The 56,392-nt window shown below is 66.5% G+C and carries 48 protein-coding genes; 19 read left to right on the top strand and 29 right to left on the bottom strand.

Going from position 1 to position 56,392, the window contains the following annotated elements; translation table 11 throughout:
- Positions 1-199: 199 nt before the first annotated feature.
- From ACZ9AQ_RS17375 to ACZ9AQ_RS17360, 4 genes are all read right to left on the bottom strand, one after another.
- The gene (locus ACZ9AQ_RS17375) at positions 200-1,936 is read right to left on the bottom strand and encodes a phosphodiester glycosidase family protein (protein ID WP_429205925.1); all 1,737 of its coding nucleotides are present in this window, start codon (positions 1,934-1,936) and stop codon (positions 200-202) included.
- A 418-nt stretch (positions 1,937-2,354) separates the two neighbouring features.
- Positions 2,355-4,304 carry a GAF domain-containing sensor histidine kinase gene (locus ACZ9AQ_RS17370; RefSeq protein WP_429205926.1) on the bottom strand — a complete coding sequence of 650 codons (1,950 nt, stop codon included), beginning with the start codon at positions 4,302-4,304 and terminating at the stop codon, positions 2,355-2,357.
- Positions 4,305-4,415: 111 nt separating this feature from the next.
- Complete coding sequence (locus ACZ9AQ_RS17365) at positions 4,416-4,919, bottom strand: hypothetical protein (protein ID WP_429205927.1); 504 nt, start codon at positions 4,917-4,919, stop codon at positions 4,416-4,418.
- A gap of 112 nt (positions 4,920-5,031) precedes the next feature.
- Positions 5,032-5,277, bottom strand: a complete 246-nt coding sequence (locus tag ACZ9AQ_RS17360) for a hypothetical protein (protein ID WP_429205929.1) — start codon at positions 5,275-5,277, stop codon at positions 5,032-5,034.
- Positions 5,278-5,496: 219 nt separating this feature from the next.
- On the opposite strand from ACZ9AQ_RS17360, the gene ACZ9AQ_RS17355 reads away from it, so the two are divergent.
- Entirely contained in the window at positions 5,497-5,868 is a 372-nt protein-coding gene (locus tag ACZ9AQ_RS17355; protein WP_429205931.1) for a hypothetical protein, read from the top strand.
- 155 nt (positions 5,869-6,023) lie between these two features.
- Here the strand turns inward: ACZ9AQ_RS17355 and queC are convergent, their stop codons facing one another.
- A complete protein-coding gene (gene queC / locus ACZ9AQ_RS17350) occupies positions 6,024-6,740 on the bottom strand; it encodes a 7-cyano-7-deazaguanine synthase QueC (protein ID WP_429205933.1) in 717 nt (238 codons plus the stop codon).
- A 194-nt stretch (positions 6,741-6,934) separates the two neighbouring features.
- Here queC and ACZ9AQ_RS17345 point away from each other — a divergent pair, with 194 nt between their 5' ends.
- Genes ACZ9AQ_RS17345 through ACZ9AQ_RS17325 form a run of 5 tightly spaced genes read left to right on the top strand, consistent with a single transcriptional unit; the run spans position 6,935 to position 15,570 of the window.
- A complete protein-coding gene (locus ACZ9AQ_RS17345; RefSeq protein ID WP_429205934.1) occupies positions 6,935-8,824 on the top strand; it encodes an autotransporter assembly complex protein TamA in 1,890 nt (629 codons plus the stop codon).
- Positions 8,824-13,287, top strand: a complete 4,464-nt coding sequence (locus ACZ9AQ_RS17340) for a translocation/assembly module TamB domain-containing protein (protein WP_429205936.1) — start codon at positions 8,824-8,826, stop codon at positions 13,285-13,287. The genes ACZ9AQ_RS17345 and ACZ9AQ_RS17340 overlap by 1 nt, the downstream gene beginning before the upstream one ends.
- Before the next feature lies 1 nt (position 13,288).
- Entirely contained in the window at positions 13,289-14,317 is a 1,029-nt protein-coding gene (locus ACZ9AQ_RS17335; protein ID WP_429205938.1) for an RsiV family protein, read from the top strand.
- A 9-nt stretch (positions 14,318-14,326) separates the two neighbouring features.
- On the top strand, positions 14,327-14,626 hold the full coding sequence (locus ACZ9AQ_RS17330) for a hypothetical protein (RefSeq protein ID WP_429205940.1): 300 nt from the start codon (positions 14,327-14,329) through the stop codon (positions 14,624-14,626).
- A gap of 50 nt (positions 14,627-14,676) precedes the next feature.
- Positions 14,677-15,570, top strand: coding sequence for a LysR family transcriptional regulator (locus tag ACZ9AQ_RS17325; RefSeq protein ID WP_429205942.1), 894 nt, complete (start codon positions 14,677-14,679; stop codon positions 15,568-15,570).
- 29 nt (positions 15,571-15,599) lie between these two features.
- Here the strand turns inward: ACZ9AQ_RS17325 and paoC are convergent, their stop codons facing one another.
- From paoC to ACZ9AQ_RS17305, 4 genes are all read right to left on the bottom strand, one after another.
- The gene (gene paoC / locus ACZ9AQ_RS17320; RefSeq protein ID WP_429205944.1) at positions 15,600-17,798 is read right to left on the bottom strand and encodes an aldehyde oxidoreductase molybdenum-binding subunit PaoC; all 2,199 of its coding nucleotides are present in this window, start codon (positions 17,796-17,798) and stop codon (positions 15,600-15,602) included.
- 17 nt (positions 17,799-17,815) lie between these two features.
- Positions 17,816-18,769: an FAD binding domain-containing protein gene (locus ACZ9AQ_RS17315; protein ID WP_429205945.1), complete on the bottom strand. Its 954-nt coding sequence runs from the start codon at positions 18,767-18,769 to the stop codon at positions 17,816-17,818.
- The gene (paoA, locus tag ACZ9AQ_RS17310; RefSeq protein WP_429205946.1) at positions 18,766-19,419 is read right to left on the bottom strand and encodes an aldehyde dehydrogenase iron-sulfur subunit PaoA; all 654 of its coding nucleotides are present in this window, start codon (positions 19,417-19,419) and stop codon (positions 18,766-18,768) included. The genes ACZ9AQ_RS17315 and paoA overlap by 4 nt, the downstream gene beginning before the upstream one ends.
- 150 nt (positions 19,420-19,569) lie before the next feature.
- Positions 19,570-20,619: an NAD(P)-dependent alcohol dehydrogenase gene (locus tag ACZ9AQ_RS17305; protein WP_429205948.1), complete on the bottom strand. Its 1,050-nt coding sequence runs from the start codon at positions 20,617-20,619 to the stop codon at positions 19,570-19,572.
- Positions 20,620-20,967: 348 nt separating this feature from the next.
- Here ACZ9AQ_RS17305 and ACZ9AQ_RS17300 point away from each other — a divergent pair, with 348 nt between their 5' ends.
- Together ACZ9AQ_RS17300 and ACZ9AQ_RS17295 are read left to right on the top strand one after the other, a co-directional pair.
- The gene (locus tag ACZ9AQ_RS17300; protein WP_429205949.1) at positions 20,968-21,774 is read left to right on the top strand and encodes a cache domain-containing protein; all 807 of its coding nucleotides are present in this window, start codon (positions 20,968-20,970) and stop codon (positions 21,772-21,774) included.
- A 30-nt stretch (positions 21,775-21,804) separates the two neighbouring features.
- Entirely contained in the window at positions 21,805-22,548 is a 744-nt protein-coding gene (locus ACZ9AQ_RS17295; RefSeq protein WP_429205950.1) for a diguanylate cyclase, read from the top strand.
- On the opposite strand, the gene ACZ9AQ_RS17290 is transcribed toward ACZ9AQ_RS17295, so the two are convergent.
- The gene (locus ACZ9AQ_RS17290; protein WP_429205952.1) at positions 22,525-23,223 is read right to left on the bottom strand and encodes a YjjG family noncanonical pyrimidine nucleotidase; all 699 of its coding nucleotides are present in this window, start codon (positions 23,221-23,223) and stop codon (positions 22,525-22,527) included. The two genes, ACZ9AQ_RS17295 and ACZ9AQ_RS17290, sit on opposite strands and share 24 nt — an antisense overlap.
- Positions 23,224-23,286: 63 nt before the next feature.
- Positions 23,287-23,469 (bottom strand): hypothetical protein, encoded by a 183-nt coding sequence (locus tag ACZ9AQ_RS17285; protein WP_429205953.1) that lies wholly within the window; start codon positions 23,467-23,469, stop codon positions 23,287-23,289.
- 73 nt (positions 23,470-23,542) lie between these two features.
- Here ACZ9AQ_RS17285 and ACZ9AQ_RS17280 point away from each other — a divergent pair, with 73 nt between their 5' ends.
- Positions 23,543-24,106, top strand: coding sequence for a CcdC protein domain-containing protein (locus ACZ9AQ_RS17280; RefSeq protein WP_429205954.1), 564 nt, complete (start codon positions 23,543-23,545; stop codon positions 24,104-24,106).
- Positions 24,107-24,305: 199 nt separating this feature from the next.
- On the opposite strand, the gene ACZ9AQ_RS17275 is transcribed toward ACZ9AQ_RS17280, so the two are convergent.
- The 5 genes from ACZ9AQ_RS17275 to ACZ9AQ_RS17255 form a co-directional block, all read right to left on the bottom strand.
- On the bottom strand, positions 24,306-27,128 hold the full coding sequence (locus ACZ9AQ_RS17275) for an ATP-binding protein (protein ID WP_429205956.1): 2,823 nt from the start codon (positions 27,126-27,128) through the stop codon (positions 24,306-24,308).
- Between the two features lie 8 nt (positions 27,129-27,136).
- A complete protein-coding gene (locus ACZ9AQ_RS17270) occupies positions 27,137-27,928 on the bottom strand; it encodes a hypothetical protein (RefSeq protein ID WP_429205957.1) in 792 nt (263 codons plus the stop codon).
- Complete coding sequence (locus ACZ9AQ_RS17265; RefSeq protein WP_429205958.1) at positions 27,925-29,301, bottom strand: hypothetical protein; 1,377 nt, start codon at positions 29,299-29,301, stop codon at positions 27,925-27,927. The genes ACZ9AQ_RS17270 and ACZ9AQ_RS17265 overlap by 4 nt, the downstream gene beginning before the upstream one ends.
- A 198-nt stretch (positions 29,302-29,499) precedes the next feature.
- Positions 29,500-30,270, bottom strand: coding sequence for a DUF3108 domain-containing protein (locus ACZ9AQ_RS17260; protein ID WP_429205960.1), 771 nt, complete (start codon positions 30,268-30,270; stop codon positions 29,500-29,502).
- A 1-nt stretch (position 30,271) separates the two neighbouring features.
- Positions 30,272-31,411 carry a DUF3108 domain-containing protein gene (locus tag ACZ9AQ_RS17255; RefSeq protein ID WP_429205962.1) on the bottom strand — a complete coding sequence of 380 codons (1,140 nt, stop codon included), beginning with the start codon at positions 31,409-31,411 and terminating at the stop codon, positions 30,272-30,274.
- A 263-nt stretch (positions 31,412-31,674) separates the two neighbouring features.
- Between ACZ9AQ_RS17255 and ACZ9AQ_RS17250 the strand changes: the two genes are divergently transcribed.
- Positions 31,675-32,427 carry a PhaM family polyhydroxyalkanoate granule multifunctional regulatory protein gene (locus ACZ9AQ_RS17250; protein WP_429205963.1) on the top strand — a complete coding sequence of 251 codons (753 nt, stop codon included), beginning with the start codon at positions 31,675-31,677 and terminating at the stop codon, positions 32,425-32,427.
- A gap of 108 nt (positions 32,428-32,535) precedes the next feature.
- On the top strand, positions 32,536-35,745 hold the full coding sequence (locus ACZ9AQ_RS17245; RefSeq protein WP_429205965.1) for a patatin-like phospholipase family protein: 3,210 nt from the start codon (positions 32,536-32,538) through the stop codon (positions 35,743-35,745).
- Positions 35,746-35,770: 25 nt separating this feature from the next.
- Here ACZ9AQ_RS17245 and ACZ9AQ_RS17240 read toward each other — a convergent pair whose 3' ends face one another.
- From ACZ9AQ_RS17240 to ACZ9AQ_RS17210, 7 genes are all read right to left on the bottom strand, one after another.
- Positions 35,771-37,114: an McrC family protein gene (locus ACZ9AQ_RS17240; RefSeq protein WP_429205966.1), complete on the bottom strand. Its 1,344-nt coding sequence runs from the start codon at positions 37,112-37,114 to the stop codon at positions 35,771-35,773.
- On the bottom strand, positions 37,101-39,701 hold the full coding sequence (locus ACZ9AQ_RS17235) for an McrB family protein (protein WP_429205967.1): 2,601 nt from the start codon (positions 39,699-39,701) through the stop codon (positions 37,101-37,103). Before ACZ9AQ_RS17235 ends, ACZ9AQ_RS17240 begins: the two co-directional genes overlap by 14 nt.
- 446 nt (positions 39,702-40,147) lie before the next feature.
- Positions 40,148-41,953 carry a tetratricopeptide repeat protein gene (locus tag ACZ9AQ_RS17230; RefSeq protein ID WP_429205968.1) on the bottom strand — a complete coding sequence of 602 codons (1,806 nt, stop codon included), beginning with the start codon at positions 41,951-41,953 and terminating at the stop codon, positions 40,148-40,150.
- A complete protein-coding gene (locus tag ACZ9AQ_RS17225; RefSeq protein ID WP_429205970.1) occupies positions 41,950-42,651 on the bottom strand; it encodes a sensor histidine kinase in 702 nt (233 codons plus the stop codon). The genes ACZ9AQ_RS17230 and ACZ9AQ_RS17225 overlap by 4 nt, the downstream gene beginning before the upstream one ends.
- Positions 42,652-42,765: 114 nt before the next feature.
- Positions 42,766-44,478, bottom strand: coding sequence for an FAD-dependent 5-carboxymethylaminomethyl-2-thiouridine(34) oxidoreductase MnmC1 (gene mnmC1, locus ACZ9AQ_RS17220; protein ID WP_429205972.1), 1,713 nt, complete (start codon positions 44,476-44,478; stop codon positions 42,766-42,768).
- Complete coding sequence (locus tag ACZ9AQ_RS17215; RefSeq protein ID WP_429205974.1) at positions 44,451-45,017, bottom strand: DNA-3-methyladenine glycosylase I; 567 nt, start codon at positions 45,015-45,017, stop codon at positions 44,451-44,453. Before ACZ9AQ_RS17215 ends, mnmC1 begins: the two co-directional genes overlap by 28 nt.
- Positions 45,014-45,277, bottom strand: coding sequence for an antitoxin Xre/MbcA/ParS toxin-binding domain-containing protein (locus ACZ9AQ_RS17210; RefSeq protein ID WP_429205975.1), 264 nt, complete (start codon positions 45,275-45,277; stop codon positions 45,014-45,016). The genes ACZ9AQ_RS17215 and ACZ9AQ_RS17210 overlap by 4 nt, the downstream gene beginning before the upstream one ends.
- A 444-nt stretch (positions 45,278-45,721) precedes the next feature.
- Here ACZ9AQ_RS17210 and ACZ9AQ_RS17205 point away from each other — a divergent pair, with 444 nt between their 5' ends.
- Positions 45,722-46,255 carry a DinB family protein gene (locus ACZ9AQ_RS17205; RefSeq protein WP_429205977.1) on the top strand — a complete coding sequence of 178 codons (534 nt, stop codon included), beginning with the start codon at positions 45,722-45,724 and terminating at the stop codon, positions 46,253-46,255.
- Between the two features lie 170 nt (positions 46,256-46,425).
- The gene (locus ACZ9AQ_RS17200) at positions 46,426-46,728 is read left to right on the top strand and encodes a putative quinol monooxygenase (RefSeq protein ID WP_429205978.1); all 303 of its coding nucleotides are present in this window, start codon (positions 46,426-46,428) and stop codon (positions 46,726-46,728) included.
- Positions 46,729-46,884: 156 nt separating this feature from the next.
- Here ACZ9AQ_RS17200 and pdxR read toward each other — a convergent pair whose 3' ends face one another.
- Positions 46,885-48,447, bottom strand: coding sequence for a MocR-like pyridoxine biosynthesis transcription factor PdxR (gene pdxR / locus ACZ9AQ_RS17195; protein WP_429205979.1), 1,563 nt, complete (start codon positions 48,445-48,447; stop codon positions 46,885-46,887).
- Positions 48,448-48,523: 76 nt separating this feature from the next.
- Between pdxR and ACZ9AQ_RS17190 the strand changes: the two genes are divergently transcribed.
- Together ACZ9AQ_RS17190 and ACZ9AQ_RS17185 are read left to right on the top strand one after the other, a co-directional pair.
- Entirely contained in the window at positions 48,524-48,988 is a 465-nt protein-coding gene (locus ACZ9AQ_RS17190; RefSeq protein ID WP_429205980.1) for an OsmC family protein, read from the top strand.
- Entirely contained in the window at positions 48,989-49,534 is a 546-nt protein-coding gene (locus ACZ9AQ_RS17185) for an FMN-binding negative transcriptional regulator (protein ID WP_429205981.1), read from the top strand.
- 55 nt (positions 49,535-49,589) lie between these two features.
- Here the strand turns inward: ACZ9AQ_RS17185 and ACZ9AQ_RS17180 are convergent, their stop codons facing one another.
- From ACZ9AQ_RS17180 to ACZ9AQ_RS17170, 3 genes are all read right to left on the bottom strand, one after another.
- Positions 49,590-50,234: a DUF4142 domain-containing protein gene (locus ACZ9AQ_RS17180; RefSeq protein WP_429205983.1), complete on the bottom strand. Its 645-nt coding sequence runs from the start codon at positions 50,232-50,234 to the stop codon at positions 49,590-49,592.
- Positions 50,235-50,368: 134 nt separating this feature from the next.
- On the bottom strand, positions 50,369-52,036 hold the full coding sequence (locus tag ACZ9AQ_RS17175; protein WP_429205984.1) for an acid phosphatase: 1,668 nt from the start codon (positions 52,034-52,036) through the stop codon (positions 50,369-50,371).
- 263 nt (positions 52,037-52,299) lie between these two features.
- On the bottom strand, positions 52,300-52,770 hold the full coding sequence (locus ACZ9AQ_RS17170; RefSeq protein ID WP_429205986.1) for a GyrI-like domain-containing protein: 471 nt from the start codon (positions 52,768-52,770) through the stop codon (positions 52,300-52,302).
- Between the two features lie 107 nt (positions 52,771-52,877).
- Here ACZ9AQ_RS17170 and ACZ9AQ_RS17165 point away from each other — a divergent pair, with 107 nt between their 5' ends.
- Together ACZ9AQ_RS17165 and ACZ9AQ_RS17160 are read left to right on the top strand one after the other, a co-directional pair.
- Entirely contained in the window at positions 52,878-53,462 is a 585-nt protein-coding gene (locus ACZ9AQ_RS17165; RefSeq protein ID WP_429205988.1) for an O-methyltransferase, read from the top strand.
- 119 nt (positions 53,463-53,581) lie between these two features.
- Entirely contained in the window at positions 53,582-54,211 is a 630-nt protein-coding gene (locus tag ACZ9AQ_RS17160) for a GIN domain-containing protein (protein ID WP_429205990.1), read from the top strand.
- A 132-nt stretch (positions 54,212-54,343) separates the two neighbouring features.
- Here the strand turns inward: ACZ9AQ_RS17160 and ACZ9AQ_RS17155 are convergent, their stop codons facing one another.
- Positions 54,344-54,670 (bottom strand): DUF4326 domain-containing protein, encoded by a 327-nt coding sequence (locus ACZ9AQ_RS17155; RefSeq protein ID WP_429205991.1) that lies wholly within the window; start codon positions 54,668-54,670, stop codon positions 54,344-54,346.
- A 29-nt stretch (positions 54,671-54,699) separates the two neighbouring features.
- Positions 54,700-54,846: a hypothetical protein gene (locus tag ACZ9AQ_RS17150; RefSeq protein WP_429205993.1), complete on the bottom strand. Its 147-nt coding sequence runs from the start codon at positions 54,844-54,846 to the stop codon at positions 54,700-54,702.
- Between the two features lie 101 nt (positions 54,847-54,947).
- On the opposite strand from ACZ9AQ_RS17150, the gene ACZ9AQ_RS17145 reads away from it, so the two are divergent.
- Positions 54,948-55,511 (top strand): GbsR/MarR family transcriptional regulator, encoded by a 564-nt coding sequence (locus ACZ9AQ_RS17145; protein WP_429205995.1) that lies wholly within the window; start codon positions 54,948-54,950, stop codon positions 55,509-55,511.
- Positions 55,512-55,608: 97 nt separating this feature from the next.
- Positions 55,609-56,181 (top strand): hypothetical protein, encoded by a 573-nt coding sequence (locus tag ACZ9AQ_RS17140; RefSeq protein ID WP_429205997.1) that lies wholly within the window; start codon positions 55,609-55,611, stop codon positions 56,179-56,181.
- Positions 56,182-56,392: the final 211 nt, after the last annotated feature.

Here is a 56,392-nt window from a genome sequence, read left to right as displayed (position 1 = left end):
GTGTCGACCTGCCCCCCTGCTGGATCAGCCGCGACGCCATCGTGCGCCTGCCGCTGTGTGAAGAACCGCCCCGTATGCCGGCATCGCGGTAAAGCTTCGTGACATGGGACTGCAAGCTGTCGCAGGCCAGGTAATTGTCGAGCCGAATTCGGGATAGAGAAAACGCGAGGCTGGCTACATACGGGTACATGCCACGCTACTAATAGCTAATCCGAAGCGGGTAGGCAATGTGGCGCGCACGACCATACTTTAGGCGGGCCAGACCAGTCAGCTCGTTGAGCAACTGACCACTGACCACGAGCGATGCGCTGGGCCCGCCATCGAGCCGGAGCGCGTTTCTGATCAGCATGGCCCTGAACACTGTGCACAGTTCCGCTGCAGACGTTGTCCCGTCCGACGTTGACGAAATGAACACCATGCGCCCGTTCGCCGCGCCGACAGCGGACCAACGGTTCTGGTCGCCTGATGCCGCACAGGCACCATTTTTTACAATCGATGTCGACGAGCTGACCACGTTCAGCGAAGAACTGCCGAGGCTACTTGGCGTCGTGGTGGTGAAGAAAGCAGGTTGGCTTTTGTCACCGCCGTAGGCCATGACGAACTTGTTGCCGCCGTTTTTGCAACTAGGGCAACCTGCGCCTCCGCCGCTAACATTGTCCCCCAACGCCACGCCATTGGAACGGACGATCCCTTCGGCCCTACCCCATTGGTTATCGAACGTGCCCGAATCGCCGGACCAGGTGAACCCGTTGATCATCGCGATCGACGGGGATGCTGTAAAGGCGTCGATGCGCTGCAGACGCAAATACGGACCGTTCCCCTGCCCGGCAGACGACATTGCATACGGAAGCGAATATCGGATGCGATTGTCTTTGGTGTTGACGTAAACGATATGCACGTAAGGCCGAATCTTCTCACACGTTTTCACGCGGACGGCGCCGGTCTTGAGCAGCGCCAGGTTGAGCGCTCCGATGACGATCGGTTGCGCAAGATAGCCAGCGCATGTAGTTCCCGCGGACGCGGAAGGCACGTCAGAGGGCATGCCGTTGATCGCTCGAGGCGAGCCGAGCGCTGAATCCTCAAGGATGTCAGGCTTGATCACCCCGGTCTGCGGAAGTGCCATCCGGGCATTCCTCGCCGGACCGGCGTTCGGGGTGGCCCATAACGCTTGCTCCTCCCGTGTACCAATAGGAACTATCATCTCATGCGCCGAGGTGCCCCCCGGGATCGACGGCACGTCGATGGTGGCCGGCCTATGCAGTTTCACGTACGGATAGATGTCGATCCGCGGATACATCTCGCCCACGTTGTCGACGCTGACGTGAAATACTTGCGCAGCATCGAGGGCGCCAGCGGGGATCGTCAGCACGGCGCCGCCCGGCAGTTTCGCGACCGTTTGCAGTGAGGGCAAATAATGCACCAAGCTGCTTTCGGGATTAAAAAAGGAACTGGCGGCTTGGGTCGGGATATAGGATGGTTTTGCGTTCAGCTGCTGTTTGCGGACGCCAATCAGGAGCTCAGCGCCGTAAAAGCCCTGTTCCATGACAAAGGGAGCCTTGAGATTGACATGACCGGTCAAAGCCGGCCCACCGTTTGGTTCCGTGAAGTAGACATCGGTGATCGTGACCACCGGCATGACGACATCGGCAACCACGTTCGCGGTCCCGGCCGACGTGTCGGTAACATCGACATAGCCCGTCGTGCGGGCACGATAACAATTGGATTTCGAACACAGTAGGACATCACCAATCCGCACGGCGCGTTCGCTGGAGGGCGCATCTGTGGCCACGCTGACACGAAGGCGCATTGCGCTATCGGGGATGCGGGACTCGCTGGAGAATTTTTCAAGTTGAGTTGCATACCTCGGGGTGGGTGCTCCGATGGCGTGCGCAGCGACGAACAGCAAGAGAACAGGCATGACCCGGTTCAGCAGCATGATTTTCGACTCCAATGAGAAATACAAACGCTGGGAACAGCAGCTTGCAGCGTACTGTTGAGTGAAGTTGTCATTTTGACTCTGCGGGGATCAGGACCGGTTGGCGTTGCTCAAACATTTGCAAACTTGGCAATAACAGCCTCTAGGGATCTTGGCAATCTAAACTATGAACAGGTCAGTCCCTGAAGTGTCCTTAACTTCTTCCATTGAGGACAACACATTGTTCAAGCTAAGCCCTTGATTCATCAAAATTCCCATGTGTTGCAGATTGCAGAAACAAGCTAATACGTCAGGATTAGCTTACTGGTCGGCTCCAGGCCTCGATACCGGCAGTTGCAATCAGGTTGTTCATTCCTGACAGATTCAACAATAAGATCCGGACTTTTAACTGAGAGATCCACATGCCTGCTTGTTGTTTTTATCGCTCACTCTTGCGCTGCGACTGCGGAAACCGCAAGTGATACCGCAGCCCCTCCCCCGGCGCACTCTCCACCCTGACCGTCCCGCCGAGCGCGCCCGTCACCAGGTTGTACAAAATGTGCGCCCCCAGCCCGCTCCCCCCCGTCCCGCGCTTGGTGGTAAAGAACGGATCGAACAGCTTGTCCAGCGTGTCCTTGTCCATCCCCGCCCCATCGTCGGCATAGTCGAGCACCACCCAGCCATCGTCTTCGACCGCTGCGCGCACCGTGATCTTGCCCGGCTGGTCCCGCTCGAAGCCATGCACTAGAGAATTGACCACCATATTGGTCACGATCTGCGACACCGCCCCCGGATAGCTGTCCAGCACCAGGTCCTTCGGGCAGTCGACGGTCACCTCGACCGGCCGCCCTTTGAGCTTGGGCTGCAATGACAGCAGCACTTCCTTCAGGTACGCGTCGAGATTGAAGCTCCTGATATCGCCCGACGACTGGTCCACCGCCACCTGCTTGAAGCTGCGCACGAGCGCCGCCGCGCGCTGGGTATTGGTGGTCATGATGCGCAGCGACTGGTCGACCACGTCGAAGAACGTCGCCAGGCTGTCTTCCGTCATCTCGCCCGCCGCCAGTTCCTCGCGCGTGAGCTTGAGTTCCTGCACCAGGTGGCTGGTCGCGGTCACGCAAATGCCCAGCGGGGTGTTGATCTCATGCGCCACGCCGGCCACCAGCCGTCCCAGCGAGGCCAGCTTTTCCTGGCGCACCAGTTCCGATTGCGCTTCCTGCAGCGCGTGCAGGGCGTCATTGAGTGCCGCGTTCTGCTGCTCCAGTTCCTGCTTGGCGATGCGGATCTTGCGGTCGGCCTGCATGCGCGCGATCGCCACCGCCACGTGACTGGCCATGAAGGCCAGCAGATCCAGCTCGGCCTTGGTGTAGACGATGGCCGGGTCGTAGCTCTGCACCACGATCACGCCATATGGCCTTTCGTGGACCAGCATCGGCGCGCCCATCCAGCTCGCGATCTCGGTATTGCCAAGGGGCTCGGTGACGATGCCGTTGGCCACTAGCTGGCGGAAGCTTCCCTGGTCGTGCAGCTGCGCCTGCTTGCTCGACAAGACGTACGAGCACATGGCCTTGCCGAACGGGAAGCGCTGCAGAGGCGGCGTGCTGTCCTTCCGGTCGACGAAATACGGGATGCTGATCTCTTGCGTATCCGGGTGGTACAGCGCGATCAGGAAGTTGTCGGCCACCATCAGCTCGCCGATGATGCCGTGCAGGCTGGCGCTGAGCAGGTCGGTGTCGAGCGCCTGGGCCGACAGGTCGGCGATCTGGTACAGCGCGTGCTGCACCTTCTCGGCGCGGCCGCGCTCGGCCACCTCATGGGCGAGGGCCGCGGTGCGCGCCGCGACCGCGCGCTCCAGCCGCTCCACGCTTTGCAAGCCCTGCAGCGCATTCGACACGTGGTTGGCGATCAGGGCGAACAGCGCTTGGTCTTCCGCGCTATAGGTCTCTTCGGGCGAATAGCTCTGGATGACGATCGCCCCCAGCGCCTGGTGATGCTGGTCCAGCAGCGGGCAGGCGACGAAGTGTTCCGGCACGCTGCCATCGCCCCAGCGCCCGCTGCTGCGCAGCCGTTCGTGGAAATCGGCCGCCGTCAAGACCAGCGGCTGGCGGTTGAGCAGCACCCAGGCGGTCGGCGACTGCTCGGGCGAGGCCAGCATGATCCGCTCGTCCGGATCACGACCTCCGTCGGCCACGTCGACAAAATATGGAAAGCGCACCGTACCGTCTTCGCGGTCGGCCAATGCGACGTAGAAATTGGCCGCATACATGATGCGGCCCAGTGCCCGGTGCACGGCCTCGATGAATGCGGTGATGTCGCTGCAGCTGGTCGATAATTGCCCGATCTCGAGCAGCATCGACTGGACCGCTTCCAGCCGGTCAAGACGTTCCATGCTTCCCCCACATATTCAGTTCATTGCGAATAAATGCGCAGGGGAAATAGTAGCAGCTTGCCACCCGCCGCAGCAGTCGGCGGCGGGTGAATGTGGTGTAAATGTGGTGATTCAGCGCGGGGCGCGGAAATCGTTCTCGATCCAGGCCAGGGCCGAGGCCTGGGTCAGCTTGAAGGTGGGGGCCACCCGCACCTTTGCCACCTGCTCGCCCATCTCGTCCGTCGCGGCCAGCATGGCATAGGGGTCGTCATCGTCCGGCACGATGTCCAGCGTCACTTTCAGCTCGCCCTCGCCGGTCGCCACGAACAGGTTCTTGTGCAGGATCGCGTGCATGTGCTGCTCGTGGCGGCGGATCACCTCGGACGCGGTCTTGATCAAGGTATTGAAGGCATTGACGTCGAGCGGCTTCGGGTTCTTCTTGTCGCGGCCCATGGTCCACGGGCCGACCAGCGCCGGTTCCGGCTCGCCGTCCTTGTACATGGCCACCGCCCAGCCTTCGTCGTCGTCGTTCTTGATCACGCGCGCGGTCCAGCCATTGCCCTGCCACAGGCGGGGTTCCTGCACCGGACCGGTGTCCTGCTCTTCTTCGTCGTGATCGTGGGTCTGGTCGTTCATCTGTTTCCTTCTGTGTCGCTTGCGCCAAAACCACGATCATAGAGGAAAGGGGACCCATGAAAAAGCCCGCACAGGCAAGCAGACCAGGCTTTTGTGCGGTGACTCGACAATATCAGGCCGGGCAATCGTCGACGATGCGCGGGCAGCGCCAACCCGGGCCTGGCGGCGGCACGATCGGCGGGCCCACGGGAATCGGCCGCGGGTCGCCGTTCGGCATCGGCGCCGGCGGCTGCCGGCCGGACGGGCCATGCGGATTGATGACGATCGGCGGTATCGCGGGCGGCGCCGATGGCGGATCTTTGGGACAGCTATTGACCACGGCCAGGCGGTCCCGGATTCCATGAATGACAGCGTGCATAGGATCCCCCTGTAAAGAGAGGGTCAGTATAGGAAACGGGGCAAGCATTACAAGCAAAAAATTGCCGGCGATTCTGCCCGGACCCGGCTATGCACGTTTCGTTCCGCAAAACATGCGGCCTGTCGCATGCCGGTGGCCGCGCCGCGCGTGCAGGCATACAGTTCGACCATGCAACAACGACACGTCGAACCGACCACCTACCCTTTTGCGAGGACCGCCATGAAAAAATATGCCCCCTACGTCATCCTGTTCCTGTTCGCCGCGCTGCTGTTCAACAGCTGGGGCAACGACATGACGGTGCACCTCGACGGCGACGAGATCGATGGCCCGCTGGGCTGGATGCTGGCCACCCTGTTCGCGGGCGGCGGCGCCTTGCTGGCGGTGTTCGTCACCATGATGGTCGCCGTGCTCCTGGCGGTGGTATTCGCCGGCGTCGGCGTGATGCTGCTCGGTTCGCTGGGCATCGGCGCCGTGGTGCTGGCCCTGGCCATCTCGCCGCTGCTGCTGCCGCTCGCGATTCCGGTGCTCGTGGTGTGGTATTTCATGAGCCGCTCGCGCAAGGTCGATCTGGAGAAGACCGCCACTGCTTGAGATAGACTGGTAGGGTCGGCGGCTCGCCGCCGACGCGGTGATTGTTACCGGCCCCGATTTCGGGCCGGATGATCTCGCGGCCAACCATCACCGCGTCGGCGGCCTAGCGCGGGGCCGCCGAGGCCGACCCTACGCCGGGCTTGCCCCGGCCTTTTTTACGCCTCTTTGCGCGCCACGTACTGCTCGTAGCCGCGCGCGCGCAAGGCGCAGGCCGGGCAGGCGCCGCAGCCATGGCCCCAGGGATGCGCGTCCCCGCGCTCGCCCAGGTAGCAGGTGTGGGTGTCGAAGCGGATCAGGTCCACCAGCGCGTCGCCGCCCTCCTGCCGCGCCAGTTCCCAGGTCTGCGCCTTGTCGATCCACATCAGCGGGGTCTCGACCTTCAGGCGCGTCGCCATGCCCAGGTTGAGCGCCACCTGGAGCGCCTTCATGGTGTCGTCGCGGCAGTCCGGATAGCCCGAGAAATCGGTCTCGCACATGCCGCCCACCAGCACGTTCAGGCCGCGCCGGTAGGCCACCGTGGCCGCCACCGTCATGAACATCAGGTTGCGGCCAGGCACGAACGTATTCGGCAAGCCGTTTTCCTGCATGGCGATTTCAACATTGCTGGTCAACGCCGTGTCAGAGATTTTCGCGATCAGGGACAGGTCGATCATGTGGTCGTCACCGAGGCGCGCGTCCCAGCCGGGATCGAGCGCGCGCAGCTTCGACAGCAGGGTTGGACGCACCTCCAGTTCGATCGCGTGGCGCTGGCCATAATCGAAACCGATCGTCTCGACCCGCGCATAGCGCTGCAGCGCCCAGGCGAGGCAGGTGGTGGAGTCTTGGCCGCCGCTGAAGAGGACGAGCGCGGTGTCGGAAGAGGGAGTGGTCATGGTGGCAAAGGCAAGAACTGTGATCGAAAGCGGAGCAATAAGCGGGACAAGAAGCGGGGCAATAAGCGGGGGCATTCTGTCACAGATTGCCGGCGCCGTGTGCGGGCGGGCCCGAGGCGCACGTACAACATTCCGTGGCGGCATTGACTTTAACAATCAGTTAAGATGCGAGCGAGAATTCCCAGTGGAGCACCATGTTGTCACGTCGACCGATTTCCCGCCCGCAACAGTCGTCCCAGCTACTTTCCCGGCTCGCGCGCCATGCGCTGACGGGATTGAGCGCATTGGCTTTCGCCACGTCCGTGCATGCGCAAGCGACGCAGGAAAATGCCCCCGCGGTCGACTACACGGTGCGCATCGACGCCCCGCGCGCGCTCGAAGAACTGCTCGAAGATAACCTCGACCTGATGCGCTGGCGCGGCAATGCCCGGGTCGACCTCGAACAGTTGCAACGCCTGGTCAAGGAGGCGCCCGAGCAGGCGCGCACCCTGATCGCCACCGAGGGCTATTACTCGCCCAAGATCTCGGCCGGCCTGGATACCAGCGGCGCGCGGCCGGTGGCGCGCGTCATCGTCGACCCCGGCCAGCCGGTGCTGGTGGGCGACGTCGACCTGGTGCTGCAGGGCTTCGCCTCGTTCGAGGAAGGCGGCGCGCCGTTCGACGCCAATGCCCTGCGCAACCGCTGGACGCTGCCGGTCGGCAGCCAGTTCAGGCAAGGCGACTGGGAAAGCGCCAAGAACGGCCTGCTGCGCGACGTGGCGCAGACGCGCTTTCCGCGCGCGCGCCTGGTCGAGACCAGCGCCACGGTCGATCCGGATTCGCGCCGCGCGCTGCTGCGCGTGGTGATCGACTCCGGCCCCGAGATGCGCTTCGGCGAGCTGCGCATCCGCGGCCTGACGCGCTATCCGCGCGAAGTCATCACCAACCTCAACAAGATCAACCCCGGCGACGAATACAGCGAAGCGGCCCTGCAGGCCCTGCAGTCGCGGGTGCAGGACACCGGCTACTTCAGCAGCGTCGAGGTCAGCACCGACATGCGCGCCGTGCTCAATGCCGAGATCGCCGACATCAGGGACGACGCCGACGACGACGCCAATCCGGCGACGCCGGAGCGGCCCACCGGCCCCACGACCCTGCCGGTGGTGGTGCGTGTGACCGAAAACAAGCAGAAATTCGTGGAGGCCGGCGTCGGCTTCTCGACCGACACCGGCGCCCGCGCCTCGCTGGGCTACGACGACCTGAGCGTGTTCGGCAAGCGCTTCAAGAGCGACCTGATCTACGAACAGAAGCGCCAGACCGCGAAGGGCGAATTGTTCTGGCCGACCACGGCCAAGGGCTATAACGACAGCATCAGCGCCGGCGTCGAGCGCGAAGACCTGCGCGGCGAGATCACCACGCTGGCCAGCGTGGGCGCGCACCGCAGCTGGGGCTCGCCGCTGCTCGAGCGCAGCCTGACCCTCGAGGCGCTGACCGAAAAGCGCGAAGTCGAGGGCTTCGAGCCGACCCGCAGCAAGAGCCTGCCGCTCACCTACAGCATCACCAGGCGCCGGCTCGACAGCCTGATCCAGCCGACCAACGGCTATGTGCTGAGCGGCCAGTTCGGCGGCGCCGTGTTGCCGATCCTGACCGATGAGAAATTCCTGCGCATCTACCTGCGCGGCCTGTACTACAAGCCGGTCGGCGCCGCCGGCACCCTGCTCCTGCGCGGCGAGGCAGGCGCCGTGGCCTCGAAGGAAAAGCTGGGCGTGCCGAGCACCTTCCTGTTCCGCGCCGGCGGCGACCAGTCGGTGCGCGGCTACGGCTACCAGGAGCTGGGCGTGCAGCAAAACGGCGCCACCGTCGGCGGGCGCTATCTGGCCACCGCCAGCGCCGAATACCAGTACTGGTTCAAGCCGCCCTGGGGCGTGGCCGTGTTCTACGACGTCGGCAACGCCGCCGACAGGTTTGGCGACCTCAATCCCAAGTCGGGCTATGGCGTCGGCGCGCGCTGGCGCAGCCCGGTCGGCCCGATCAACGTCGACCTGGCCTATGGCCACGCGGTGCGCAAGGCGCGCCTGCACTTTTCACTCGGATTCACGTTCTGATGGATACACCTGAAGACAAGCCAATCACCCGTCCGGCGCCCGACCAGGCGCCGGGGCCCACGCCGCGCCGCTGGCCGCGCCGCGTGGCGATCGGCGTCGTCGCCACCGGCGTCATCGTCGGCGGTGCGCTGTGGTATCTCGGCCGCGAGAGCACCCTGCAAATGATCGTCCAGCGCGTGGCCGACGCCACCGGCGGCAAGCTCACCGTCCTGGGGGTCACCGGTTCGATCTACGGCGCCATGCACATCGAGCGCCTCGTGTGGCGCACCGACGAACAGATCGTCACGGCGCTCAAGATCGACGTCGACTGGTCGCCGTCGCAGATCCTGTCGGGCGGCATCCTGGTCGACAAGCTGTGGGCCGCCAGCGTGCGCATGCAGACGCTCAAGGAAACCGATGAACCCTCGGTGCTGCCGGCGAGCCTCGCGCCGCCGTTCCGGATCGAGGCCGACGATGCGCGCCTGAACCGCCTGACGATGGTGAACGTCGCCGGCGCCGAAACGACGATCGACAATATCCGCGTGCGCGCCAGCGGCGACAAGCGCAGCTGGGTGGTGCAGGATGCAGCGGCCAGCACGCCCTGGGGCCAGGTGGCGGCCAACGTCACGCTCGGCGCCCAGCGCCCCTACAAGATCGACGCTTCGGGGAGCCTGACGCAATCGCAGGCCAGCGCCGGCGCGCGCGCCGCCCAGCTGCAGCTGAAGGTGGGCGGCGACCTCGAGAACGCGACCCGGATCGACGCTACCGGCCAGGCCGGGCGCGCCATCGGCGACGCCCATTTCACCATCGCGCCCTACGCCGAGATCCCGCTGCGCGCACTGCGCATCAATGGCCGCAACCTCGATCCGGGCTTCTTCAACCCCGCCCTGCCGACCGCCGACCTGACCCTGGCCGTGACCGGCAAGCTGGACGCCAACCGCAGCATCAGCGGCAGCGTCGACATCACCAATACCGGCCCGGAAGGCACGATCGACCAGCAGCGCCTGCCGCTGCGCGCCGCACGCGGCCGGCTGGGCGGCAGCCTGGACGCGGTGCAGATCTCCGACGTGCTGCTCGACTTCGGCGCCGCCGGCCAGTTCACCGGCACCGGCGGCGTCCAGCGCGAGAAGGACGAAGAAGGCATCGGCACCGCGCGCTTCGCCCTGCAGACCGAGCGCTTCAACCTGCGCGAAGTCCATTCGGCCATGAAGCCGACCGCGATCAAGGGCAGTATCGCGGTCACCAACGAGGCCACGCGCCAGACGCTGGAAGCGAACCTGCTCGATGCCGGCCTGCGCCTGTCGGCCCTGGCCACGCTGGAAAACAACGTCGCCACGCTGAACCAGGCGCGCCTGACCGCGGGCCGCGGCAGCGTCACCGCCAGCGGCAGCATGAACCTCGAGGGCGACAAGGCCTTCAAGGCCACGGCCAGCGCAAGCAGGTTCAACCCGGCGGACTTCGGCGACCTGCCGGTGGCCGACATCAACGCCACGATCAACGCCGCCGGCGCGCTCAGCCCCGAATGGAAGGTCGACGCCGATTTCGCGGTGCGCCAGAGCCGCCTGATGAACCAGGCGCTGTCCGGCAGCGGCAAATTGAGCGCGGATGCGAAGCGCATCAGCGGCGTCGACGCCAACCTGGCGCTGGGCCAGAACAAGGTCGACTTAAGGGGCGCGTTCGGCGGCGCCGGCGACCGCCTGAACTGGCGCCTCGACGGCCGCCAGCTGGCGGCGGTGCGCAGCGACCTGTATGGCGCGGTCAGCGCCAACGGCGTCGTCAGCGGCACCATGGAAGCGCCGCGCACCACCTTCGAGGTCAACGCGCAAAACCTGGGCTGGGTCGCGGCCCAGCGCAAGAACGGCAGCGGCGTGCTGCGCGCCAGCGGCGAAGCCTGGCTCGGCGGCCCCGAGGCCGCCCGTGCAGTGGAAGTCAAGGCCAGCGGCAGCATGCAGCGGTTCAACCCGGCGGCCTTCGGCTCGCCGCTGGCCGGCAGCATCAATGCGACCTTCAGCGGCAGCGGCCGCGCCGGCGCCGACTGGCGCGGCGCGCTCGACCTGAAGCTGGCCGACGATTCGACCCTGGCCAATTCGCCGCTGCGCGGCCACGCGCGCCTGAGCGCCGACCGCCGCCACGTGTCCAATGCCGACGTCGACCTGCGCATCGGCCCGAACGTGATCGCCGCCAGCGGCGCCTTCGGCCTGGCGCGCGACACGCTGAACTGGAAGATCGACGCGCCGCAACTGGCGGCGCTCGGCCCCGAGTTCGGCGGCGCGCTGCGCGCCTCGGGCGCCTTGTCCGGCACCATGGACACGCCGTCGCTGAGCGCCAGCATCGAAGGCCAGAACCTCAAGGCGCTGGGCACGCACAATGTGCGGTCGCTGCGTGCCAGCGCCAACCTGGGTTCCGGCCGCGGCGCGGCCGATCCGCTGGTCAGCAACGTCGAGGTGCTCGACTACGCCAGCGGCGACACGCGCGTGGCGTCGCTGCGCCTGCAAACCGAGGGCACGCGCGGCGCGCACACGGTCAGGCTGTCGGCGCTCGGTGAGAGCTTCGATGCAAACGCCGAAATCCGCGGCGGCTTCAACCGCGACACCTGGAGCGGCACGCTGGCCGCGCTGCAGAACCGCGGCCGCTACGCCATGCGCCTGCAAAACCCCGTGCCGGTCACGATCGCCGGCGCGCCGGGCTCCGGCCTGGGCGGCCTGGCCAGCCCGCAACGCATCGCCTTCAATGGCGCCGTGATCCAACTGCCGAACGGCAGCATCACGGTCGACACGCTCACCAAGGATGGCCCGCGCTGGAGCAGCCGCGGCCACGCCGACAAGGTGCCGCTCACTTACCTGGCGCAGTTCTCGCCGGCCCTGGCCGACAACGCGCGCGGCGACCTGACCCTGGGCGCGGCCTGGGTCGTGGACATGCGCGCGCCGGTCGCCGACGGCGCCGCGCCCTCGCTGGCCGGCAACGTGCGCGTGTTCCGCGAATCCGGCGACGCCATCGTCGGCGGCGACACGCCGGTGCCGCTCGGCCTGCGCCGGCTGGAAGCATCCGCCGAAGTGGTCGGCAGCAGCCTGCGCGTGAACCTGGACTTCGACGGCGCCCGCACCGGCGTGGCCAAAGTCGAAGCCAATGCCCAGATGCTGAACGGCCGGCTGGAGAGCGACAGCCCGCTGCGCATGACGGCCAATGCCGACATCCCGTCGATCGCCTGGCTGGCGTCGCTGGCCGGCCAGCCGGGACTGGAACTCGATGGCGCGCTGCGCCTGGCCATGACGGGCGGCGGCACCATCGGCCGCCCCATCCTGAACGGCAACCTCGATGGCGACAGGCTCGCGGTGCGCTGGGCCGAACAGGGCGTGCGCCTGCAGAACGGCCAGTTGCGCGCCCAGCTCGGCGGCGACCAGCTGCGGGTGGAACGCCTGACCTTCCAGGGCCGCCAGGGCAGCGCCGCAGCCAGCGGCTTCGTGCGTTTCGCCGACGGCGCGCCGACCATGGACCTGCGCCTGAACATGGACAAGCTCGAAGCGCTATCCCGGCCCGACCGCCGGCTGATCGTGAGCGGCCAGGCGTCGCTGGTGCGCGACGCCAGCCGCTTCGCGCTGGAAGGCAAATTCCGCGCCGACCGCGCGCTGATCGAATTCGCGCCGCAGGGCCGGCCGACGATCTCGGACGACGTCATCGTGCTGGGCCGCGGCGCCGAGAAGAAGACGCCGACCGCCACGGAAAAGGACGTGCCGCTGACGGTCGACCTCGCGGCCGACCTGGGCGACGACTTCCACGTGCGCGCCATGGGCATCGACGCCTACCTGGCCGGCAGCGCGCGGGTGCGCATGACGGGCGCCGGCCAGCCGCGCATCAACGGAACGATTCGTGCGGTCAATGGCACCTACGCCGCCTACGGGCAGAACCTGTCGATCGAGCGCGCGGTGCTGACCTTCAGCGGCCCCTACGACAACCCGTCGCTCGACATCCTGGCGGTGCGCAAGCGCCCCGAAGGCGAACAGCTCTCGGAAACCAACGTCGAAGCCGGCGTACAGGTGCGCGGCACCGCCCAGTCGCCCACCGCGCGCCTGGTGTCGACGCCGAACGTGTCGGACAGCGACAAGCTGTCCTGGCTGGTGCTGGGTCACAGCATGGAAGCGGCCAGCGGCGACCAGAAAGGCGTGCTGACGGCCGCCGCCGGCGCCCTGCTGGGCGGCGCCGGCGGCACCGGCGGTATCCAGTCGAAGCTCGCCAACTCGCTGGGCGTGGACGAACTGGGACTCAAGCAGGGCGCCGGCGGCGGCGATTCCGATGGCCTGGAAAGCACCGTGGTCACGGTCGGCAAGCGCATCTCGTCGCGCGCTTACCTGAGCTTCGAGCAGGGCACCAGCACCGCCTCGAGCCTGGTGCGCCTGCGCTACAAGCTCACGCCGCGCATCACGCTGCAGTTCCAGACCGGGACCAACAGCGCGCTCGACGTGCTGTATTCGTGGGCCTTCGACTAAGTTGAGAGCGGCCACCTGCGTCCTTGCCGTGCTGCTGGCGCTCGCCCGCCCGGTGGCGGCGCAGGGCCATGGCGACCTGCTGCGCTCGCCCGAGCGCATCGAATGGGAGGCCGGCGGCTTGTACGAAGGCCGCTTCCCGGACGGCACTGCGTTCCAGCTCGCGCTGGCTTACCCGGCGCCAGGCGGCGTGCCGGGCGACGCCGCGAAGATCATGGACAGCGCGTACTGGTTCCCGCGCGACTACACCGGCCAGGCCCACGCGCTGGCGCTACTGGAAGCGCCGCCGGGCGCGCTGAACCTGGTCCCGCTGCTCGACTCCGGGGCCCAGGGGCCGGAGCGGCTCGCGGTCGACCTCGACGCCGACCGGCGCGGCGGCAAGGGCAGCTGGCGCCAGGCGCCAGACACGCCGGCGCGGTCGTTCGCGCTCGAGCGCATCGTGACCTACCGCGCGGTCGCCCTCAACCGGCCGCAGGCCCGGGCCGAGGGTGCGGACCCGCCACTCGTGTTTTCCGCGCTGTTCCCGGTGTTCGGGGACGCCGCGCTGGACGCGTGGGTGCGCGAGATGGCCGGCCGCTGCGACGCCGACCTTGAATGCACGAACAAGGTCCTGGTGCGCTGGCATTCGCAGGGCCAGCTGTCGCTCGACGCCAGCGCCTGGACCCTCGGCCATGGCGCCGCCCACGGCAACTACCGCTCGTCGATGCGTCACTATGCGCTGGGCGGCGGCAAGGCCGTGCATACCCGTTTCACGGGCTTCGTCGACGCCGGCACCGCCTGCCGCGACCAGGTCTCGGCCGCGCTCGTGGCGAAGCTGGCCGAGCAAGGGCTGTCGTGGGCCGAGCAAGGCGCGCTGGACGTGTTCAGGGAACCCAAGTTCATTCCGACGCCATCCGGCATCGAATTCCACTGGGATCCGTATGAAGTGGGCAGCTTCTCCCAGGGCATTCCGAGCGTGTTCCTGACCCGCGCCGAGCTGGAGGGCTGCGTCAGGAACTTGCCGCGCGGCGCGAGAATCGCCGCGGACGGGTAGAATTCGCGCATGCCGCGTAAAACTCCCCTCTTCCCCGGCCCGCGCACCGCGCGCGGCGCGGTGCTGGCCGTCCTGCTGTCGGGCGCCGACCAGGCCGGCGCCGAACCGCTGCGCGGCCGCGTGACCCTGGCCGCCATCGTCCGCGCGCTCAAGCGCAAGTACCACTGGCCGATCGACACCACGAGCTTTCCGTCCAACGCCGCCGACGGCCGCGCCACCTGGGCCACGGTCTACAGCCTGCCGCAGGACGTCATCGACGCGGCGCTGGACGCGAAGGGCCGCGACTGGCTCAAGAGCAGTAATCCATAAATTTTGTTCATGAATAAGCCATCGTATTGATGTTCATGTATCATCAATAAATGGCCCGTGACAATATCAACGACATTCTCGTCTTTCTCGCCGTCGCCCGCGAGCGCAGCTTCACGCGCGCCGCGGCGAAGCTCGGCATGACCCAGTCGGCGCTCAGCCACATCGTGCGCTCGCTGGAGGCGCGCCTCGGCGTGCGCCTTCTCACGCGCACCACCCGCAGCGTGTCGCCCACCGAGGCCGGCGAGCGCCTGCTGCAGAACGTGGGCCCGCGGCTGGAAGAAATCGAGGCCGAGATCACGGCCGTCAGCGACCTGGGCGACAAGCCGGCCGGCACCATCCGCATCACCGCGATCGACCACGTGATCGACACCATCCTGTGGCCGCGCATCGCGCCGCTGCTGCCGCAATACCCGGACCTGCACGTCGAGATCAGCTCCGACTACCGCCTGATCGACATCGCCGCCGAGCGCTACGACATCGGCGTGCGCCATGGCGACCAGCTAGAGAAAGACATGATCGGGGTGCGCCTGACGGACGAAGTGCCGATGCGGATCGTCGGCGCGCCCGCCTATTTCGAGCGGCGGCCCGTGCCGGCCTCGCTGCAGGACCTCATGAAGCACAACTGCATCACCTTGCGCCTGCCCAGCAGCGGCGGGCTGTATGCGTGGGAACTGGCACATGCGGGCCAGCCGCTGGAAGCGCGCGTGCGCGGACAGTCGGTGTTCACCAACGTCTACCACATGCTGGACGCCGCGTTGCACGGCGTCGGCCTGGCTTTCCTGCCGGGGAGCCTGGTCGACCCGCACCTGGAAGCGGGGCGGCTGGTCAGCGTGATGGACGACTGGTGCGTTCCCTTCGAACCCCTGCACGCCTTCTACCCCAGCCGCCGCCATTCCTCACGCGCGCTGATGCTGGTGATCGACGCCATCCGCCATCAGGACTGATGCACGGGGATGGCGCCGATCCTGCCTGGTCAGGCCAGTGACGGCATCTTATCCAGCATCTTGTCGAGCGTGACCGGATAGTCGCGCACGCGCACGCCGGTGGCGTTGTAGATCGCGTTCGCCACCGCCGCGCCGACGCCGCACAGGCCCAGTTCACCGACGCCCTTGGCCTTCATCGGCGACGTCGTGGGGTCGCTCTCGTCGATGAAGATCACCTCCTGATGCGGGATGTCGGCATGCACCGGCACCTCGTAGCTGGCCAGGTCGTGGTTGACGAAGAAGCCCAGGCGCTTGTCGACGGCCAGGTGCTCCATCAGCGCGCCGCCCACGCCCATCGTCATCGCGCCGATCACTTGGCTCCGCGCCGACTTCGGGTTCAGGATGCGGCCCGCCGCGCACACCGACAGCATGCGCCGCACGCGCACCTCGGCCGTCGCCACGTCCACCGCGACTTCGACGAAGTGCACGCCGAAGGTCGACTGCTGAAACTGCTTTTCCAGGTCGCAGTATTCCATCGTGTCCTCGGCCACGATCGCGCCGCCCTTGGCCACCTCGGTCAACGGCACCGAGCGCGCGCCCACGCGCACCGCGCCATCGACGAATTCGGCCTTGGCGGCGTCCAGTCCCGCCTTTTGCGCGATCTGCTCGCGCAGCTTGACGCAGGCCGCGTAGACGCCGGCGGTGGAACTGTTGGCGCCCCACTGGCCGCCCGAACCGGCGGACACGGGGTAATCCGAGTCGCCCAGGCGCACGTTGACGCGCTCGACCGGCAGGCCGAGCATCTCGGCCGCGGTCTGGGCGATGATGGTGTAGCTGCCGGTGCCGATGTCGGTCATGTCGGTTTCCACCGTCACCTTGCCGTCGCTTTCCAGGCGCACGCGCGCGGCGGACTTCATGTTCATGTTGTTGCGGAAGGCCGACGCCATGCCCATGCCGACCAGCCACTCGCCCTCGCGCACCTGGCCCGGCTGCGCCTTGCGCTTTGCCCAACCGAAGCGCTCGGCGCCCTGGCGCAGGCACTGCACGTAGCGGCGCTGCGAGAACTTGCGGCCCGCCTTTTCAGGGTCGACCGTGGTGTCGTTGACGATGCGGAAGGTGACCGGGTCCATCTTGAGCTTCTCGGCCATCTCATCCATCGCCACCTCGAGCGCCATCATGCCCGGCGCCTCGCCCGGCGCGCGCATCGCATTCCCCTCGGGCAGGTCGAGCGTGGCCAGCTGCAGGCGGGTCAGGCGGTTGCCGCCCGCGTACAGCAGGCGGGTCTGCTGGACCGCGGTTTCCGGCTGGCCGCCCGGCAGGTCGCCCGACCAGCTTTCGTGGGCGATCGCGTTGATGCGCCCTTCGCGCGTGGCGCCGATGCGGATGCGCTGGATCGTGGCCGGACGGTGGGTGGTGTTGTTGATCATCAGCGCGCGCTGCAGCGCGACCTTGACCGGCCGCTTGGCCGCGCGGGCGCCGAGCGCCGCCAGCACCGCCTCGGCGCGCAGGAACAGCTTGCCGCCGAAGCCGCCGCCGATGTAGGGCGAGATCAGGCGCACGTTGGCGGCCGGGACGCCGAGCGTCTTGGCCAGGTCCTGCTTGCCCCAGTCGATCATCTGGTTCGACGTCCAGACGGTCACCTTGTCGCCATCCCACGAGGCGATCGAGGCATGCGGCTCCATCATCGCGTGCGACTGGTCGGGCGTGGTGTAGGTGGCGTCCAGCTTGACCGGCGCGCCGGCGAAGGCGCCGTCGAAATCGCCGACCATCGACTCGGCGTCCCCGGTCTTGGGCGTGACCGCCGCGTTCATCGCCGCGGCCAGGTCATAGGAGCCGTTCGCCTTCGCGTACTCGACCTTCACCAGCGACGACGCCGCGCGCGCCTGCTCGAAGGTCTCGGCCACGACGATGCCGACCGCCTGGTGATAGTGCTGCACTTCGGGCCCTGCCAGCAGGTGGGCGGTGTTGAAGTTGCCCTTGCCGAGCTTGCCGGCATTCTGGTAGGTGACGACGGCGATCACGCCCGGCGCGCGGCGCGCGGCGGCGGTGTCGATCGACACGATGCGGCCCTTGGCGATCGCCGCGCCGATGACGTAGCCGTAGGCGGCATTCGGCGCCGCCGCATGCTGCTCGTAGGCGTAAGGGGCGCCGCCGGTGGTCTTGAGCGGGCCGTCGATGCGGTCGAGCGGCTTGCCGACGACCTTCATCTGGTCGATCGGATTGGTGGTTTCGGGTTTGGTGAATTTCATGGTCTCAAGCCTTTCTTTCAGCTCGCACGGGCTTGCGCCAGGATGGAATCGAGCGTGCGCTCGACGAGCAGGATCTTGAATGCGTTGTCATCGGTGGTGCGGGCGCCGGCCAGCAGTTGCGCGGTGGTGGCCTTGCCGCCGCGCGGCAGCTGGCTTTCCGCCGCCGGCACGCGCCACGGCCGGTGCGCCACGCCGCCCACGGCCACGCGGCCGCTGCCGTCCGGCTGCACCACGGCCGCCACCGAGATCAGGGCGAACGCGTATGAGGCGCGGTCGCGCACCTTGCGGTAATAGTGCTTGCCGCCCAGCGGCTTGGGCAGGGTCACCGCCGTGATCAGCTCGCCCGGCATCAGGCTGTGCTCGATGTGCGGCGTGGCGCCCGGCAGCCGATAGAAGTCGGCGATCGGGATCGTGCGCGCGCTGCCGTCGGGCCGCACGGTCTCCACGCCGACGTCGAGCAGTTGCATGGCCACCGCCATGTCGCTCGGATGGGTCGCAATGCAGGCATCGCTCTGGCCGACGATCGCATGGCCGCGCGTGTGCCCGCCGATGGCCGTGCAGCCGCTGCCGGGCACGCGCTTGTTGCACGGCATATTGGTGTCGTAGAAGTAGGGGCAGCGGGTGCGCTGCAGCAGGTTGCCGGCGGTGGTCGCCTTGTTGCGCAGCTGGGTCGAGGCGCCGGCCAGCAGCGCGCGCGACAGCACGCCGTAATCCTTGCGCACGCGCGCGTCGGCCGCCAGGTCGGTGTTGCGCACCAGCGCGCCGATGCGCAGGCCCCCCTCCTTCGTCGCCTCGATCTTGTCGAGCGCCAGGCCGTTCACGTCGATCAGGTGGGCCGGGGTTTCGATCTCGAGCTTCATCAGGTCGAGCAGGTTGGTGCCGCCCGCGATGAAACGCGCGTTCGGGGTCCTGGCGGCGGCCGCCGCCGCTTCGGCCGGGGTGGCGGCCTTCTGGTAGCTGAATGCCTTCATGCCTTGACTCCTCCCACTTCCTTGATCGCGTCGATGATGTTCGAATAGGCGCCGCAGCGGCAGATGTTGCCGCTCATGCGCTCGCGGATCTCGTCGACGGACAGCAGCGGCCTGGCGTTCAGGTCGCCGGTCACATGGCTCGGGATGCCCTGGCGGATCTCGTCGATCACCGCCACGGCCGAACAGATCTGCCCCGGGGTACAGTAGCCGCACTGGAAGCCGTCGTGCTTGATGAAGGCCGCCTGCATCGGATGGAGCTTGTCTGGCGTGCCCATGCCTTCGATGGTGGTGATCTCGGCGCCGTCGTGCATGATCGCCAGGCTCAGGCAGGAATTGATGCGGCGGCCGTCGACCAGCACCGTGCAGGCGCCGCACTGGCCCTGGTCGCACCCCTTCTTGGTGCCGCTCAGGTGCAGGTTTTCGCGCAGCGCGTCGAGCAGGGTGGTGCGGGTGTCGAGCGTCAGTTCGCGCGCCTGGCCATTCACGCGCAGGGTGACCTTGCCGGTCACCGGCGCCGGCGTCTGCGCGCCGGCGGCGCCCTGCCCCGCCGCCTGGGCGCCGGCCAGCGGCAGGGCCGCCGCCGTCGCGCCGAGCGCGCCGCCGATCAGGACACCGCGCCGGGTCTGGTTGATATTGTTGGAGTCGTCCATCGGGTATGTTTCCTTCTGTCAGCGGTTTAAAAATCCGGTTGATGTTACGGCAAGCCCTTCCCGCGATTCATGAAGGACGCGGCATGGGCTTATGTTTCCTGTTCATGAATCGGGATGGCGTGCCGACCATCCGGCGGGCCCGCCGATGGTTCAGGCGGCCAGGGTGGCGTTGTCGATCACGAAGCGGTACTTGACGTCGCCCTTGAGCATACGCTCGTAGGCGCCGTTGATGTCGTCGGCGCGGATCATTTCGATGTCGGCCACGATGCCGTGCTCGGCGCAGAAGTCGAGCATTTCCTGGGTTTCCGGAATGCCCCCGATCATCGAGCCGGCGATCGCGCGGCGCTTCGTGATCAGGTTGAATACCTGCGGCGACGGATGCGGCGACTCGGGCGCGCCGACCAGCACCATGGTGCCGTCGCGCTTGAGCAGGCCGAGGAAGGCGTCCAGGTCGTGCGGCGCGGCGACCGTGTTGATGATCAGGTCCAGGCGCCGGGCCTGGGCCGCCATCGCGCCGGCATCCTTCGAGACCACGACTTCGTCGGCGCCCAGGTTCAGGGCATCCTGGCGCTTCGATTCCGAGGTGGTGAAGGCGACCACGTGCGCGCCCAGGGCGTGGGCCAGCTTGATGCCCATGTGGCCCAGGCCGCCGATGCCGACGATGCCGACGCGCTTGCCGGGACCGGCGTTCCAGTGGCGCAGCGGCGACCAGGTGGTGATGCCGGCGCACAGCAGCGGCGCCACGGCCGCCAACTGCTCCTGCGGATGGCGCACGCGCAGCACGAAGCGCTCGTCGACCACGATCTGCTGCGCATAGCCGCCCAGCGTGTGGCCCGGCGCGTCCGGGGTCGGGCCATTGTAGGTGCCGACCATATTGTCGCAATAGTTCTCGAGGCCTTCGCCGCAGTCCGCGCAGGCCTTGCAGCTGTCGACCATGCAGCCGACGCCGACCAGGTCGCCGACCTGGTGGCTGGTGACGTGGGCGCCGACCGCCGTCACGCGGCCGACGATCTCGTGGCCCGGCACGCAAGGGTACAAGGTGCCGGCCCATTCGGCGCGCACCGTGTGCAGGTCGGAGTGGCAGACGCCGCAGAAGTCGATGTCGATCTGGACGTCGTGCGCGCCTGGTGCGCGGCGGGTGATTTCCAGCATTTCCAGGGGTTGGTCGGCGGCATGCGCGCCATAGGCTTTGACTGTCATGGGGTTTTCCGTATTTGAATAGGGTGGCCGACGCGAGAGTGCCAGCGGTGCGCATCACGCGATTTGTCAGGAAAACATGTTATCCGCAAATTCATGACCAGAACCGGCCCAATTTTGACTGGGCTTATGAATTTTTCTCATGAATTAACTACACTTGGCTGGACGGACACGCCAGCCGACGCGGTTCATGGCTGGGCTATCCGGGCAAAGCCGCATCGTTCATCGCAATTCCCCTGACCGTCCAGGATCAGGCAAACCCATGCCTGCCAGAGCACTCCGGCGACAGGGTTCCTTTTCCAGTGGCACAATTTTCGGCCGAGCATCGCAACCATCTTCCGGCGAGGCGCATTGAACTCATCCATCGACAACCTGGATCACCACGTCGAGCACCTGAGCGGCAAGCGGCGTCCGGTCGTGCGCCTGGTGGTGGCGGCCACCGCCCTGGGCTGCTGCGTGCTGGTCGCGTTCGCGGCCTGGTTCATCTGGTCGTCGCGGCATGCGCAGATCCGGCAGACCGAAGTGGCGACCGCGAACGTGGCGCGCATGGTCGGCGTCCAGGTCGAGATCGCGATGAAGGCCACCACCATGGCCCTGGCGAACGTGGTCGAACGGGTGGAGCACGACGGCGCCGACGCGGCCGCGCTGAAGCGGCTGCAAGCCCACCTGGTGGTGCTGGCCAGGACCGCGCCCGAGCTGCACGGGATCTTCGTGTTTGCCGCCGACGGCCGCTGGCTCGCGTCCTCGCTGACCGGAACGCGCCAGGGCGACAATTCGGACCGCGCCTATTTCGAGCACCACCGCACCGATGCCGGCCGCGACATCCATGTGGGTCATCCGGTCCGCAGTCGCTCCACCGGGGTCTGGGTGCTGCCGATCTCGCGCCGCATCGACCACCCCGACGGCAGCTTTGCCGGCGTGGCGCTGGTGACCCTGAAGGTGAATTCCTTCGATCGCCTCTACGACGAGCTGGATGTCGGAAAGACCGGCACGGTGCTGCTCGCCCTGCAGGACGGCACGGTGGTCTACCGCCGCCCTTTCGACGACCGGCTGATCGGCACCAACCAGGCGCGCGGCGCGATATTCCGGGCCATCGGGGAAAACGCGGTCGGCTCGGACTTCCTGGTCGCCCGGGTCGACCATATCGAGCGGTTGTAGAGTTACCGGCGGGTCGACGACTCTGCCTTCGTGATCGCCGTCGGCCAGGCCAAGGACGAGCTGCTCGGCCCCTGGAAACGCGCCAGCATCCTGATCGGCGCGGCGGTCTTCCTGATCGCCGCCACGTTCGCCCTCTTCGCCCGCAAGCTGATCGGGCAATTCATCATCCGCGACCGGCTCGACCAGAAGCTGCGCGCCTATTCGCAAGACCTGCGGCGCGACAATCTCGGCCTGCAGCAGCTGGCCCATACCGACACGCTGACGCGGCTGGCCAACCGGCGCCGCTTCGACGAGGTGCTCGCGCAGGAGCTGGCGCGCGCGGCGCGCGGCAACAACCCGCTGGCGCTGATCCTGCTCGACGTCGACTTCTTCAAGAAGTTCAACGACCACTATGGCCATCCGGCCGGCGACGCCTGCCTGCAGGAGGTGGGCCGCATGCTGGCCAGGCAGGTCAACCGCAACGGCGACCTGGCGGCGCGCTATGGCGGCGAGGAATTCGCCATCATCCTGCCGCATACCGACCTGGCCGGCGCGACCGCCGTGGCGGAGCGGATCCGCGCCGAGATCATGGCGCTGCGCCTGCCGCACCGGGAGTCGCCGCTCGGCATGGTCAGCGCCAGCCTGGGCGTGGCCGCGCTGGTCGCGCCCACGGACGCGCGCGACCTCGTCGCCCGCGCGGACCGGCAGCTGTACGAAGCCAAGCGCCGCGGCCGCAACCGCGTCTGCGGCGACGGCTGCGCACCTTCGGCGTCAGGCGGCCAGGCCGCGCAGTGAGGCGACGATGTCGTGCAGGCTGGCGACCTCGCAGCTCGGGATCGCCTGCGAGTCGTTGGCCAGGCGGCCGGGATTGAACCAGCAGCTCTCGATGCCGAAACGGTTGGCGCCGAGGATGTCGGCGTCCAGGCGGTCGCCGACGATCACGGTCTCGTGCCTGGCGAAGCTGCGCGCCATCTTGCTGGTGAACTCGAAGAAGCGGCTGTCGGGCTTGGCGAAGCCGCAGGCTTCGGAGGTGGCGACGAAGGACAGGTGGGGCTTGAGCCCCGAACTGGCGATGCGGCGGTGCTGGATCTGGTGGGCGCCGTTGGTGATGATGCCCACTTCGCCGATGCCGGCCAGGGTGTCGCACAGCTGGACGGCGCCGTCGACCAGCACCACGGTGTCGGCCAGCGATTCGACGTACAGGTCGCTGGCGCGCTGCGGATCGAGCTCGATGCCGTTGTCCGCGAAGGTCTTGCGAAAGCGCTCGACCTTGAGGAAGTCCTTGGTGACGGCGCCCTGTTCGAAGCGGCGCCACAGCGCGAGATTGGTCGCCTGGTATTGCCGGAACAAGTCGCCGACCTGCTCGCGCACGCCGAGTTGCTCCATGGTGCGCAGAAAGGAGCGCTGTTCGGAGGCGCGGAAATCGAGCAGGGTGTCGTCGAGGTCGAACAGGAAAAGTCGGTGTTTCATGACGTCGGGAGGAGAGTGCAACTGTTACTTCATGGTAGCACGCTCCCCCGGACGCGGTGCGGCTCAGCTCGGCTTGTGATCGGGCACCGGTTCCTCGTCGTTCGGCAGGTGCACCGGCTGGTGGTGCGGGTGCGGCGTGTCGAAGGGCTCGGGCATCGGTTCTTCGATCGGCGCCGGATCGGGGGCGCGGTGGGCGTGGACGGGCAAGCGCGGCGGCTTGCGAAGCTCGTGTCGAACTGCGTGCATGATGTGGTCTCCTGGCAGGAATGCGGTTCGAGCTACCTTATCATGCTGCCCGGCGGGACGGCGCGCGCCGGCCGTGGGCTACAATGCATTCTTCCTGAACACAGCCTTCTTGCCGCACATGGAATTGTCGATCACCACCCTGGCCCTGCTCGTCCTGACCCCGCTGCTGGTGTGGCGCATCTACAGCCGCATCAAGACCCGGATGCAGCGCCAGCGCTCGATCGTCTCGCGCCACTACACCGGCGTGCTGGTGTTCGGCGCGATGATCCTGGTGCCGCTGGCGCAGCTGTTCGACACGCCCTATAACCTGGCGGCGCTGGTGGTCGGCGCCGGCGGCGGCATCGGCTACGCCGTCTGGGGGCTGAAATTGACCCGGTTCGAGGAAACCCCGCAGGGCTACTTCTTCACGCCGCCCGCGCGCCTGGGACTGGTGATGGCGATGATCCTGGTGGCGCGCCTGCTGTACATCGGCATCGAAGTGTATGCCAACCAGGGCAAGGGCATCCCCACCCCACGGCTGACCGACAGCCCGCTCACCATGCTGTGCGTGGGGATCACGGCCGGTTACTTCGGCTACTATTCGGCGGCGCTGCTGCGCTGGCGGCGGCGGGCGCGCAAGGCGATCGACCAGGTTTGATCGTGCGCGGTATGCGGGCATCCTTGGGTTCCCGCCTTCGCGGGAACGACGTGCTCGAGTACGTGTCCGAATTCATCATCGCACGATCAGCGTGCGAATCAAGACAACGTCGTTCCCGCGAAGGCGGGAACCCAGGTCCGTAGCCCACCACGCACGCGACCAATAACGAAAAAGGGATCCACCACGGATCCCTTTTTCGTTACGCGGCCTTCGCCCCTTCTTTTCTCCGCTGCAGCACGAAGATCGGCTGCGCCCACTGCATGTCCTTCTTCTTCTTGCTCGTGATGAGCGTCAGTTCCGAAGGATCGTAGACGTCGGTGTTGTGCGTCAGCGGCGTCGTCATCAGGTACTGGGCGTCGGTGTTCTTCAGGAACTCGCCGACCAGCTGGATATTCCTGATGTCCAGGTGCGCGAACGGTTCGTCGATGAACACGAAACCGCCCGAGCCTTCTTCGGATTTCAACAGACCGATCAGCAAGACCAGCGACTTCATCACCTGCTGGCCGCCCGAGGCTTCGCCGTCGTTCATCCCGATCTGGTCCTTGCCGTCGAACTTGAAGCGCACGTGCAGGCCCGCCTGGGACAGCTGCACGTCGTCGTTCTCCAGCCGCACCGGGTCGGCCTGCACGTCGATGCCGGCCAGCGAACCCAGTTCGCGGATGTTCTTGGTATAGGTCTTGATCGTGTAGCGCAGGCGCTCGATGTAGGCCCCGCGCGCATTGCCGGTGGCCTCGATCGCGCGGTTGTTCTGGTAGCGGCGCTCCTCGGTCTCGCTCTGGCGGCTTTCCAGCTGCTCGTGCAGGCGCGCGTACTGGTCGATCACGGTCGGATCCAGCTCCCAGTCCTCGCGCGCCAGCGAATGCTCGAGCGAACCGAGACGCAGGTTGACCTGGTGCGCGTTCTGGTGCTTGGCCACCAGGTCGCCGCGCCAGTTGGGGTTCTTCCAGGCGACGGGCACCGCGCGCCAGCCGCGGCGCAGCTCCAGCAGCGCCTTGGCGTGCTCGCTGCGCTGCTCGATCTGGCGCCGATGGTTCAGGCGCATGCCGGCTTCGGCTTCCGACAGCGCCATGCGCGCGTTCTGCCACACGGTGTCGGCGCGGGTGCGCGCCACCGTGGCGTCCTTGCTCAGGGTCTGCAGCTCGCCCAGGCGCGCGCCCACTTCCATGCGCTCGGCCTTGAGGGGCGCAATCGCGCGCGCGGCTTCGTCGAATTCTTCCTGGCGCGCCGACAGCTCCTTGGCGGCGTCGACGCCGGCGATGCGCGCCTTCAGGCCGCCCACTTCGGCGGCCAGCTTCGAGATCGCGAGGGTCAGCTCGTCCTCTTTCTTTTCCAGCGCCGGCATCAGCTTCTGGATCGCTTCCAGGCGCTGGGTCTTGCCGGCCGCGCCGAAGCGGTAGCGCGACGCCTCGACGAACAGCGAGCGGCCGCCGCGGCGTTCGCGGTGGTAGGCGTCCGGCGTGATCCATTCGTCCGAGCGGCTCTTGAAGCCGTCGTCGACCGAGTCGACGCGCTCGATGCGTTCGAGCTGGTCGATCAGCCAGCCCGGCGCTTTACCGGAGAAACGCACCACCGACAGCAGGCTGTCGTCCTTCACCACCGGCGCATTGACGCAATCGGGCACGATGAAGTGGCGATAGCGTTCCTTCTCCGCCAGCCGGTAGGCCGCCGGCGCATCTTTCGCGTTCTCCAGCAGCACCACCGAGGCGTAGCCGCCCAGCACGCCCTCGACCGCGCCCTGCCATTTCGGATCGGTCACCTCGACGATGTCCGACAGCATGGCGTGGGCGATGCCCTCGTCGCGCAGCGCGCGGCGCATCAGGCGCTGCGCTTCCGGCTCCGGCATCGAGGTCTTGCCCTGCAGCGCGGAGATGGTCGCCATCTCGCCCGCGATCTTGCTCGATACCGCTTCGCGCGCGCTCTTCTGGCGCGCCAGCTCGGCTTCTTTTTCTTCCAGCTTCCTGGCCACTTCGGCGATGTCGGCGCCGGCGTCCGCGGCCAGCTTTTGCAGGCGGTCGCGCTGCTCGAGCAGGCTTTCCAGGGGCTTCAAGCGCGTGTTCACCTCGGACAGGCGCTTGGCCAGTTCCGTGCCTTCCTGCTCCAGCGCGGCTTCCTGCTTCTGGGCCTCGGTGAGCGAGCGCTGCTGGCTTGCCAACTGGCTGCGCTTCTCGGCCAGCTGGCCGTCGGCCTGCACCAGCGGCTTTTTCGCCTCGCGCAGCATGCGGCTGTTGCCGGCGGCCTTTTCGCGCGCCTCGTGGTATTGCAGCGCCGGCAGCACTTCTTCCTGCAGCGCGCGCCGTTCCTTGTTCAGGTCGGACCACTGGTGGTGGTTGGCCACGCGCAGGCGCAGCCCCTCCAGGTTGGTGCGCGAGGTTTCGAGTTCGGTCTCGAAGCGTTTGAGCTCGACCTCGGTGTCGCGCTGGTGGCGCTTGGCTTCGTCGTAGGCGTCCAGCACTTCCTTGTCGCCGAAGACCTGGAACACCAGGTCCAGCAACTGGCGCGGCGCGTATTCGCACAGCTTGTCCGTCTCGCCCTGCTCCAGCGCCAGCACCTTCGACATCGCCGGCGACAGGCCTGCCGAGGCCAGGCGTTTGCGGTAGTTCTCGACGCCCAGCCAGTCGGTGGCTTCGGTCACTTCCTCGATCTCGACGTTACCCGGACGCATCAGGTACTGGCGCTTCCAGTCGCCGCCGTTCTTCTGCACCTGGCAGAACAGCGTCACCTCGTCGTCCGAGAAAAAGCCCGAATGGCGGAACGGGCGGTTCGACAGCTGGCGTCCGACCGGCTTGTTGTCGACCACGGCGCGCAGCCAGGCGCTTTGCTGGCCCGAGTGGCGCGCATAGTGCTTGTACGTGCGGCCCATCGAGCAATCGAGGCCGAACAGGGTGCGCATCGCGTCGAGCAGCGTGGTCTTGCCCGAGCCGTTCTGGCCGGCGATCGTGATGATCTTGGCGTCCAGCGGGATGTTCTTGATCCGCTGCCAGTAATCCCAGTGGACCAGTTCGAGTGATTTAATGTGGAACATCGGCTATCTCAGTTCGGGGTATCGGTTGCTTCATTGGCTGCCTCATTGGCCACATCATTGGCCACATCACTGGCCACACCATCGGCCGCATCGGGCTGCTCGAGCGCCACCGCATCGTTGGCGGCTTCGGCCTCGGGCGCGTCGACCGCGGCCACCCTGCGCGGAGCGGCTGCCAGCGGCGCGCGCTTGAACACTTCGGACAGCGCGCCGTTGATGATGCGCTCCTTGAGCACGTCGGTGTCCATCATCAGGTCCAGCAGCGGGCCTTCCAGGATCACGTCGCCGCGCCGTTCGATGAAGCCCAGCTTGGACAGCACGCCCAGGTTCATGTCCATGCGGGTCTTCTTGCCGAGCTTGTCGCCGAAGTCCGACAGCAGCGCGGTGTACGAGATGCCGATCGACGCGTCTTCGGCGCGCGGGATCGGCGACTCCTTCTCGAACATGTCGTTCTGGTCGTCGTCCACCGTGGTGTGGGTTTCCTGGCGCTCGCGCTTGGGCAGGATGATCTGGGCCCACAGCACTACCAGCAGGGCCACGCCGTCGCGGGTCAGGCCGAAGTTATTGTTCTGCCAGATGTCCTTGGCGCCGAAGATCTTCGGCTCGACGTTGCGGTGCAGGGCCACGGTCACGTGGTCGGCGTACACGTTGTCGAGCAGTTTGAGGCCCGATTCGAGCAGGCGCTTGTCGACTTCGGCGCGGAACTGGTCGTCCGACAGCGCGCGCTTGACCATCTTGTCGTCGCGGCGCAGGGTCTGGTGCGTCAGCAGGCGCGCGATCAGGATTTGTGCATCGTCATTCATGTGGGCGTGCCGTCCGAAGGGTGATCTGGATTGAGGGAGAGGGTAGCGACCGACATGGCCGCCACTTCGGGGTCGTCGAGTTCGATCATCTGGTCCTGGGCCTCGAAGGCGAGCGGCAGGCGCGCCAGCTCGGCGGTCGCGCCCTGCAGGCTGGCCTCGGCCGCATCGCCCAAGAGCGGCAGCAGCGAGGCGCGGTAGGACGCCAGGGCGAAGCTGGCCGGCAGCAGCGATTCATGCAGCTGCACCCGACGCGGGCCGACTTCCGAAAACTCGGGGAAGTTGCCCAGGTTGGCGAAGTCGGACAGCTTGTTGATCCAGTCGTTCAGCTCGACCATCATGGCCGGGCTGTCGTTGATCGTCAGCGGCGCGTCCTGGCCGCTCGGCAGGCCCTTGGGGCCGGTCGAGATCACGCGCTCGGCCAGGAGCTCGGTCTCGGCCACGTCGATCATCTCGGCCGGGGTGGCGAACAGCGGCGTCACCGGGCGGTCGATCGCGCCCGAGGCCAGGCTCGCCAGGTCGTCATGGGCCAGCAGCCAGCGCTTGACGTCGGTGGTCGACAGGCCGGACTGGCCCAGGTGCACGCGCTGGCGCTCGATCTGGTTCAGCGCACGGGAAAACATGCCTTGCATGTTAAGGAGCGCGCTTTGTGCCCTGCCGATGGCCTGGGCCGCGCGGTGGGTGGCGGAATCGGCGCGCTCGTCCGAGGTAATGGCGCGCAGGATGACCGAGCCCTTCTCCACCCAGTCGCAGGCCATGTGCCACTTGGCCTGCGAGGTGCGCAGGCGAAACTCGGAGCCGGAGGCGATCGCGTCGCGAAATTCCTCGGTCAGCTCGATCAGGCGGCCCAGCAGGTGCTTGAGCTGGTCGACAGTGACGCCGCCGACCGCCTGGGCGCCGGCCACCTGCGACAGCAGGAAGCCCATCTCGGCGTCGTCGTCTTCGGGCTTGCCCAGCGCCAGCAGGGTCTCGAGCGCGGACAGCACGTTGCGCGCCAGCGGCGTGATGCGGTACACCGCGCCCGGGGCGTCCCAGGCCAGCAGGCCGTGGCCGCGCAGGCGGTTGAGCACCGTCTCCAGGCTTTCGGGAATCAGGTAGGCCAGCTTCTGGTTGATGTCGGCGCGCGAAAACGCCGAGCTGGCGGTGTCGCCGGCCAGTTCGCGCAGGACGAGCAGGCGCACCAGCACGCCATCCTGGGAGCCGTGGAACAGGGCCGTGAAGGCCGACAGCATCGGCTGGGCACGCTTGAGGTGGAAGACCTGCTCGATTTCGTCGGGCGCGACGCCTTCCTGGAAGTGTGCTTGCAGCGGATCAAGTTCCGGCGCTAAGGCCGGGGAGTCGGCAGCGAGGGCCGCGCCGGCAAGGGGATCGATCATCGTTGTTACCAGTCTCTCGTGCGCGGTCGAGACGGGCCTGGCATGACCGATATTGACGATGTTGACAATATCTACATGAACGTACTGACAGGCCCGACCGGCTTCGCGGGGGCGTCAGTATAACAGGCTGGACTGGCCAGTCAGCGATTGCCAACCCCGATCAGGGGCCGACAATTGCGGGAAAGACACAGATGAGAGTTACGGCTTGGCAATACTCTTGAGCGTCTGCTCGATGGTTTCCTTGTCGCCTTCGGTGAAGCGGATCTTGACCGGATACCATTCGTGCGCCGGCGCCAGCCACACCTCGACGCTCTGGTCGCGGCTGCCCGGCAGCGCCGCGCGGCTCACCAGCACGGCATCGACCTGGCCCAGCCCGGTCTTGACCTTCTCGCGCTTGATCACCTTGAAGGTCCAGGCCTCGGCGCTGCTGCGGCCGGCCACGAAGAACGGCCATTCCGAGCCGGGCTTGAACTTGTCGCCGGCGGCGCGCGCGACGGCCGCCAGCTGCCAGGTGATCGATACGCGGTCCTGCTCGCCGCCCTTGAGCGGATAGGTCTTGTCGCCCTCCGAGAAGCGCATGACTTTTTCGCCACGGTCGAAGGTGATCGAGGTCGGGTCCTTGCGCATGCGCTTTTCGGTAAATTCCACCGGGGCCAGGCCGAACTCGTCGATGGCGCCCTGGCTGCGGTTCTCGAGCAGGGTGCCGAGGAGGGCCACGCGCGATTCGACACCCAGGTCGTACTTGCCGTCGCCGGCGCGCCATGCGACCGTGGCGTCGCCCTTGAGCGACAGGCCGCGCTGGCGCGCGCTCAGGTCATAGTGCAGGTCGGCCGATGGCGGCAACTCGAAGGCGCGCTTGACGGCTGGATGCGCCGTCGCCGACGGATTTGCGGTCTGGGCGCCGGCACTGCCCAGGGCGAGCGCCAGCGTGCATGCCACGCCGGCTTGTCGAATGTTGTCTAGAAGCATATCAAAATCCTGAATGGTTCAAGACGATATTATTCACTGTTTGCGTGGTTACTGCTCCATTCGCCTCCGTATTGCGAATCCGCACCGGATACCAGCCATGTTGCGGGGCCAGCCAGATGTCGAGCGTCGACTTGTACGAGCCGGGCAGCGGCGGGCGGGTCAGGTGCCAGGTGTGCAGCTTGCCGAGCCGGGTGTCGATCTCTTCCTGCCCCACCAGCTTGAACCGGTAAACGCTGGCGTCGCGGTCTTCGCCGACAAGGATGTCGATATCGCTGCTCAATTGCTTGGGGTCGCCGCGCGCGATGGCCGACAGCTGCAGCGGGATGCTGGCCTTGTCCTGGGCGCCGGGCGCCAGCGGATAGGCCGCCTGCGACGCCGAGAAGGTCAGCTTGTTCTCTCCCCAGTTGAAATGGGTGGCGGTGAGCGAGCGGCCGCGCCGCTTTTCCGTCATCTTGATCGGCGCGAAGCCGGTGGCGGCCACCGCGCCCTCGCTGTGCAAGACCACCAGGTTGACCCGCGTAAACACGACCCGGATGCCGGCTTCGACCTGGATCCTGTAGGTGTCGTCGTTGAATTGCCAGGCCAGCATGGCCTCGCCCGACCATTCGGCGCCGTCCTTGTCGGTACGGGCGACGTCCAGCGTGATCGTGGCCGGGGGCGGCATGTCGACCTGGTAGCGGCGGATTTCCGGCACTGCCGGGGCGGCCGGTTCGGCCGGTGGCGCCGGCGTTTCCGGAACGGAAGGCGTGGGAGCGGCCGTCGTCTCCGGTGGCGGCGCCGGCGCCGCCGGCGCGATGCCGGCGCCTGCGGGCGCGCCATCGGCCGCGGCGTGAACGTCAGGGGTGATGTCGCCGGCCTGCGCGGGCATCCCGAGTTCGGCGGGCAGCGGGGGGATCACGGGCAGGGGCGGCGGCCCCGCGTCGGGCACCGGCAAGGGCGCGGGCGGCGGCGGCGCCGGCGGCGTGGCGGCCGGCAGGACGCGCGTCAGCAGGGTCGCCGCGCCGCCCTCCCCTCCGGCCTGGCGCGGGAGCGACAGGTTCACGTCGAGCAGCACGCTCAACACGATCCAGTGCAGCAATACCACCAGCGCGACCGACAGCAGCCGGCGGCGACGCGGAAGAAGGAGTGGTGCGGATTGCATACCGCTAGTGTAGCGCGGGCGCGACCGGCCTTGCACGGCGCCGGTGAGAATGGCCATGCGCAGCCGGGCCGCCCGGGCCGAGTGCGTTTGCGCAGCGCAACTTTCCATCGTGCCGTCAAGACGCATTTTGCTGGGCAGGCAATATTTCTGACAGTTATCCGACTTGGGTCCAGCGCAAGCCCGGCGTTTTCCAGCCCCATGCCCGGCATGGCCCATCCGGGCGTAATCTGCTACGCTTGCCGCACAACTACCGGAGACCAACGATGCTGAATCAGCCCATGCCAGGAATGACCGACACGCTCGAATTCGTCAAGAACCTGTGGGGCGGCATGAACATCCCCGGCGCCATGCCCGGCATGGGCGGCATGCCGATGCCCGGCGCCGGCCTGTCGGTCGACGACCTGGACAAGAAGATCGCCGACCTGAAGGCGGTCGAGTCCTGGCTCAACCTCAACATGAGCATGCTGCGCGGCTCGATCCAGGCGCTGGAAATCCAGCGCGGCACCCTGGCCACGCTCAAGGCAATGGGCGACAGCATGGCCCAGGCCATGAGCCAGACCGGCGCCGCCAGCGATGCCGCCATGGCGCCGTTCGCGCAATTCTTCGCCCAGGCGGCGCAAGCCGCCGCGCCCGCCGCCAAACCCGCGGACAGCGTCGCCTCGCCAGCGCCATCGCCATCTGCGCCACCGCCATCTGCGCCGCCGCCATCCCCGGCGGCGTCCGGGACCGCGGCGCCGCCCCAGGGCGCCGAGGCCGCGCACGCCGCCATGCCGGCGGCCGTTGCTTGGTGGAATTTGTTGCAAGACCAATTCCGCCAAGCCGTGGCCAGCGCCATGCCGCCGGACGCCGCCAATCCGGACCAGGCCGGCGCGCCGCCCGATGACGGCGGCAACAGCCCGCAAGCCGGCGCCGCCGCCGGCAAGCCGTCCGCAGGCCAATCGGCCGACGCCCAACAGGGCAACGGTAATCCGCCCTCCGGCCGGCGCAGCGCGCGCGGCAAGACCGACAAGGCGTGAGAGCGCCGCATTGATCCAAACGGTAGTGCTCGCCTGCAAACCGTGCTGAACTGACCCGGCGGCCCGGCCTGCCCGGCCCGGCCGCGTCCCCGTTCAGCCGGAGGAGCCATGCTGCCGAGCGACCTGATCCACCTGACGCCGTCGCAGGTCGACGACCTGCGGCGTAAACTCGCCGCCGCCGGCTGCAATCCGCCGCCCGGCGCGCGCAGCGTCGCCGAGTTGCAGGACGCCTTTGCCCTGCTGCGCAAGCGCCACGGCCTGGCGCCGTCGGACAAGATCGACGGCGACCTGTTGCGCTGCCTCGACGCCGCCGCCGGCCACCTGTTCGGCGAGGTGCTGCGCGACGAACTCGACATGCTGCGTCCGGACATGGAAGATCCGCAGGGAGACGGGCGGCGCGGCGCCGCGCTGGACGCCGCCTTGCCGCCCGACCGCGAGCGCCTCTTGCAGCGCGCCCACGGCGGCATGCTGACCGGCCTGGCGCTGTCCGGCGGCGGCGTGCGCAGCGCCACCTTCAGCCTGGGCGCCCTGCAGGCGCTGGCGCGCTGCGGCCTGCTGCGCCACATCGACTACCTGTCGACCGTGTCCGGCGGCGGCTTCGTCGGCGGCTGGCTGTCGAAATGCCTGCATGCCAACGGCGGCGACATCGCCAGGGTGGAAGCCATGCTGGCGCCGCAGGCCGGCAGCCTCGAGGCGCCCGAGCTGCGCTTTTTGCGCCAGTACAGCAACTACCTGTCGCCGCAGGGCGGCATGTTCAGCGCCGACACCTGGACCCTGGTCGGCACCTACGTGCGCAACACGGGCCTGAACCTGGCCATGCTGGTGGCCTGGATGTGCGCCCTGCTGCTGCTGCCGCGCTTTGCCGTCTGGGCCGTGCACCGCGTGGTCGCACCTGGCGGGCCATGGGCGCACCTGGCCGACATCGCCTGGATCCTCGGCGTGCTGCTGTTCCTGTTCGCCGTGTTCTGCATCGCGCTGTCGATTTCGAGCAAGCCGGAAAGCTCGCGCGGGATGCGCCGCTTTCCGCTGTCGCAGGGCGCGGTCCTGTGGTGCATCAACCTGCCGCTGCTGCTGGCGGGCTTTCTCGGCAGCCTGGGCCTGTGGCGCCACGGCGGCGCGGCGCCGTCGGCCTTCCTGCCGACCGGGCTCGATGGCCGCTGGCACTGGCTGCTGGCCCCGGGCCTGGTCTATTTCATCGTCTGGGCCTGCGGCTGGTACCTGGCCCATGACCGCTCCAGCCCCTACCGCCGCACCGGCTATACCGTGTGCGCCGCCGGCGCCGCCAGCGTGCTGCTGGTGCTGCTGGAAGCCGGCCGCGCCTTCGCCCCCGATATCCTGGCGTTGCTGCGGGTCGATGCCGCCCGGCTGTCGCTGCTGCTGTGCTGGACGGTCGGCCTGCTGCTGGCGCTGGCTGGCTGGCTGGCCATCTACACGCGGCTGCACGCCGACCCGCCGCTGCGCGACCTGACCCGCGCCGAACTGTGCGAAGGCCTGTCGCACTTCCTGTGCGCGATGGGCGCGCTCACCCTCGGCACCCTGCTGCTGCTGGGCGGGATGGCGGTGCTGCCCGATCCCGCCAGCCAGCGCGTGCTGAACGACGCGATCGCCCTCGCCACCTTCGGCATGCCGCTCATGATGGCGCTGTTCGCCGCCACCATGACCCTGATGATCGGCCTGGTCGGCCGCCTGTACAGCGACGCCAGCCGCGAATGGTGGAGCCGCCAGGACGCCTGGACCGCGATCTTCGCCCTCCTGTGGTTGACTGTGTACGTCACCTGCTTTTACATTCCTCCGTTGTTGCACTGGGCCTGGCTCACCTACGAGCCCTGGTCCAACCTGGGCACCCTGCTCGGCTGGCTGGCGATGACCGCCTTCGGGCTCAAGGCCGGCAGCAGCGTGTCGACCGGCGCGCGCGGCGCCCCGGACCCGAAGCTCGAACTGGTCGCGCGGCTGGCGCCCTACGTGTTCACGGTCGGGATCTTCGCCCTCCTGAGCAGCCTGGTGCAGGCCGCGGTGGCGCTGCCGGATGTCGCCTGCCCCAGGGCCGAGCTCACTTGCGTGCTGCGCGCCCATGCCGACGCCACCCTGGCAACGAGCGGTGCGACCCTGCTGCTGGCCTTCGGCGCCTTCCTGGGCGCCGCCCTGTTGCTCGGCTGGCGGGTCGACATCAACAAGTTCTCGCTATATATGCTGTATCGCAACCGGGTGGTGCGGGCCTGGTTCGGCGCCGGCAACCGCACGCGCCAGCCGCATCCCTTCACCGGCTTCGACCCCAACGACGACATGCTGCTGGCCGAGCTGCGCTACGGGCGGCCCTACCCGATCGTGAACACCGCGCTGAACCTGGTCGGCGGCGCTGAACTGGCCTGGCAGACGCGGCGCACCGCCTCGTTCGCCTTCACGCCGCGCTGGTGCGGTTACGAGCAGCCCGCCGTGGCGCCCGGCGGCGCGGGGGCGCCGGCGGGCTGCTACCGGCCCACCGACCAGTATGCCTCGCGCTCCGGCGTCGGCCTGGACGACGACGCCGGCGTGCGGCTCGGGATGGCGGTGGCCTTGTCCGGCGCCGCGGCCAGCCCGAACATGGGCGCCCACTCGTCGCCGCCCCTGAACTTCCTGATGACGATGTTCAACGTGCGCCTGGGGCGCTGGTGCCCGAATCCGGCGCGCCGCGCCTGGACCAGCGCCTCGCCGCCGATTGGCCTGTTCAGCCTCTTGTCCGAGCTGTTCGGCCAGCTCGACGCCGACGCCGCCTACGTGCACCTGAGCGACGGCGGCCACTTCGACAACCTCGGCATCTACGAGCTGGTGCGGCGCCGCTGCCGGCTGGTGATCGCGATCGACGTGGGGAGCGACCGCTACCTGGCGTTCGAAGACCTGGGCAACGCGATCCGGCGCTGCGGCACCGACCTGCACGTGCGCATCGACCTCGACGTCTCGCGCCTGGCCGCGATCGGCGACAGCGGCATGTGCGGCGCCAGCTGCGCGGCCGGCCACATCCGCTACAGCCAGGCCGACCGCGGCGCCGCCGACGGCGTGCTCCTGTACGTGAAGCCGGCCATCGTCGGCAGCGAGAATGCCGACCTGCTCAACTACCGCAAGCTGCATCCCGGCTACCCGCACGAAAGCATCGCCGACCAGTGGTTCGACGACGCCCAGTTCGAGAGCTACCGCGCGCTGGGCGAGCACATCGTCGATTGCGCGCTGCGCGAGGCGGCGCGCGCCACCGTGCGCGCGAACGGCGAGCCGGATATCGAGGCGCTGTGCGCGCAGCTGCTGCAGCGGCATGGGCCGGGGCGCCGCGACGGCGCCGGAGCTTGATGCGCATGTCTCCTGGCATGCCTGCTCAAGTGACGTTATAGGGATGGAAATAAGGTGCGAAGGGAGCATCGACAGGCACGGCAAGCATTCGGCTCTTCAAACAGAAAGGAACCACCCAGAGCCTGAGGCCCTGCGTCTTGGGAAAGCTGAAAACAGGCAGTGCCCTGTCGAAGAGATCGGTACGCGGATAGATCAGGACCACATCACCCTGGCCATCGAGGTAAGATTGACCGTAGGCCAGCAGCTGGTAAAAATCGCTCTGTGCCAGACCGTACTTTAGCGTGCCGCCGGTTTTGTGGCGGTCCAACAGTTTCCACTTGGTGTCGAGTACTAGGAAATCTTTTGCCGACTCCCGCACGAGTAGGTCCGGCTGGAGACGAAACCAGCTTTGTTCATCATGACGAACCAGATAATGCGAACGCATTTGCGTCTTCAAGTAATTTGGTTTGCGCAGTTGAAGCGACATGTGTTTAGTCACGAACGCCTCGAACACTCTCTCCATCGGGAACAGCAGAGAAGGCGCTGCGTGACGGCCACTTCCTGTCACCGGGGACAACTCCTCTAGAATCAGCTTTGCCCAAGTAAGTGCGTCCGCATAAGTGCTCATACCTCGGTCGAGGCGTACGCGGCGGAAATCGGCTTGAATCTCCGTACTCAATGGAATGTCAACGAAGAGAGAGCTCAGTTCGCGCGCCAGCCGCTGGTTTTCCTGCAGCGCGAGTGACGGGAGAATCCGCCGCAGTGCCGTGTGCAGTAACCGGTTCTCCGGGCGATCACTGGAAAATTCGTCATGCTCCGTGAAGAATCTATCGGCGCGCGTCAGGTTATGCCGCAATTGCTGGTTGATCAAGATCTTCCCTCGCAGTGCATGAAGGTTGTCCTGCCTGACCGCGTAGTCGCTACGCAAGCCATGCTTGGCAACCTGTTTTACTGCGAGCAGGAATTCTGTCATGAACACTTCAAGCAGCGGCATTGTGGCCGCAGCCAATTTCGCGCGTTCGGTCTTGATGTGACGAAAGCCATGGAGGCAGCACAGCATTTCAATCAGTAGCTGCCGTGCTTCGTTCGCGCCACCCTCATTCGCCAGACCTGTTTTTGGCAATACCTCAATTTGAAATCCTGCTGGACTGCGCATGACCCCGACATAATTTGTTACCTGCACAGCCCTCCGGCCGGCCCGCTGTATCAACCTGAGCCATGGTGTCTCACCCTCTTCCGCGGCCTGCAGACAGGTGCTTTCGAGCCATGCGAATACTGCAGGTGGCACCGTGGGCCCTGGCGATCCGCTGCCTTCAACAAACACGGCGTCAAATTCGAAGATGGCGAGATGGGTACGCGCCTGAGCATGTGGCTGGTCAGCGCGCGCCAAGATAAATTCCGATATAGGCGTCGGGGTTTGACAATGCCAGATCATTCAGCGCATAGCGCCTTCTGGTGCCGAACGCTTCCAGACCATGACTCGCACCGAATAGCTGGACCAGCTCACCTTCCTGATCATCGTCTACGAGAATGAAGCACGTTCGTTGATCACCGCTCATTGCTTTCTGGTTATCACCCAGTATCAATCGGATCTTTTCCCAGTCTTCGAAGAAATACTCTTCGAGCAGAGGGATGATCCTGTTGCGGAAGATGTGCTCCAAGCGTTCAAACCGGACCATGCCGTCCTGCGCGTCACCTAACTCCATGAAGTAAGCGTGACCAATCGTATGGTCGCGGTCATACAGCGATTCGATGCGCTGGTTGATGCGACTGAGCAGAGAGGGGATATCGATCGATTTTTCACCAAGCGTGACGCGCAGCGCATACAAGGGAGCGTCTATTTCGTCCTTGCTATTCGGCATACGGGGTACAAAGTCGAAACGGCGGCGCAGTGCCGTATCGACCAAGGCCAGCGACCGGTCAGCCGTATTCATGCTCCCGATAATGTCCACGTTGGCCGGTATTGAAAACTGTTCGCCGGAATAAGGGAGCGTCACCTTGGTCACATTTTTCGCGCCTTCGCGCTTGTCTACTTCAATCAGCGTGATCAGCTCACCGAAAATCTTGCTGATATTCCCTCGGTTGATCTCGTCGATCACCATCGCAAACTGCTGTTCAGGAAAGCGCCGTGCATCCTCACACAGTCTCTTGAATACACCAGGGCGAATCTCGTAGCGAATCTGTCCGTCCGCGCTGACGTCCAGCACCGGCCGCAGTCCTTCGACAAACTCTTCGTACCCGTAGGACTGGTGAAAAGTAACGAGACTGTAATGCTCGGCAACTCCTCCATTGTCGTCCGACGTGGTGTAGGTCTGTTTTAACAGCTGCAGAAGCTGATGCGTCTTGCCGGTGCCCGGCGGCCCGTAATAGATCCGGTTGAAGGTCTGCCGAACCGGTATCGGCAGCAGTTCGTCGCCTTCGTCGTCCTCATCCTCCACATCGTCGTCAAGGAATCCGGGTTCGTTGGACTCTGCATCCAACTGGTCCGGCCACCAGCCGGGTCGCGCCTTGTCGACGGCCAGCCATTCGTCAAGCGCTTCGTTTGATTGGGCAAACGCGCGCTCAATGGTCGACACCAGTTCTTCGCTCAAGGGCTTGCGGTGGCACTGCTCCATTTCACCAACCGGTCGAGTCCACGTGATTTTCTGCTTTTCCTTGCCGCGAACAACCCCCAGAACACCGGCAGCTTTCCTGTCGTGCGGATTCTTCCGTCCAAACCGGACCTGCACGCCTTTGCCCATATGCCACCAATCAAGCCCGGCGTCGTGCACGACTCGCGCGAGGCGAACAAACAGAGCGCGGTACTCGGCGGACCAAGTGCGTCGAAATTCCTTGAATGACGCCTTGCCGTCAAAGCGCGATAACAGCTTTTCATCGGTGTCGAAATCTGAGTCGGCTGGAACCGTCGATGCCGTCATGGCGTCAAGAGGCTCGCCCGCCAATGAAGCAAGTTCCGCCAGACTGATCCCAAAATACGGTTGCAACAACGTATGGTCAAACAGCGCCAGATCGTCCTTGCCAACTTGATAGAAAGTAGATCGGTAGGACGGTGACCACCCCTTTGAGCTATCTGTGTATGGATCGGTCCGAATAGCGAGTTTCAGGACGCGGTAATTTCGCTGCAGCCAGCCAGCGTCTTTCGGCGAAGATTGCGCGGCTGAGGTGAACTGGCCTACGAGTTGAGGGCTGTTGCTATTGCACAGATAAAACAATGTACCTATCGGTGCGTTTTCAAATTTTTTCCCCTGGCTTTTCCCGGTATCGCCATAGATCATGGCCAACCCTTTTTCCCGATACTGTTGCTGCTCTTCTTTCGTGAAGCTTCCATTGCCATGGGATAGCTTCCAAATGGCGAGGTTTTGCCGACTCCATGTTTCCCACATGAGCCGTCCATACTCAAGTATCCCCATATTTTCGGGCTTGTCGGCAACGACCGCACGCTGCAGGGATGCCATATTTGCATCAAGGAAAGCGCTGTCATCGATCAACGCTTTGAGAGGCGCGCGCGTGAATATATTAACAAGCCGTGGATTCTGCCGATCCTGATAGTGGAAAGCGATCTTCCATCGGTAGACTTCACCGAATATATCCATCGACTCAATGGCATCGAGATCGCCTTGTGCGGCGTACCGTGCGACTTGGACAACTCCCTGCCTGACCTGCTCGAAGGCTTGCTCAGCGGTATCCCCAAGCGCCGTGTACCACGCATAGTCTGCGGAATAACTTAGCGTCTGGTCACCGCTCTTTTCCCCGACGTCCTTGCGAGAAAAAATGCCGAACTTGAAGGCCGAGCCGCCCCACATGCTGCCCATTTTATCCAGCCGTGCTTCTATCCAGTAAGTGAATGTGTCTTTCGAACCAGCCTTCGTATATTCGTCGAGTTTCATTTCCCGGAGACGCGCCTCCGGCCACACCGTCAAGAACTCACTCCACAAATCGTATTGCTTTTTTAGCTCGACCATCATTTCCCTTTTCATGAACGCGGCGTTATCGTGAATTGCGATTATGAGGCATTGTTCTTCATGACAAGAATGCCATGCCAGTCAGCGCCGCCTGATCGCCATACCGGGCGATGCGGTGCGCCGTTCCCGGCACGACAGGCAGCGCACTTGCGGCCCGCAAGCGCCGCTAGGCCGTCTCGACAGTACGCGAGGTCAGCGCTCCTTTCCGCGCGACCAACCGCTTGGTCTCGCCGGTATGCGCCAGTGGAAATTTCTCCGTGCACGGCAGCAGTGCCGTCCCCGCGCCGCCAATGCGGCGCCGGGACACGTCGGCGTGTACCGGATGGCCGCCGGGAACCGGATCGGCACGTCGTTCCTACAGCCCCTCACGGATGGAGCGGCTTATTCCGATACTGGCTCGTATTGCGAAAACAACGCTAACAACGCGATCTTTCGCCTCCCGTAATGGACGGGCGCGGCCTTCATGCGTTCGATGGCGCCGCCTCGCCCTCTTCAGGCGATGGCGCGGCCGGCGGCGCGTCCGGCTGGGCGGGTTCAGGCTGCGGCTGCAGCGCGCCCAGTTGCTCCATCAGCTGCGCGAAGCGCTGCTGGCCCGGCTGCAGCTCGTCGACGTGCTCCAGCACCTCACGGGCCTCGAGTTCGAGTTCGGGGTCGTAGCCGCGCTGCTGCATGTGCGAGATCAGGATCTGCACCTCGTTGAACAGCACCCGGACGTTGTCCGGCAGCCGCTCGCGCGCCTTGCGCATCCATTCGACGGCGTCGGGCAGCTTGCCGGTTTTCCACAGCACCACGCCCTGGTTCATCAGGTCCACCGCCTCCTTGCGCGCGGTGCGGATGATGAGCGCGCCCTCGTCAGACAGGCGCGCGCGGTCGAAGATCTTCTGCACTTCGTCCTGCAGCAGCGTGTTGTCGTGGTTGTTGCGGATCACGTGGGCCAGCACCTCGTTGGGCGTCTCCTTGACGCCGACCGCGAACAGCAGGGTCGCCATCTCGATGCAGATCGCGGTGCCGGGCCGCTTGGGATCGGCCTGCAGCATCGCCTCCAGCTCGTCCCCGACGCGGCGCGCGTTCAGGTAGTCGCCGCTCTCGTGATAGACGTGGCCTTCGGTGATCTTCGCGCGCAGCGCCATGTGTTCGTGCTCGCTGCCGAATTCGCGCTGGGCCAGGAGGAGCAGCTGCAGCGCATCCTTGGTATTGCCCTTCAGGCCGCACACGCGCGCCAGGCCGAGGAAGTCGTCCGGCGCCTTGCGGATCGAATACTCGCCGATCACCAGGCATTTGCGGAAGGCCTTCTCGGCCATCGGCACGTTCCCCAGGCGCAGCGCGGCCTGGCCCAGGTGACGCTGGCGCGGCACCGAGTTGGGCGACAGCTTGGCGGCGCGCTCGAGCACCGCGGCCGCCTCTTCGTGCTGGCCCAAACCCTGGTAGGCGCGCGCCAGCTGGTCGTAGGCGTCGATGTAGTGGCGGTTCTCGGCGATCACGGTCTGGAACATCTGGCGCGCCTGCTCGAAATCGCCGTCGGCCATGCGGATCTTGCCCAGCCCGGCGCGCGCCCAGTGGTATTCGCGCTGGGCCAGCACTTTTTCGTAGACCTCGCGCGCGCGCGCCGGCTGGCCGCTGCGCTCGAGCATGCGCGCCTTCATGCGCAGCAGCTCGATCTCGTGCACCCGGCTGGCGGCGATCTGGTCGTCGCACAGGCGCGCCGCGCGCAGGTAATCCTTTTCGACGAAGGCCTGGTCGATCAGGCGGAACATCTGCTTGCGGCGCCACACGCGGTTCAGGCGCGTGAGCAGCACGCCTTCGGTGATCGGCTTGACCAGGTAGGCGTCCGGCTGGTGCTCGGCCGCGCCCATCACCGACTCCACGCTCTTCTCGGCCGAGACCATCACGAACACCGAGGACGGCATCAGGAGATGGCGCATGCGCGCTTCTTCCAGCACCTGCTGGCCGTTCTTGCCCTCGCCCAGGTTGTAGTCGCACAGCACCACGTCGTAGCGCAGCTTGTTGAGCAGGCCCATGGCTTCGCCGCCGCTGGACGCCTGGTCGATATTCCTGGCCCCCAGGCTGCGCAGGCTTTCGCGCAGCAGCTGGCGGATGCCGACGAAGTCGTCGACGACCAGGTAGTGCTTGCTGGCCCAGTCGATCTCTTCGAGCACCTTGGGCTTCGCGCCCCCCAGCGCGGCGGCCGGCCTGACGTCCGGCTTGGCGTTCGGCTTGACATCATCCGGCCTGGGGTCCGGCTTGGAGAAAGCGGCGAGCGGGTTCATGGCAGGGTCAGGATGAAGCAGCCGCCGCCGAGCGGGCCGCCGTTTTCAAGCCGCACCGCGCCCGACCGTTCGCGGTGGCGGTGCATGCGCGCCACCTCGCCCGAGAAGTACAGGCCCAAGCCGGCGCTATTGGTCAGGAAGTTGACGCCGCTGTCGCCGCTGCCCGGCGTGCCGGCCGCCAGCAACACGGGCGGAAAGCCGGCGCCATTGTCTTCGACCCGGATCTCCAGCTCGCCATCGCGCGAGCGCGCCGACAGGCGGATGCGGTCGCGCGTGTAGTGCAGCGCGTTGTTGACCGCGTGCGAGACCACGCCCACGATCAGGTCTTCGTCGACGTGGGCCATCAGTTCGGGATCGACGTCCAGTTCCAGCGTCACGCCGCGCGACTCGATCAGCACGCGCTCGAGGGCCACCACCTGCTCGACCAGCTGACCGACTTCGATCGGCTGGACGTCGAACGGGTAGCCGGGCTTGCCGACCTGTTTGTACAGCGCCAGCAGCTGCATCAGGTTGTCGTTCAGGCGGCGCGTCTGGTACAGCATCTGCGCCATCTGCGCATACGCCTTCTCGGTCTCGGGCGAGGCGCCGTCGAGCAGGCGTTCGAGCGTGCCGGACAGGACGCTGATCGAGTTCTTCATGTCGTGCGCCGTGGACGCCAGGAACAGGAACAGCTCGGGCGAGTGGTGTGAATCTTCCATCCGGACAGGCCCTTTCGGCCAAAAATTGCTACCGGCAAATTATACCCGCAGGGATCCAGCATTTCGGGCCGACATGCTGATTGCGCGCGTGCGTTTGCAGCGGCGCAACAACGGTTACGGCCCGAGATTCCCGACGTCTGGCGCCGCATCCGGAACAACACGGCTGTTGCGCCGGGCGCGCAGCACGAACCGGGCCGGATCGAGCGCATCGACCAGGGCCATCTCGAGCGGCAGCGGCTCGCCTTCGAGCTGGGCGGCCAGCAGCTCGGCCGCCAGCGGCGCCCAGATCAGGCCGCGCGAGGCATAGCCCAGCAAGCCGTACAGGCCCGGATGGCGCGGCACGTCGCGCAACCTTTCGGTGGTCCCCAGGGCGGCGAAGTCCGGCAGGCGGCCGACCAGGGGCAACCGGTCCGGCGCCACGCAGCGGAAACCCACCCTGCCCGCCAGCGGCGCGCCTTCGGCGGCGTGCGGATCGGACACCAGGCCGCGCAGGCGCGCCACGTTTTCCGCCTGGCTGGCGGCGCGCAGTTGCGGATCGGCGTCCAGGTCATAGGTGGCGCCGGCGCTGGTGACGCCGTGGGCGGACGGCGTCAGGTAGGCTTCGCGGCACAGCACCAGCGGCAGTTGCGGGGCGTGCTGCGGCGCCAGGTGCGTGACTTGCCCACGCAGCGCCTGCAGCGGCAGCTCACGGGTCTGCGCCATCTCGCGCGCGCCGGCGCCGCTGGCCAGCACCACGGTCGGCGCCTGGCCGATGACGCTGCCGTCGCCGCCGCGCGCCTGCCATTCGTCGCCCTCGCGCGCGAGGCTCACCTCGCCGGCGCCGAAGCGCCGCCTCAAGCGCTCGCCGCAGGACGCCAGCAGCGCCTCGCACACGCTGCCAGGGCGCGCCCAGCCGCCTTGCGGGAACAGCCAGCCGCCATCCGGCGCGGGCAGGCCGAGCAGCGCTTCGGCCTCCAACGGGTCGAGCCAGCGCGCGAACCCGGACGGCAGCTTGCCGTCGGCGGCGATCGCGCGCGACACGGCCGCATGGCCGGCATCGCGCGCCAGCTGCAGCACGCCGCACCCGTCGCCATCGAAGGCGCGACCGACGCCGCCCAGCTGCTCCCACAGGCGCAGCGCATACAGATAAGCGGCGCGCGTCAGGCGGGTCGGGACATTGTCGTCGCGCGAAAGCAGCGGCATGAAGATGCCGGCCAGGTTGCCCGACGCTTCCATCGCCACCTGCGGATGACGCTCGACCAGCGTGACCTGCCAGCCGCGCGCGCACAGGCGCGCCGCCGCGGCGCAGCCGGCCAGGCCGGCGCCCAGCACCAGCGCGCGCCGGTCCGGTTCGGGCGTCGCCGGCAGGCGCGGTTTGCGGGTCGAGAAGGTCGCCTCGTCGCCATCGAAGACGAATCCCTGGGCGCCCAGGGCCGCGCGCTGTTCGTCGTCCAGGCCAGGCGACGCCAGCCGCGCGCCGAGCGCCGTCAGGCGCGCCAGCGGACGCACGAAGGCCGTGCCCTGCGCGCCGCGCAGATGAATCCAATCGGGATGGGCGTTCAGTTCGGCCAGCGCCGTCTCGAGCGGCGCCGCCAGCAAGTCGAGCGTGACGTTCTTGTCGTCCTGGGGAATGCGGTGAAAGCCCGGCTGCAAGCCGTCGGTGAGCGCGACCACGTGCAGGCGCGCGGGCCGCCGTGGGTCGGCGCGCCAGGCCGCGACCAGTGCGGCGAAGCGGCTGCCGTCGCCGTGGTCGCTATCGAAAACGGTGTAGCGCTTGCGGTCGCGCCAGTGGTCGTGCACTTCCATGCGAACCTCGTCGTTCAGCGCCGCCTGCTGCGGCAAATGCACTCGCGGTCATGGTCGTCCACCAGGCCGACGCCCTGCATATAGGCGTAGACGATGGTCGAGCCGACGAACTTGAAGCCGCGCTTGGACAGATCCTTGGAGATGCGGTCGGACAGCTCGGTGCGCGCCGGGCGGGCGTGATCCGGCCAGTCGTTCACGATCGGCTTGCCGTCGACGAAGGCCCACAGGTAGTCGTCGAGCGTCAGTCCCTGCTCGCGCAGCGCGAGATAGGCCCTGGCGTTGGTGATCGCGGCGGCGACCTTCAGGCGGTTGCGCACGATGCCGGGGTTGGCAAGCAGCTCGGCCTTCTTGTCCTCGTCATAGGCGGCGACTTTTGTCGCATCCCAGCCGTCGAAGGCCGCGCGGTAGGTGTCGCGCTTGTTCAGGATCGTTTCCCACGACAGGCCGGCCTGCGCGCCTTCGAGGTTGAGCATTTCGAACAGCGTGTTCTCGTCGTGGCAGGGCACGCCCCACTCGTCGTCGTGGTAGGCGATGTAGCGCGGATTGGCCATATTCGCCCACGAGCAGCGCTTGACCGTCATCGCGCCGCCCCCGGCGTTGCGCCGCGCAGGCAGGCCAGGACCTCGTCGGTGCGATCAGACGCCACCAGCTCGGCCGGCGTGCGTCCACCAAGCGCCGGCTGGGGCGCCTTCATCCAGGCGTCGGCGGCGTCGTCATTGCCGAGCACCTTGCGCGCCTCGTGCATGACGGCGTAATAGGCCTGCGCCTTGCGCGAATGGCCGTCGAAGCGCGCCTGCAGCGCGGCGATGGAGTCGGGAGAGAGGCGTTCAGGATCGGTCATGGCGTCGCGGTCATGGCGTCGGTTTGCTGGTGGAGACCGCATCATACCGCGCCCGGGCCGGACGATCGAGGGTGGTTCTCGCTGACAGGCATCTATGATGCGTCTACGATGCGCCTCCGGCTCGCCCGGACGGGGCCGAGACCGGACAGGCCCGATCGATTCAGATGATTGTTATGTGGCTATTTTTTAAACGACAAGAAACGTCAAAATTGCCATTTCCAGCGGCACCGGGGATGATTGCTGAAGCGAAAAGGAATCCCAATGGATGGGTTGATCCCATGACGGGGACGTTCGGCCCCAAAGACCGGGTGCCCCCAGAGCACGTCGTCGGTGCGTGCAAGGCGGATGAAAAAGGATGCCTGACTGTCCGGCTTGGGCCGGATGCTGACGTCAGAGCGCAGAGATTGTTGAGTTTCGAGAAACCACTAATGGATGGAAGCAAGAATGCCCAGCCATGACGACATTGTTTTGTTAGCTTCGTATAACGCGACGATGAATGAAAGAATGTACGCCGCAGCGGCCACCTTGCCGAAGGAGGCGTTGATTGCCGACAGAGGTGCATTTTTCGGCTCGGTCCTTGGAACCCTCAATCATCTGGTTGCCGGCGACACGATCTGGCTACGTCGATTCATGGCGCATCCGTCGGGCCTGTCTTCGTTGCAGGTGATGGCCGACATAGCTGCGCCGGCCAGTCTTGCTCATATCTATAGCGATGACCTCCAAACACTCCTGGAGCACCGCAGGCGGCTCGATGGGACGATCGTCGCGCTCGCGGCGGAGGTCTCGGATAGGGATTTACAGGCGCCGCTTCTGTACAAGAACGCGCGTGGCGACTTCCAGAAGCGCTTCGGGAGCTTGTTGCTACACCTGTTCAACCATCAGACGCATCACCGCGGCCAGGCGAGCACGTTGCTGTCACAAGCGGGCGTTGACATCGGCGTCACGGATCTCCTTGCATGGATACCCGACTGCGATTAGCGCACGGGCGGAACTTCTGCCTTGGGTCGGTATCGATCCTTCGCCGGTAGACCGCTTTCGGCCACGTGAAGAAGGCGGCTTTACCGCAAGTGGTGCGGCCCGCTCGTCATTGCGTCGGGCACGCTGAACAGTGAGTGAAGCGAGGTCTGTTTAACGACAGGAGACATGTCATGGTCAAGTTCGCGTTGTTCGTTCGGCTGGAAGCCAAGCCGGGCAAGGAGAAAGACGTAGAAAGCTTTCTGTTGAGTGGTCTTCCCCTCGTTCAGGCAGAGCCAGCAACTACCGCCTGGTTCGGCATCCGCCTGGGGCCGTCAACCTTCGGCATCTTCGACGCATTTCCGGATGAGGCTGGGCGGCAGGCGCATCTTTCCGGCAAAGTCGCCGCCGCGCTCATGGAAAAAGCGGGGGAGTTATTCGCCAAGCCGCCGTCAATCGACAAGGTTGACGTTCTTGCGGCAAAGCTGCCGGGCTGAGCAAGCCCGGCAAGCCGCTCAGACCGACGGCACACTGGCGGCGCCAGCGTCGACGCCGACAGTGTGCCGGCGCCGGCTGGCTGCGCCAACGACAACGAGCTCGGAAGGTGGCTGGCGGCCTACCCCTGGCTTCGACAGGCGCTCATTTACAGGCGCTCACTTGCGCGGCCACTGGCCCTCGATCACGCGCGCCAGCGCCTCGACGCCATGCCGGATAGATGCCGGCTGCACCGCCGAAAAGCCGAGCAGCAGGCCGGGCGCCACCGCGCAGGCGGGCGTGGCGGCGGCGTTCGCGTAGTACGCCAGCGGGCGCAGCTCGATGCCGGCTGCCAGGGCCGCCTGCGCGACGCCCGCTTCAGCGGGGATGCGCCCCTTGCGGTCCGGCCTGAAATGCGTGCACAGGTCGAGTCCCACATCGGCCGGCCCGCATGCCAGGCGCTCGCCGAGCCGGTGTTCCAGCGCCGCCATCAGGACCGCGCGCCGTTCGGCATAGGCCTCGCGCGTGCGCCGGATATGGCGCATGAAGTGTCCTTCGGCGATGAAGTCGGCCAGCACCGCCTGCGGCAGCATGGCGTGGTGCATGTCGACCACCGCCTTGGCGCGCGCCAGCGGCTCGGCCAGCGCCGGCGGCGCCACCACGTAGCCCAGGCGCAGCGCCGGGAACAGCACCTTCGACAGGGTGCCGACGTAGACCACGCAGCCGGCGCGGTCCAGGCTCTGCATCGAGGCCAGCGGCGCGCCGGTATAGCGGTATTCGCTGTCGTAGTCGTCCTCGATCACCCAGGCGCGCCTGGCCGCGGCCCAGCGCAGCAGCTCGAGCCGGCGCGCCAGGCTCATGGTCGCGCCCAGCGGCAGCTGGTGCGAAGGCGTCGCGAACACCATGCGCGCATCGGGATAGTGGCGCGCGCCATAGGCCACGTCCATGCCCTCGCTCGTCACCGGCACCGTGCGAATGCGCGCGCCGGCCACCAGCATCGGCGCGCAGGCGCCCTGGTAGCCGGGCGACTCGACCCAGACTTCGTCGCCCGGCGCCAGCAAGAGCTGCGTCAGCAGGTACAGCGCCTGCTGCGAGCCCGAGGTGATGACGATCTGCTCAGGCGTGCAGACCACGCCGCGCGAGGCGCGCAGGTAGGCGCACAGCAGCTCACGCAGCGGGGCGTAGCCGTTGGCGGGACCGTAGCCCAGGTAGGGACCATTATTCGGGCTGCAACCCGGGCCGCGCTGCGCACGGCGCAAGTGCCGCGCCTCCAGCTTGCGCCACAGGTCGAAGGGAAACAGATCCAGGCCCGGCATGCTGGGGCGGAAGGCGCGCACCGGGCCGTCGTAGAGACGGCGCGTTCCCATGGCGTCCGCCAGTGCCTTGCCACGCTCCGGCAGCGCGCGCAGCAGTCCCGGCGCCGCCGGCGCCTGGCGCGCCAGCACCAGGGCTGCGTCGACGAAGGTGCCCTGCCCCACGCCGCCGCGCAGATAGCCTTCGCTGGTGAGCTGGTCGTAGGCCGCCAGCACGGTCTGGCGCGACACGCCCAGTTGCCGGCACAGGTCGCGCGTGGCCGGCAGGCGCGACCCCGGCGCCAGCGCGCTGTGCAGGATCGCTTGCTTCAGGCGGGCGTACAACTGGCGAAACAGCGGCACGTCGCTGCTGCGATCGAGCGACGCGCTGGCGATCAGGTCATGGACGTGCATGGCGGGCGGCGAAGAATTGGTATGCCCATCTTCCATGGAATTGGCTATTTCAGCAAGCCAAAGCACAGCCTACGATAAGGGCCTCGATCAACCAGACTCCGTGAGCCCCCGCATGAAACAGTTCGACGCCCGCGTCACCTGGCAGCGCGCCGACCAGGCCTTCCTCGACGGCCGCTACAGCCGCGCCCACGCCTGGCGGTTCGATGGCGGCTTGAGCGTCCCGGCGTCCTCGTCCCCGCTGTCGGTGCCGCTGCCCATGTCCGACCCGGCCGCCGTCGATCCCGAAGAAGCGCTGGTGGCGGCGGCGTCGAGCTGCCACATGCTGTTCTTCCTGGCGATCGCGGCGCAGCAGGGCTTCGTGGTCGAGCGCTACGACGATGCCGCACGCGGCCTGCTGGATACGAACGCGGCCGGTCGCATGGCCATGGTGCGCATCGAACTGAATCCCAGCATCGCGTTCGCCGGCGCGCGCCGGCCCGATGCGCAAGCACTCGCCGCCATCCACCACCTGGCGCACGAACGCTGCTACATCGCCAATTCGCTCACCACCGAGATCGTCATCCTGGAGACTGCCTAGATGTACTGCCCTGCCCGCTTCACGCAATCCGGGGCCGCCCCGATGCACGCCCTGATCGCCGACCATCCGCTCGGCATGCTGGTCACGCAGCGCGACGGCAGTCCGGACGCCGACCACCTGCCGTTCGAACTGCTGCCCGGGGAAGGCGTGCTGCGCGCCCACGTGGCGCGCGGCAATCCGGTGTGGCGCCGCGCCGGGCAGCAGGTGCTGGTGGTGTTTCGCGGGCCGTCCGGCTACGCGACGCCGGACCGGATCGAGAAAGCCGAAAACGGCGGCCGCGTGGTGCCGACCTGGACCTACAACGTGGTGCACGTGCACGGCACACTGCGCGCGATCGACGATCGGGACTGGCTGCGCGCGCTGGTCGAGCGCCAGACCGGGCGCCACGAAGCGTCGCAGCCCGATCCATGGTCGGTCGACGACGCGCCGCCCGACTACATCAGCAAACTGCTGGCCGCCATCGTCGGCATCGAGATCGCGATCGACCGCATCGAGGGAAAGTGGAAGAGCGAGCCGCCGCCGGTGGCTACGGCCCAGCTCGCTTAAGAAAGCGAGCACGCCCCCGCAAGCGCTGCCGGGGGGGGGGGGCGGATAGAACGGCTTAGTCGCCCGACCCGGTATGGCCCGCGGACCCCGAACTGCCGGTGCTGCGCGACTTGCCCTGCGCCAGTTGCTCAGCATGCTTCAGGTGTTCCTGGACGGCCGGGATCATCTTGTCGACCTGGCCCTTGACGTCCGGATCCTTGGCGCCCTTCGACGCCGCCCGCAGCTTGGTCAGGGTGTCCTTGTGTGCGCCCACGCCGCCCTGCTTGACATAGGCCCGGTCGAAGGCGTCGCCGCTCATTTTCTCGAGGCCTGCCGACATGGCCTTGTGCTTGGCGTCGAGCTCGGTCGGCAAGGTCACGCCCTTCGACTGGGCCAGGGTCTGGACCTCGGTCAGCGCCTTGCCGTGGTCGTCGACCATTTTCTGCGCGAAGGCCTTCACCTCGGCGTTCTGGCTCTTGCTTTGCGCCAGCTTGCCCATCTCGACTTCGGCCATGTTCGACATGCCCATGTCCATGATCGCCTTGCGGTCGGCGCTGGTCAGCTTGGCGTTGCCGCTGGCGGTGGCCGAAGTCGCGCTGCTGCCCGACTGCTGGCCGGCCTGGCTGGATTCGCCGCTTTGCGCCTGCGCGGCGCCCGCACCGAACATGGCGGCGGTAACCGATACCGCCAGCAGGCGCTTGATCATGAGATATTTTTGCATTTCGCTCTCCGTTCAATAGTGGGATGGGCCGAGTCTAGTCCCGCCTGTTCAAGACCAGCGCGCGTTAGCCGACAAGCAATTTCAAGAAAAAAAAGCCAGCCCGGCAGGCTGGCCCGTGAGCAAAAATCTGCCGATCAGCGAAAGCTCAGCGCCGCCGTCAGGTCGCCCGGCGGCCGCGCGCCGCGCGCCCTGAACGCGGCGTTGCGGGTGGCCAGGCCCTCGAGCAGCGGCAGGCCATGCAGGCGCGTGATGAAACGCAGGATCGAGGTCGTGTCATAGAAATTGTGGTCGACCGCGCCGCGCTTGGCGTGCGGCGATACCACGATCGCCGGGACGCGCGAGCCCGGGCCCCAGCGGTCGCCCGGCGGCGGCGCCACGTGGTCCCACCAGCCGCCGTTCTCGTCGAAGGTGATCACCACCACCATGTCCTTCCACTGCGGCGACTTCTTCAGGTGTTCGATGATGTTGGCCACGTGGGCGTCGCCCGACTCGATGTCCGAGTAACCGGCGTGCAGGTTCAGGTTGCCCTGCGGCTTGTAGAAGGCCACCGCCGGGAGCTTGCCCGCCACCACGTCGGCGATGAACTTGTTGGAAATCGGGCTGTCGCCCAGGCCGCCGTCGCGCAGGTGCGCCGCACGCGCTTTTGTGCCAGGAGCGAATTGCTTGAAGTAATTAAACGGCTGGTGGTGGTACTGGAAGTTCGGTCGCTCGCCGGCGCCGCGGCCGTCCAGCGCCGCCTGCATGCCGCCCCCATACCAGGCCCAGCTCACGCCCTGCTTCGACAGCAGGTCGCCGATCGTGTCGTAGGTCTGCGGCGGGAGGGTCGAGGCGTCCAGCGGGTCGGCATGCAGCGGGTCGCCGCCGACGGCTGGACGCACCCAGCTCGGCTGGTACGGCGGCGCCATCGTGTTGACGGCGTAGCCGTCGGGCGTCACCGCGCCGTTGCGCACGAACTTCGGCTTGCCTTCCAATGCCGATGTCGGCGAATCGGGAGCCAGCGCCAGGCGCACGCCCTTCGGACCGTCCGCCAGCACCGCGATCTTGTTCTTCGCCGCCGTCTGACGCGCATTGAAATATTCCGGCACGCGGCCGCTGATCAGGAACTGGTGGTTCAGGTAGGATCCGCCAAACGCCGCCATGAAGAAGTTGTCGCACAGGGTGAATTCGCGCGCGATCTGGTACAGGCCCAGGTTCTTCGCGGTCTCGCCGTAATAAGCCATCACCATGCCGCCGGCGTCGGACCAGGCGGCAAAGCCGTCGTTACGCCCGCCATTGATCTGCATCTGGTTTTGGTAGAACTGGTGCACCAGGTCGCGCGTGACGACGCCTTCCGGCAGCGGCTTGCCCTGTGCATCCGTCAATTTGTATGGCGCGTTCGGCAGGTTGGCCGACTGGGCTTCGGTGGTGAGGTAGTCCTTGCCGCCGAGGTTCTGGCGGCCCGGCACCACGCCGCCCCAGGTCTTGGGCAAGGTCGGCAGGATCGAACCATCGCGGTCGCGCTGCCGGACGCTGGCCGCCGGCACGCTCGCCAGCGGCACGGCCAGGCCGGGGAAGTCGGCGAACAGGTTGTTGAAGCTGCGGTTTTCCAGGTAGATCACGACCACGTTCTTGACGTGGACACGCAGCTTGGCGTCGAGCGAGCCCTTGGCGGCAGGCTTGGCCGCGGCCGCATGCGTCACACCGGGCAGGGTGGCGCCGACGCCGACCGCGGCGGCGGCCTGAAAGATGCGCCTGCGCGCGGGATTGTCTGGCGGGATGGACGCGGCGGGCTCGCGATCTTGCTCTCGCTCTGGATCTTGCACGTAGTGCTCCTCTTGCTGTCGGCCTTGTAGCCGCAAAGGAAGTATTATCCGCGCAATTTACAGGTGGAAACAATCAGAAACAAATGACATGGGGTGTGTCAAAGAGGCGTCACATTCTTTGGGCACAATGCAAGTGCTCTTAGGGAAGGGCACTCGGCGGTGCAAACCGCCCTACCGGCGCCGGCGGTCGGGAAATATACCGGCACCAGCTTTGTTGACTGCAGGCCCACGTGCGTGGGCCTGCATTTTTTCTTGTCCTCGCTTCAGCTGTATAGCGGAATCAGGATGTCATAGGCATTGTCTGGCCGCGCATCGTCGTCGACCGTCGGCGTGTAACGGCGGTCGTAGCGCTCCAGGCGGATGCCGTCTTCGTCTTCTTCCATGCCCAGCTGTTCCATGGTCGCGATGCCGGTCACGGTGCTGGCCTGGGCGTGCACCATGGGCCCGCGATGGGTCATGAGGGCGTAGCGGCGTTCCGGGATCCGCATGCCGATCATGCCGGGAGGGAGGTTGTTCAGGTCTGCGACTTCGACGGCGATGCATTCGAGCTTCACGCCGCCATATTGCGGCATGCGAACGCCATAGTGCAGACCATTGGTTTCGCCCAGCTCCGCCTCGCGCGCGAGGAAGGATTTCCAGATTTCCGGCAATTCCGTTTCCAGAACCGAGGCGGGCCCTGCGACAGGCAGCCCGGCGAGCTTCATTTCAGGTAGTGTAACGGTTGAGATGTGCATGATAGTGGCTTGCTGATGGACGAAAAGATTATAGCCTTATCTCTTCGGCAAGATTAGCATCTACGCAATCGTGTGGATCGATTTCTCGTGTCAAAAGGAGAACAACGTTGCCTACCCCACTTAAAGCGCTGTTGAAAGAGCTGGAAACCTTCGGCGTCAGCCATGACGCGGCGCCCGCCAACCGCACGCGCCGCCTGCTCAACATCACCCACGACACCGGCGAATTCCTGGCGGTGCTGGTGCGCGCCATGGGCGCGCGCCGCGTCCTCGAAATCGGCACCTCGAACGGCTATTCCACCTTGTGGCTGGCCGATGCCGTTCAAGGCATCAACGGCAGCGTCACGACGGTCGAGCTGTCGGCCGAAAAAGTCGCGATGGCGCGCGAGAATTTTACGCGCGCGGGTTTACAGGATCGGATCGTGCAGGTCGAAGGCCAGGCGGCCGATTTTTTGGCGAGCAGCGCGGACGAGTCGTTCGACTTGATGTTCCTGGACTCCGAACGCGGCGCCTACCTTGGCTGGCTGCCGCAGATCGAACGCATCCTGCGTCCGGGCGGGCTGGTGGTGGTCGACAACGCCACCTCGCACGCCCAGGAACTGGCGCCCTTCATGCAGGCGCTGCGCTGCGCATCCGGCTGGAGCACCAGCCTGGTCCCGGTCGGCAAGGGCGAGTTCCTGGCGACGAAACATTGATCCCACCTGGTTCCGGCGCCCGTGCAGTTCAGGCACGGTTTTGTGCAGTCCATCGCACGGGGCGCGCAGGGAAAGGACGCGCTCCCTAGAATGGCCTCATCAACTTACCGGAGACCGCCATGCAACGCGCAACCATCGCCGCCCTTCTCGCCCTTGCCTGCCTGTCGGCCCAGGCCGCCGAACAGGTGCGCAACGTCACGCCGTTCAAGACCATCGATGCGCGCGGCCCGGTCAGCCTGGTGGTCGAGGTGGGCAAGGCCCATGCGGTACGGGTCGAAGGCAACCAGAAATTCATCGACCGCGTGACGACCGAGGTCGTCAACGGCGAGCTGCGCCTGGGCTTTGCCGACAAGAACAAGAGCCGTGTCAATATCAAGGATGGTGAGCGGGTCGTCATCACCATGCCCGAACTCGCGAGCTTCCGCGGCGAAGGCGCCGGCCTGATGATCCTGAATAACGTTCACGGCGAACACTTCGACGTCAACTACCGCGGCGCCGGCAGCCTGCAGATGAACGGTCGCGTGGGCCACCTGCGCCTGAACGCCGAGGGCGTGGGCGAAGTGGTGGCCAAGGACCTGGTGGCCCAGGATGCCGACGTGACCTTCCGCGGCATCGGCGAAGTGTCGGTGCATGCCAGGAACCGGCTCAACGCCAGCGTACAGGGCCTGGGCAACCTCACGTATTACGGCAAGCCGCAGTCGGTCAACCGTTCGGTCTCGGGCATCGGCAACGTCACCGCCGCAAAATAAGGCGGCCAGCTAGTAGCGTCGGCATTCGCCGCCGACGCGGCGCTGGTGTTCGGCGTCGTTCTCGCGCCGGATAATCTTGCTGCCGACGATCCCCGCGTCGGCGGACCAGCCGGCTGCGCGCCCCGGCCAACCCTACCCGTTGACCAGCTCGAGCAGCACCTGCGCATGGCAAGGCCCATCGAGCCGGCACCAGCAAGCCAGGTTGTGCCCGCGCAGCATGCTCTGCGCCTCGTGCGCCAGCTGGCGGCCTTCGGGATCGTCGCTCAGCCAGCGGCGATAGGCGGCCACCGCCTGTTCCACCGTGGGCATCGCCACATAGCGCCCCACCGGCGTGCCCGGCGCCACGTCGGGCAACACCGAGAATGGATTGCCCCAGCGGCCGGGACGCGCCACCGAGATCGTATTCGGCGGCATGCGCCAGCCCTTCCTGCGACTGAGTTGCACACGGTGTGGCGTCATCGGCTTTCCTCATGATTGGCTCTCAGCCATCATACCGGGGCCAGGCGCTCCTGCATCGACTGCGCGCCAGCGCTGCCGCAACTGGACGCGAGGAACTCCATCAAGCGCTGCAGGGTCTCCCGGCGCGCCGCATGGATGATGTTGTGGCCCCTGAATGACTCATCTGAACTGCTCATCCATTGACAGCTTGCTGCCGCGCCATGGTCATGCAGTCCGTGTGCGTGGCGTGGGTCCGTGGGATAATCCACCTTTCAAAAGCATCGAAAAGTTCTCAACCATGACGCCACTCGTCCATACATTCGTCAGTCACTTCGGTGAGATGGGCAGCCGCTGGGGCATCAACCGCACCGTGGGGCAGATCTATGCCCTGCTCTTCGTCACCCAGGAACAGTTGCACGCCGACGACATCGGCGAGAAGCTCGGCATCTCGCGCTCCAACGTCAGCATCGGACTGAAGGAATTGCAGTCCTGGGGGCTGGTGCGCCTGTCGCGCATTCCCGGCGACCGGCGCGAGTATTTCACCTCGCTCGGCGACGTCTGGGAAATCTTCCGCGTGGTCGCGGCCGAACGGCGCCGGCGCGAAGTGGCCCCGACCCTGTCGGTGCTGCGCGAATCGCTGCTGGCCCACGCCAATACGCCCGAAGACCAGTTCGCGCAAGAGCGCATGCGCGAGATGCACGAGCTGGTCGACCTGGCCAACAACTGGTTCGACGACCTGCAGCGCCTGTCGCCCGAGTCGATGTCGCAGCTCATGAAGATGGGGTCGAAGGTGCAGAAGCTGCTGTCGGCCAAGGACCGCCTGTTCGGCGCGGCGGCGGCCAAGGAAGCCCGGGAAGAGTAGGCGCGTCCCGACGGCGTTCCTGATCTCCTGGATAGCCGTGCTCGCCACTTTCGCATGAGGGGCTAGACTGGTGTTTTGATTGCCAGGCCATCCCGTCATGAACATCGTCTGTATCGCCTGGGGCTCGCTGCTGTGGAAGCCTCAGGGTCTCAAGCTGGCATCAAGCTGGCATCCCGGCGGCCCGCCGCTTCCCCTCGAATTCGTGCGCCAGAGCGACGACAGCCCCGAGCTCGCGCTGGTGCTGTGCGAGCGCGCGCGCCTGGCGCCGACCTACTGGGCTTATCTCGCCACCCAAGACCTGGTTGAAGCGCGCGCCATGGTGCGCGAGCGCGAGAAGATCACGCCGGAGCGGCCTGAATGGATCGGCAGCATTCCTGCCGTCGACGGCGCGCAGGCAGACCCGCGCGTCAATGCCTGGCTGCGTGACAGGCGCATCGACGCGGCGGTGTGGACCGCCGTGCCGCCGAAATTCGACGGCCAGAACGGCCGCGTGCCGACGGCAGACGAAGTGGTGGCGTGGCTCGATGGCTGCACCGGCGCGCAACGCGAGGCGGCCGAGGACTACATCCGCCGCACGCCGGCCCACATCGACACCCGCTACCGGCGCGCCATCGAGACGCGGCTGGGGTGGCGGCCGCTGCGCGAAGCGCACGTCACCCAGACGCGCTGACCGGTTTCGACAGCAGGAAACACAGCGCGACGCCGCTCGATGGCGAGCAGCCCTATCCGGGCGCCAGCTTCGTGCTGCGGGCATATTCGACGGATAAGCGGATCGTGGACGCGAAGTTAAGGCCACCTCGAATAACCCGCTCTCGGCGTGAGCAGAGCCAGGCGAAACGTGAGTCCGCGCTCCAGCATCGCTCAGTAGCGTGATTTTCAAA

The organism is Massilia sp. UYP34 (assembly GCF_056279385.1).
This window is presented reverse-complemented; position numbering and strand designations above follow the sequence as displayed.

Excerpts from the sequence above, each read along its gene's own strand:
- ACZ9AQ_RS17375 (WP_429205925.1), bottom strand. The coding sequence starts at position 1,936 with ATGCTGCTGAACCGGGTCATGCCTGTTCTCTTGCTGTTCGTCGCTGCG.
- ACZ9AQ_RS17370 (WP_429205926.1), bottom strand. The coding sequence starts at position 4,304 with ATGGAACGTCTTGACCGGCTGGAAGCGGTCCAGTCGATGCTGCTCGAG.
- ACZ9AQ_RS17365 (WP_429205927.1), bottom strand. The coding sequence starts at position 4,919 with ATGAACGACCAGACCCACGATCACGACGAAGAAGAGCAGGACACCGGT.
- ACZ9AQ_RS17360 (WP_429205929.1), bottom strand. The coding sequence starts at position 5,277 with ATGCACGCTGTCATTCATGGAATCCGGGACCGCCTGGCCGTGGTCAAT.
- ACZ9AQ_RS17355 (WP_429205931.1), top strand. The coding sequence starts at position 5,497 with ATGAAAAAATATGCCCCCTACGTCATCCTGTTCCTGTTCGCCGCGCTG.
- queC (WP_429205933.1), bottom strand. The coding sequence starts at position 6,740 with ATGACCACTCCCTCTTCCGACACCGCGCTCGTCCTCTTCAGCGGCGGC.
- ACZ9AQ_RS17345 (WP_429205934.1), top strand. The coding sequence starts at position 6,935 with ATGTTGTCACGTCGACCGATTTCCCGCCCGCAACAGTCGTCCCAGCTA.
- ACZ9AQ_RS17340 (WP_429205936.1), top strand. The coding sequence starts at position 8,824 with ATGGATACACCTGAAGACAAGCCAATCACCCGTCCGGCGCCCGACCAG.
- ACZ9AQ_RS17330 (WP_429205940.1), top strand. The coding sequence starts at position 14,327 with ATGCCGCGTAAAACTCCCCTCTTCCCCGGCCCGCGCACCGCGCGCGGC.
- ACZ9AQ_RS17325 (WP_429205942.1), top strand. The coding sequence starts at position 14,677 with ATGGCCCGTGACAATATCAACGACATTCTCGTCTTTCTCGCCGTCGCC.
- paoC (WP_429205944.1), bottom strand. The coding sequence starts at position 17,798 with ATGAAATTCACCAAACCCGAAACCACCAATCCGATCGACCAGATGAAG.
- ACZ9AQ_RS17315 (WP_429205945.1), bottom strand. The coding sequence starts at position 18,769 with ATGAAGGCATTCAGCTACCAGAAGGCCGCCACCCCGGCCGAAGCGGCG.
- paoA (WP_429205946.1), bottom strand. The coding sequence starts at position 19,419 with ATGGACGACTCCAACAATATCAACCAGACCCGGCGCGGTGTCCTGATC.
- ACZ9AQ_RS17305 (WP_429205948.1), bottom strand. The coding sequence starts at position 20,619 with ATGACAGTCAAAGCCTATGGCGCGCATGCCGCCGACCAACCCCTGGAA.
- ACZ9AQ_RS17290 (WP_429205952.1), bottom strand. The coding sequence starts at position 23,223 with ATGAAACACCGACTTTTCCTGTTCGACCTCGACGACACCCTGCTCGAT.
- ACZ9AQ_RS17285 (WP_429205953.1), bottom strand. The coding sequence starts at position 23,469 with ATGCACGCAGTTCGACACGAGCTTCGCAAGCCGCCGCGCTTGCCCGTC.
- ACZ9AQ_RS17275 (WP_429205956.1), bottom strand. The coding sequence starts at position 27,128 with ATGTTCCACATTAAATCACTCGAACTGGTCCACTGGGATTACTGGCAG.
- ACZ9AQ_RS17270 (WP_429205957.1), bottom strand. The coding sequence starts at position 27,928 with ATGAATGACGATGCACAAATCCTGATCGCGCGCCTGCTGACGCACCAG.
- ACZ9AQ_RS17265 (WP_429205958.1), bottom strand. The coding sequence starts at position 29,301 with ATGATCGATCCCCTTGCCGGCGCGGCCCTCGCTGCCGACTCCCCGGCC.
- ACZ9AQ_RS17260 (WP_429205960.1), bottom strand. The coding sequence starts at position 30,270 with ATGCTTCTAGACAACATTCGACAAGCCGGCGTGGCATGCACGCTGGCG.
- ACZ9AQ_RS17255 (WP_429205962.1), bottom strand. The coding sequence starts at position 31,411 with ATGCAATCCGCACCACTCCTTCTTCCGCGTCGCCGCCGGCTGCTGTCG.
- ACZ9AQ_RS17250 (WP_429205963.1), top strand. The coding sequence starts at position 31,675 with ATGCTGAATCAGCCCATGCCAGGAATGACCGACACGCTCGAATTCGTC.
- ACZ9AQ_RS17245 (WP_429205965.1), top strand. The coding sequence starts at position 32,536 with ATGCTGCCGAGCGACCTGATCCACCTGACGCCGTCGCAGGTCGACGAC.
- ACZ9AQ_RS17235 (WP_429205967.1), bottom strand. The coding sequence starts at position 39,701 with ATGAAAAGGGAAATGATGGTCGAGCTAAAAAAGCAATACGATTTGTGG.
- ACZ9AQ_RS17230 (WP_429205968.1), bottom strand. The coding sequence starts at position 41,953 with ATGAACCCGCTCGCCGCTTTCTCCAAGCCGGACCCCAGGCCGGATGAT.
- ACZ9AQ_RS17225 (WP_429205970.1), bottom strand. The coding sequence starts at position 42,651 with ATGGAAGATTCACACCACTCGCCCGAGCTGTTCCTGTTCCTGGCGTCC.
- ACZ9AQ_RS17215 (WP_429205974.1), bottom strand. The coding sequence starts at position 45,017 with ATGACGGTCAAGCGCTGCTCGTGGGCGAATATGGCCAATCCGCGCTAC.
- ACZ9AQ_RS17210 (WP_429205975.1), bottom strand. The coding sequence starts at position 45,277 with ATGACCGATCCTGAACGCCTCTCTCCCGACTCCATCGCCGCGCTGCAG.
- ACZ9AQ_RS17205 (WP_429205977.1), top strand. The coding sequence starts at position 45,722 with ATGCCCAGCCATGACGACATTGTTTTGTTAGCTTCGTATAACGCGACG.
- ACZ9AQ_RS17200 (WP_429205978.1), top strand. The coding sequence starts at position 46,426 with ATGGTCAAGTTCGCGTTGTTCGTTCGGCTGGAAGCCAAGCCGGGCAAG.
- pdxR (WP_429205979.1), bottom strand. The coding sequence starts at position 48,447 with ATGGAAGATGGGCATACCAATTCTTCGCCGCCCGCCATGCACGTCCAT.
- ACZ9AQ_RS17190 (WP_429205980.1), top strand. The coding sequence starts at position 48,524 with ATGAAACAGTTCGACGCCCGCGTCACCTGGCAGCGCGCCGACCAGGCC.
- ACZ9AQ_RS17185 (WP_429205981.1), top strand. The coding sequence starts at position 48,989 with ATGTACTGCCCTGCCCGCTTCACGCAATCCGGGGCCGCCCCGATGCAC.
- ACZ9AQ_RS17180 (WP_429205983.1), bottom strand. The coding sequence starts at position 50,234 with ATGCAAAAATATCTCATGATCAAGCGCCTGCTGGCGGTATCGGTTACC.
- ACZ9AQ_RS17170 (WP_429205986.1), bottom strand. The coding sequence starts at position 52,770 with ATGCACATCTCAACCGTTACACTACCTGAAATGAAGCTCGCCGGGCTG.
- ACZ9AQ_RS17160 (WP_429205990.1), top strand. The coding sequence starts at position 53,582 with ATGCAACGCGCAACCATCGCCGCCCTTCTCGCCCTTGCCTGCCTGTCG.
- ACZ9AQ_RS17155 (WP_429205991.1), bottom strand. The coding sequence starts at position 54,670 with ATGACGCCACACCGTGTGCAACTCAGTCGCAGGAAGGGCTGGCGCATG.
- ACZ9AQ_RS17150 (WP_429205993.1), bottom strand. The coding sequence starts at position 54,846 with ATGAGCAGTTCAGATGAGTCATTCAGGGGCCACAACATCATCCATGCG.
- ACZ9AQ_RS17145 (WP_429205995.1), top strand. The coding sequence starts at position 54,948 with ATGACGCCACTCGTCCATACATTCGTCAGTCACTTCGGTGAGATGGGC.
- ACZ9AQ_RS17140 (WP_429205997.1), top strand. The coding sequence starts at position 55,609 with ATGAACATCGTCTGTATCGCCTGGGGCTCGCTGCTGTGGAAGCCTCAG.